Here is a 56970-nt window from a genome sequence, read left to right as displayed (position 1 = left end):
TCATTGCCTGCCGTTTTGTCATCCGTATCGCCCGGCTACTGCTGCTGGGGCCGGATCCGGCTAAAGGCGTTGAAAGAACAACCGGGCTAGCGTCTACCGATCAAGCATCCGGAGCCTTCTGGTACAAACGTATTTTCTGGTTGTCCTGTATCCTGTTTGCCGGTTGGGCATTTGCGGGCGTCATGGCAGCGCTCAACATTACGCCTGCCGTGCGAGGCGTTGTTGTCTACGCTCTTGGTCTCGGTCTGCTGCTGGTCGGCATTGAGACTGTCTGGAACCGGCCGGCAGCGATTGCCCGGCCGCACGGCCGGGGGGCCATGGAGTGGGCGCTGACATTCTATCTTTGCTTGCTTTGGGTGCTCTGGGTCGCGGGCCTTGTCATCGTTTTCTGGCTGGGTTTCTATGCGCTGATCTTACCGGGCCTGCTGAAAGCAACCACGGCAACGGCGAGAAAGGCTTTTGCAGGCCAAGCTGACATGCCTGGAAGCGGCAATCCAGTCATCGAGGTGCTGGTGGAACGGGGCGCCCGCGCGGTTATCATCACGCTTGCCGTGCTGTGGCTTGCTTTCATTGTCAGCAAGCGATCGGCGATGTTTACCGGCGATGGGATGACCGATCGTCTCATCCAGGGTGTTCTGGCGGGGGCGGTCATTTTGCTTGTGGCCGACATCCTGTGGCAGATCGTCAAGGCGGTGATTAACCGCACACTGGAGCAGGCACGGTCTACCGTCGCTGTTGATACGGCGCATGCGGCGCGAAACGGAAGGCTGCTGACGCTGCTGCCGTTGTTGCGGACCGTGCTGGCAGTTATAATTTCGGTGATCGCGGTTTTGATGGTTCTCTCTGGTCTTGGGGTTCAGGTGGCTCCGTTGATCGCAGGTGCCGGCATTTTCGGCGTGGCCATCGGTTTTGGTTCGCAGACCCTCGTCAAGGATGTGATCAGCGGCGTCTTCTACATGATGGACGACGCCTTCCGGGTCGGGGAATATATCCAGAGCGGCAGCTACAAGGGTACGGTCGAATCGTTCAGCATCCGCTCGGTGCGGCTGCGTCACCATCGTGGTCCGGTGTTCACGGTGCCCTTCGGTACGCTCGGCGCGGTCCAGAATATGAGCCGCGACTGGGTGATCGACAAATTCACGATCTCGGTTGGTTATGGTACCGACATCAACAAGGTCCGAAAGATGGTCAAGGGCGTCGGAGCGGCGCTACTCGAGGACGAAGAATACGGCGCGATGATACTGGAGACCCTGAAGATGAAGGGTGTCGAGCAGTTCGGTGACTACGGTATCAACCTGAGTTTTGCGATGATGACCAAACCGGGCTACCAGACAACGATCCGCCGCAAGGCCTATATGATGATCCGCGAAGCGTTTACCACCAATGGTGTTATCTTCGCTTCGCCGACGGTTCAGGTCGCTAACAACGACCCGGCGGCGGTGGCTGCAGCTGCGGCGACCGTGAAAGCGGCGATGGATCAGAAGAAACTGGCCGAGAGCGGGGAGGGCGCCTGAGGCGCCCCGTTCGCCGCAAAATTCGCGCAGCGTCCTCAATGTCTGTTTGAGGATAGCGGCTCGGACGGTGCAATTGGCTTGCAGAATCCTATCGGCGTTTTCGGTTGGGGGAGCCAAGGAGGAGGCCGGACGTCTGTCCGGCCTTCACTCATAATTAGCGCTGGCGGGCCTTGCGTGCGGCATAGCGGCGATCGCGCTCGGCCTTGCGTTCGGCTTCGTCGGCGACAACGCGGGCGATGCGATCACGGGCGGCTTCTTCGCGGGCGACGGCTTCAGCTCTCGATTCCAGTTCCGCTGCTGCCGTCAGTGCTGCAGCTTCTGCGAGCTGGCGCTCGTTTTCTTCCTGCTTCAGGCGGTCGCGGTCGGCGCGGCGGGCTTCGCGCGCAGCCGTATTGGCCTGCCGCTCGGCGAGCTTGGCTGCGAGTTCCGGGTCGTCGGCCTTCGGTGCCGATGCATACTTCTTCAAAAGCTGCTGCTTAGCTTCGGCTGCGGCTTTGCGCCGATCGGCAAAGCCATTATCGGATGCGTGTCTCAATCTTCGTCGTCCTTGTTTGCAGATTTAGGGTTGGTCGGGGATGGCCGGGAAAGAATTCATCGCCATGCCAGCCGACATATGTCTCGTTTCGCATTTTGCGCACTCCCAAGATAGAGTGGGAACGGCAAAAAAATAGATAGGGCGCCGTCTTTTACGTCCTATTTTACTAAGACTGAATGATAACAGCCATATGGCGGCCGGGGAAGCCGCGTCAAACAGTCAGCGTTTCGCTGATTTCTCTGCTGCCGCAGCCTTGGCGGTTGCTGCAGCTTCCTTTTCCAGCCGCAATTCGCGCAGCCGCAGTGTCTTCGCATCACGCTCGGCCGCGACGGCATCGATTTCTGAAATCGTCCGGGTGCGGGCCATGAACTGGGTCTGTGTGCGGCTGAATGCCGATTCCGCCTGGTCGCGGGCTTTTGTCGAATTATCGGTCAAAATCATATCCTGGTGCTATCGCACCGGCGTTTCGTCCAGATCGTTCTGTCGAATACGGTGCGTATATATTGGCCGTTCAGCCAAGAAAAAAGGCCAGGCGATTTGCCTGACCTTCCGTTGGATTTTGCCTCGTCAACGATGCCAGTACATCCGTGGTCACCGGAGAGGCTCAATCCGATTTAGGCAGCCTGGAGCTGGCAAGCGGACATTTTGCCCGACTTGTTGTCACGTTCCATCTCGTAGCCGATCTTCTGGCCTTCGACGATTTCGCGCATGCCGGCACGCTCGACAGCGGAGATGTGGACGAAAACGTCCGGACCGCCGTTGTCAGGCTGAATGAAGCCGAAGCCCTTGGTGGAATTGAACCATTTAACTGTGCCAGTGGTCATAACGAACCCTTTCAATAGCAACATGTATCCATCACCGTACGACGCACGGTGATCAGTAGTCTCGATTTTTGAAGGGGGAAGTTCGTCAGAGACGCGGCAAGCGCGGGCAGAAACAAATATCAGTCAAACAACTATCGATGAACGCCGATATAGGCCGTCCTCTCCAGCTTGTCAACTTTTAGTTTTTCTCGGGGCGCGCGATAACCCTTTAGATTGTACTTCTTTATTCTTCGCACGCGCTCGACGAGCCGGCAAGCATCTTCCATAATTCTGCACACCTTCACTGATCCTGCGCGTGAGATGAAAATCCAGGGCGTAATAACTGGGCGGCTTATTGAACAATAATTTCCACTGTTCAGCAAACGAAGACAATGCGTCCAGCCTCGCGCGTCTATCGCCGCAGGCCGAATAGGCACATCTATATCGGCGACACGAAGCCCGGCTCGGGCAGAAAGGGATCCGATCATGCTTACCCAGATCAAGGGGCTGCACCACGTCACCTCGATGGCTGCAGACGCGCGTACCAACAACCAGTTTTTCACCGACACGCTCGGCCTGCGCCGGGTCAAGAAGACCGTTAACTTCGACTCGCCTGATGTCTATCACCTCTATTACGGCGACGAGACCGGTGCGCCCGGTACTGTCATGACCTATTTCCCGTTTCCGGACATGGGGCCAGGCCGTCCGGGAACCGGCGAAGTCGGAACCACGGTGTTTTCTGTTCCCGAAGGCGCGCTCGGTTTCTGGAGCGACCGCTTGTCCACGCGCGGCGTTTCGGGGCTCAGGGCGGAAGAGACCTTTGGCGAAAAGCGCCTGAACTTTGCAGGCCCGGATGGTGATGGTTTTGCACTGGTGGAAGTCCGCGACGACGATCGCCCGGTCTGGACAACCAACGGTGTTTCCGAGGATCATGCGATCCGTGGTTTCCACTCGGTCGCCATGCGTCTCCGTGACGAAGGGGCGACCGCCGAACTTTTGAAATTCATGGGCTACGAGACGGTCGATGCCAAGGATGGCGTCACCCGGCTGATCGTGCCCGGGGGCAATGGTGCGGGTTTGATTGATCTTGAAACCATGCCGAATATTCAGCGCGGCCAGCAGGGCGCGGGCTCGGTGCACCATGTCGCTTTCTCGGTCGAGAGCCGGGAAAAGCAGCTCGAAGTGCGCAAGGCCCTCATGGACACCGGTTACCATGTCACTCCGGTGATCGACCGGGACTATTTCTGGGCAATCTATTTCCGCACACCGGGCGGCGTACTGTTTGAAATCGCCACCAACGAACCGGGCTTCGACCGCGACGAGGACACAGCGCATTTGGGCGAAGCACTGAAACTGCCACAGCAGCATAAGCATCTGCGGCCGATCCTCGAGCAACACCTGGCAAAGCTGGAAGGCTAAGGGAGACAGACAATGACTGATTATGGCTATGTGCACCGGTTGAAAGCCAGTGCGCCCGGAAACCCGATCTTCTTCGTTTTTCATGGAACAGGTGGCGACGAGCGGCAATTCTTCGATTTTGGCGGCGATATTCTTCCGGATGCGACGATCGTCTCGCCGCGCGGCGATGTGTCCGAGCAGGGAGCGGCGCGCTTCTTCCGCCGCACCGGCGAAGGTGTCTACGATATGGCCGACCTTGCCCGTGCCACCGGCAAGATGGCCGAGTTCGTGAAGAGGCTGGCGACCGAGCACAAGGCATCCGAAATCATCGGCCTTGGCTTTTCCAACGGCGCCAACATTCTTGCCAACCTGCTGATCGAGACGAACCTGTTCGACAAGGCAATCCTTCTGCATCCGCTCATTCCCTTCAAGCCGAAGGATAATGCGGCGCTTGCGGGCAAAAAAATTCTGATCACCGCTGGCCAGCGTGACCCGATCTGCCCGGCGCCGTTGACGCAAGCTCTTGCCGACTATTTTGCCGCACAAAATGCAAGCGTCGAAACGGAATGGCATACCGGAGGGCATGATATCCGCCCGAACGAGGTCGAGGCGATCAAGCGGTTTCTGGGGTGAAACTGGATAAAACCCGGCGGTAGCGCACCGCCGGACTTTCCCGGATTTCGTTGTTGGCCTGTGCCGACATCGTGTTCCTCCATGATCCCGGCCTTCGCCGGGATCATGTGCTGGCCGACTGTGCTGTGGTTTCTCCGACCACTATCGCGGCGGGATAACCTTTCCGGGGTTCATGATGCCGTTTGGATCCAGTGCCGCCTTGATCCGGCGCATGACGCCGATCTCTGCCTCGCTGCGGGAATGATCGAGGAAATCGCGTTTGAGGGTGCCGATGCCATGTTCGGCGGAAATCGAGCCTTTATATTTGCGGACGAGATCATAGGCTATGGCATCGACTTCGTGCAGGTCGTGTTCACTGGCCTTTTCGATGCCGATGGCCACATGCAGATTGCTGTCGCCGACATGGCCGAAGAAGGAAACGTGGGCGGAAGGAAAGCGGCCGAGCAGGTCGCGCTCGCATTCTCCAGCGAAATCATCGAGTTGCCCCACCGGCAGGCTGACATCGAGATTGATCAGGCCGGGCAACAATTGATCCATCATGTGGCCCTCACGCACCGACCAGAAGGCGCGCGCCTCCTTTTCCGATTGAGCAATCAGCGCATCGGTGACGAGACCGTCTTCGAAGGCCTTACCGAGGAAGGTTTCGAAACGTTCCTTGTCCTCATCGCTGCCGTTGACATCCTGTTCGATAATGATGGTGAACCGATAGGCCTTGTCGAAGAAAGTCAGGTTCAGCGCCTCGGAGTTGAAGCGGAAATAGCTTTCCCACATCGCTTCGAACGCGGACAGGCCGGACAGTTCGCGCTGTGCAGATTTGAGTAAGGCGACAACGTGGTCATAGCTCTCGATGGCGCAGAGCGCCGTCAGCCGGGCGGCGGGCAGGGGACGCAGGCGCAAGACCGCACGGGTGACGAGGCCGAGCGTGCCTTCCGAGCCGATGAACAGCTGGCGCAGATCATAGCCAGTATTGTTCTTGGTCATCCGGTTGAGTGAGGTCAGCACCGTGCCATCGGCCAGCACGGCTTCGAGGCCCAGCACGTTGTCGCGGGTGACGCCATGGCGGATAACGCGAATACCCCCGGCATTGGTCGAGATATTGCCGCCGATCTGACAGGAGCCGCGGGCGCCGAGATCGATCGGCAGCAGGAAGCCGGCGGTTTCCGCCACCAGTTGCGCGACTTCCAGCGGTGTGCCGGCCAGAACGGTCAAGGTGCCGGCTGCCGTATCGATGTCCTCGACGCCCGACATACGTTCCAGCGAAATCGCGATGTCGCCAGCGCGCGCATTGGCGCCACCGGCAAGACCGGTGAGGCCGCCCTGTGGCACGACGGGTTGGTGGTGGCGATCGCAGATGGCGAGCGCGAGCGAAACCTGTTCGGTGCTCGCAGGGCGAAGCACAGCAAGCGGCAGGGACTTGCCGGTGCCGCTGGCATCGCTGCGGTAGCGGCCGCCGATGGCGTCGCCGGTGAGAACCACGTCTGTGCCAAGGGCTTCGATCAGCTCGTCGATAACGGTCATGGTTCTAGTCTCCGCTTCAACCCTGATTGGGTGCGTAGAGGAAGGACGGTAGCTCGGCGACCGTCCGGCAGCCGAGCTGGGCCATTGCGCCCGACAGTTCGGCTTTGAGGATGGTCATCAGGTGATTGCCGCCGGTAGCACCCATTGCGGCGCTGGCAAAGATGAAGGGACGGCCGATGAGAACGAAATCGGCGCCGAGCGCCAGTAGGCGGGCGACGTCGAGGCCCGAGCGGACACCGCCATCGGCGGCGATCAATATATCGGGACCTAGCGCTCGGCGGATGGCGGGCAGGACGGACACAGCGGTCGGTGCAGCATCGAGCTGGCGGCCGCCGTGATTGGAGACGATCAGGCCGTCCGCACCCATTGCCAGGTACGCCTGCGCTTCCGAAACGTCGAGCACGCCCTTGATCAGCAGCTTGCCCTGCCAGGCATCGCGGATGCGGCGAACGCGCTCTGCACCAAGATGACCAGTCATGACGCGGCCGACGAATTCCGCCGACTGCTTCAGTGACGAGCCTTTCGGATAATAGGGCGACAGGTTTTCGAAATCCGGAATGCCGTGACGAAGCACATGGCTTGCCCACTGCGGATGGGTGGCGATCTGGAACATGGTCTTGAGATCAAGGACTGGCGGAACGGACAGGCCGTTGCGGATGTCGCGCTCGCGACGGGTGGGGGCGGGGATATCGACGGTCAGCACCAGCGTCTGATAGCCGGCGCGGGCCGCACGGGCGAGCATGTCGGCTTCCATGGCCGGATCGTTGGGCGGGTAGAACTGGAACCAGCCGTTGTCGCCGGTGATCGGGCCAATCGTCTCCATCGACCGGTTTGCAAAGGTCGACAGCACATGCGGGATATTGTGAGCCTTGGCCGCCTCAGCCAGCGGTACTTCGCAGCCGGGCCAGAGCAGGCCGGCAAGACCAAGCGGAGCCACACCGAACGGCGCATCGAAACGTTTTCCAAACAGGGTGATGCTCATATCCGGGGAGGGGGCTTCCGACAGATAGCGCGGCATCAACTCGATCGGGTCGAAACTTTGCACATTACGCCGGACACCGCTTTCCCGGCCAAGGCCGCCGATCAGATAGTCATGCACAAATCCCGGCATGCGCCGCGCTGCGGCCTTTTCCATGTCGGGGATGCAGGGAAAGCGTCTGTTGAGGTCTGTCATGCTGGGTCCGGATGCTTTTCGATTCGCCGGGAACCTTAGCGGGTTTGGAGGGAGCGGAGAAAGCCCCTCATCCGCGCTTCTGGAGAGGGGCGACAGAGCTTACCGCGTTTCCTTCTCCCCGCTTGCGGGGAGAAGGTGTCCGATAGGGCGGATAAGTTTCATCCGAGAAAAGCTTACGCCGCTTCCCTGACCAGAGCCTGCGCCATGCAATGGATACCGCCGCCGGTCTTGGAGATTTCGCTCATGTCGATTGCGGCGACTTCGAAGCCGCGGGCGCGGAGGTTTTCGATCAGAGTCTTTGACGATGTTGGGGCAATGACGCGATCCTTGCCGAGCGACATGAAGTTGCAGCCGAGCGCCATCGTGTCCTGAAAAGGCACGTCGATGATTTCATGGCCTTTGGCCTTCAACCAGTCGACGATGCCCGGTTCGGTGCAGGCAAGGCAAACCGCTGTCAGCTTCGGCGCAATCGGCACGACCATCAGGTCGATATGGACGTAATATTCGTCGATGAAGGCAAGGCGGGTTTCCCAGCCTTCCTTTTTGAACCAGTCCTCGACCTGGCGGGCGCCTTCCTCCTGCGTGCGGGCGCCACCGCAGCCGATCAGGACGACGCCATCCTCGATGACATTGAAATCGCCGCCTTCGAATGTGCCCGCCGTCACCATGTCGTAGATCGGGATGCCGAGCTTTTCATAAGTGCGGATGGCGGCATAGTTTTCGCCGCGCCGCCACCAGTTGGCCATGGCGGTGATGATGGCGCCATAGGGCGTCATGACGCTGGAATCGCGCGAGTACACCTGCATCGGCAGTTCCGGTGTCGGCTCGTGCCAATGGATTTTCACGCCGAAATGCTCGTAGGCTGAGACCAGTTCCTTGTGCTGCGACTGCGCCACCTGGATGTTGCAAGGCGCTTCGCGCAGATGTTTTCGCGAGAGGGAACTGGTGGACAGGTGCCTGAGATGCGCCGGCGAACCGAGCAGCACGTCGGTCAGCGGATCGGTCTCGTTCTTGAAGCCCCAGCGGGGGAGGGGCGCAGTGCCACCCTTAGGGTTGCGGCGCTGGAGCGAAAAGGGCTCGTTGAACTGCATGATCATGCCTCCGGGTTTGATTGTTTGGGGATCCACCAGTCGCGGCCGCGGGCAGTGGTCACATATTCGGGCCAGCGGAAATCGATGGGTGGGTTGTAATCGCAAAGCGGCGGGATCCATTTGGAACCGCCAATGCCGCCACCGGTGCGATCGATGAATTCGCGTTTGGCGGCTGTGCGTAGGGTCTCGTCTTCGAGCAGGCGAATGGCGGATATCGCGATTGTCTTGGCAGCGCAGAGCACCGTCGGATCGATGGTCGCCGGAATGCCGCCGAGCGCATTCGATACCCAGACGGGATAGGTATAACCGGCAGGGGCTTTGAGCGCCGGGCGGGCGACGTAGAAGCGGGCGGTCGGGGCGTGCCAGCTCATGTCGGTGTAATCGTCGGATGTCGAGTTGAGCTGCGAGGGGGCGAGGTCGCGGCGCAGGATCGCTTCGGCCTCCTGCGGGGCGATCAGCTTTTCCATCTCGTCGATGAAGGGTTGCACCATCGCCTCGACGCCGAGATTGGTCTGGATTTCGCGAGCGACAGTCTTTGCGGCCGCATCCCATCTCGGTGGGCCGACGGCTTGAAGCGCATCCCAGACGAGATTGGCCATCGCATGATTGGCAAGGCCCGGCCGGGATTTCGAAACCCAGTGGCGTTCGTAGCGGCAGCCGGTCATAGCCGCGGCCGCTGCAGCATTGCGGTCGAGAACCGAGGTCACTTGCTCGGCCATGGCAATTGTCGGCACGCGGATCATGTACTGGATTTCGGCAAGGCCGGCCGGCAGATTGTCGGCGGTCGCCTGTCCTGCGGTCAGGATCGCCTCGCTGATCGACCAGCCGCCCTGATGGGTCAGCATCGAGTCCCGCAAAGCCTTGGACGCCATATACATGGTCATCAGCGCGTCGTTGGCACCGGGTGCGCGCACCGCGGAATGCGATTGCGGGATCGGCGCGTCATCGCTGCGACCCCAGGCTTCCGGTTGGTCGCAGACGAAGCGGTAGATCATCGAATACGCAGCGCCGCAGTGGGTATCCCAGCGCACCGTGTTGCACATTGGCAGCATGTAGAACGGATGGAACGAGAACATGCCGTCCAGGCCGTCATAATAGCCCTTGGCCGCATGGACCGGCTTGGAGCCGCGGACTTTTTCAGCGGGTTCGCCGGTGAAGCGCAGCGTGCCCTTGATCCCGTGCCGCTCCATCGCCGTCTTGGTGGCGAGCAGGCCGCCGAGCGAGCCGATGCCGAGCGCGGAGTGCGGGTCGGTATGGCCTCCGGCCTCGTAGCTCAAGCCGTCGCGGGGTTCCCGGCGGGTGGTTGCCGCTTGGCAATTGCCCGGCACGGCGTCGTATTCGCCGTACATTCCAATGACGGGGCCGGAGCCGTTGCTCCATTCGGCGCAGAAGGCTGTCGGCATGCCGGCAGAGCCTTCTTCGACGGAAAAGCCCTGCTTGCGCAGCAGGTCGACATACCAGGCGGCGGATTCGTATTCGCGCCAGGCTGTTTCGCCGAACGCAAAAATCCGGGCCGTCCAGTCCGACAGGTCGGCACGGATGTTATCGACATAGGCCAGGGCTGAGGTCTGGGCGGCGGATATCGGCACGGGGCTTCGTTTCGCTGGAGAGATCGGCTGAGGTGCTGCGATCAGTTAAGCGCCGATCGGTTTTTTGAAAAAGTGAAATGTTTTCCCGCCTTCGACAAATTAAGTTCGCCAATGCTTAAAATCCGGACTAGCTTTTCACTCGGATCAGGAGAAAGCCGATGCAGAGAATTCCGTCGACACAGGCTTTGCGTGCGCTGGAGAGCTTTGCACGCCATGGCACGGTCTGGAAGGCGGCGGACGAGCTAAACCTGACGCGCAGCGCCATCAGCCATCAGCTGCGATTGCTGGAGCGGGAGCTCGGCTTCCAGATCTTCAATCGCGTGGGAACGCGTATCGAACTGACGGAACAGGGGCTTGGTTATGCCGCTGATATCCGCCAGGCGCTGAATGCCATTGCCGGTTCCGCCTCGCGCCACGCCAGCCGTGGCGTCAGTGGCTCGATCACGGTCAGCTGCCCGCCTGGCTTTGCCTCCAACTGGCTGTGCAACTATATCTCGCACTTTCGCGATGCCTATCCGGATGTGCGGATTTCGATCGTCACGCCGCGCAGGCTCGACGATATCAGCAATCCGGATGTCGATGTCTTCATTGCCTTTGGAACTGGAAACTGGCCGTCGATGCAGGTTGAGCTGATCATCGAAGTAGAGTTTGCGCCGCTGTGCAGCCCGGCCTTGCTCAACAAGATCGGCGGTCTCAATGGCCCGAACGACATCAAGAAGATGTGCCTGTTGCATCTGGGCGACTATGAGGACTGGGAGACATGGCTGGCGCTGGCGGGGGTCGACCAGAGCTATGCCTCGACCGGCATCATCTTTTCCGACATGAACCTCGTTTTCGCCGCGACCCTTTCGGGACAAGGCGTTGCTGTCGGCGACCGATTTACCTGCCGGCATGCGATGAACAGCGGTCAGCTGGTGCAGCCCTTCGACATCAGCATCAATTCCAGCCGCTCTTACTATCTGGTGACATCGGATGCCAAGGCCGACAACCAGGCCGTCATCGCGTTCAGTTCATGGCTGCGGGCGGAGATGCTTAAAAATGACGCAGACGCCTAGACGATTCGAGCGAAAGGCCCGCGGAGCGGGCAGGATTTGGCAAATTATATTTGTCTATCCGGCGAAAAGATTTCGTTTGTTCTGTTGCTAAAACACTCATACGATTTCCCCGTTGCAAAGGAGCGTCTATGCGAAGCGGACACGAGGCAGCCGAAATCACAGCAAACGGAATAGGCAAGGCCTATGGTGATTTCCATGCTTTGCGCGACATCTCGCTGACGATCGGCTCCGGTGAATTCCTGACGCTTCTCGGCCCTTCCGGCTCCGGCAAAAGCACCTTCCTGATGATCCTCGCCGGCTTCGAGACGCCGACATTCGGAACCCTGCGGAAGAATGGCGCCGACATTATCGGCGTGCCCGCCGAGAAACGCGCCTTCGGCATGGTGTTTCAGGGCTATGCGCTTTTTCCGCATATGACGGTCGAGCAGAACATCGCTTTTCCGTTGCAGGTGCAGCGCCGCGCCGACGCTGACATTAAGCGCAGCGTTGACACCATCATCGACCGTGTCGGTCTGCGCGGGCATGAAAAGAAGCGGCCAGCCGGATTGTCTGGCGGCCAGCAGCAGCGTGTGGCGCTGGCTCGCGCACTGGTGTTCGAACCCTCCGTACTGCTGCTCGACGAACCCTTTTCAGCGCTCGACAAGAACCTGCGTTCTTCGATGCAGGAGGAGGTGCGCAGGCTGCATCAGGAGACCGGGACGACCTTCGTGTTTGTCACCCACGATCAGTCGGAAGCTCTGGCGCTCTCGACCCGCATCGGCATTTTCAATCACGGGCAATTGCAGCAGATCGGCACGCCAAAGGATGTTTATGAGCGCCCGGCCAACCGGTTCGTGGCGGAATTTCTCGGCGACGTGAATTTCCTGTCGCTTTCCGGAGTGAAACCGACGGCGGATGGCGCGGAGGGTCTGTTCGAAGGTCGTACCATGCGAATCTCTGCGCCGGGCCAGGCCGTGAGCGAGCATTTCGCCATCCGTCCGGAGCATATGGTGATGTTCGAGCAGGCGCCCAGCGAGGGTAATATGCTGAAGGCAGAGATTGGCGAGATCACCTATCTTGGCGCCGAAACGCGTTTTGGCTTGAAGACGCAGGGCGGTATCGATCTCGTTTTGCAGATGCCGACGCGCGAGGTGAAAGGCGCCTTTCAGCCGGGGCGGCAGGTCTGGGCCGGCTGGCCCGCCAACCAGGGTTTCTTTCTGTAAGTGCTTTGACGTGCATGACACGAGCGACGCCGATAAAGGCGCGCCGCAAAAACCAGAGGAGAACGGCATGAGCGAAATATTGGCTAACGGCGGCATGTCCCGTCGTAGATTCACACAACTGGCGGCGCTGTTTCTCTCCGTCAGCCCGATTGCGCTGGGCGCAACGCGCGGCTGGGCGGCGGAAGGCCAGCTTGTCTTCGTCAACTGGGGTGGCGATGCCGGCCCGGCCTATGACAAGGCCTATGGTGCACCCTTCAAGGAAGAAGCCGGGATCACTGTGAAAGAGGACGGCTCCGGTCCGACGGAAGGTGCGGTTCAGGCGCAATTCACCAGCGGCAAGCCCGCCTGGGATATCGTCGATATCGATCCCTTCTCGGCCGAGGCGCTTGGCAAGAAGGGCATGATGGAGCCGATCGACTATGCGATCGTCGACAAGACCAAGATGCGTCCGGGCTTTGGCTGGGAGTTCTCGGCCTCGACCTACTTCTTCTCCTACATCATCGCCTATGACGCCTCGAAATTCGGCGACAAAGTGCCGACCGGCATGGCCGACTTCTTCGATGTTGAGAAATTCCCCGGCAAGCGCTCGCTCTACAAATGGGGCGCGGGCATGTGGGAAGCAGCGTTGCTCGCGGATGGCGTCGAACCGGCAAAGCTCTATCCGCTCGACCTCGAGCGCGCCCACAAGAAGATCGCAGCCTTCAAGGACAATGTCGTCTCCTACTGGGGTGGTGGCGCCGAAAGCCAGTCGGTTCTCTTGAACGGCGAGGCTTCGATGGCACTGATCTGGTCGACCCGCGCTGGCCTGATCGAAAAGGATTCGGGCGGTTCCATCAAGTTCATCTGGGACCAGGGTCTGATTTCGCCCGGCGCCATGGGCGTGATCAAAGGCAACCCGGGTGGCAAGGACACGGCAATGAAGTTCATTGCCTCCGCGCAGGATCCGAAGAAGCAGGTCATCATGTTCGAGATGCTGGGCCAGGGTCCGGCCAACCCGGCCGCGGATGCGCTGCTGTCCCCGGAACAGGCGCGTCTCAGCCCCGTCGACCCAGCCAATATGTCAAAGCAGATCGCCCTCGACATGGCCTGGTACGAGACCAACTACGGCCCGGCTCTGGACGAATATACGAAGATCATTTCGGCTTAGGGCTTCACAGGAAAAGCCCCTCATCCGCCCTTCGGGCACCTTCTCCCTGTTGACGGGGAGAAGGGACAGGCGGCACGCCCTATCGTCCCTTCTCCCTGCTTGCGAGGCTCGGGGGAGGGTAATTTTGGAAAGGAGAGCCGAAATGAAATCCGACATGTTGAAACCGGCGCTCCTTCTCGGACCTCTCGTACTGTTTCTCGGCCTTGCCTATCTCGTGCCGTTTCTTGGCGTCATGCAGTGGAGTGTCACCCTGCCGGAACCCGGATTTGGGCAATATGGTAAGGCAGTCACCGATCCATTGATCCAGTCGGTGTTTTTCCGCACGTTTCGCATCTGTCTGATTGTTACTGTGTGCGCGGTCGTGGCCGCCTATGCGATTGCCTATGTCTGGGTGCGGGGCACGCCGGCGCAAAGGCTGGTCACAGAGCTTTGCATTCTCATCCCTTTCTGGATTTCGGTTTTGACCCGCGCTTTCGGTTGGGTGGCGCTTCTGTCCAATCGCGGGTTGATCAACACCTGGCTGCAAGCGGCGGGCATCATTGCCGAGCCGCTGACCATGGTGCGCAACGAGTTCGGTGTCGTGCTGGGCATGATGCATTTTCTCATTCCGTTCGCGGTGTTTCCGATCGCCTCGGCGATGCGCAGCCTGGACGAGCGCGTGTTTCTGGCCGCCCGCGGCATGGGTGCCTCGCGGCTACGAATCTTCTGGTCGATCTTCGTGCCGATGACGCTGCCGGGTATTCTCGGGGCGGGGCTGATGGTCTTCGTCTTCGCGCTTGGCTTCTTCATCACGCCGGCGATCCTTGGTGGCGGCCGCAGTGTCATGATCGCCGAACTGATCTATCTGCGGCTTTTCCAGAGCCCGGACTGGGGGCTGGGCGCAGCCATCAGCGTCATCCTTATGCTCATTGTCGGCGTACTTCTGATCCTGATGCTGCGGCTGGTGCGCCCAAACAAGATGCTGGGTTGAGCCGATGTCGATGAAGCCCACGCCGATTGCCGTTTTCTTTGCCTTTGCGGTGGCTCTGTTCCTGCTTTTGCCGCTGATCGCCGTCGTGCCGGTCTCGTTCACCCCGGCACGCTTCCTGTCGATGCCAACCGATGTCTGGTCGCTCCGGCATTATCAGGCGCTGCTCGACAATCCGGCCTGGCTACAGAGCATCTGGCTCAGTCTGCGCATCGGCATCCTGAGTTCGGTGATCGCGACGCTGTTGGCGCTGATGTTCAGCCTCGGCATCTGGATGTTCCGGCCGTGGTTCGGCAGTTTGCTGTTCGGCTTCGTGCTTTTGCCGATGGTGGCGCCGCCGGTTGTGTCGGCGATCACGCTGTATTTCTTCCTGACGACACTGTCCAAGGTCAACGATATCGTCGCCTATGACACATGGGTGGGCGTCGCCATCGCTCATTCGGTGATGATTGCGCCGTTCGCGGTCGTGATGGTGACAGTTGCCCTGGCGCAAGTGGACCGGCGGATCGATCTGGCGGCACGCGGTTTTGGTGCGTCCGTCAGCCAGCGAGTGTTCAAGGTCATCTTGCCGAACATCAAGTTTGGTATTTTCACCGCCTTCTTCCTTTCGTTCGTGCTGTCCTGGGAAGAGATCGGCGTAACGCTGTTCATCACCAGCGTCGATGCCGTCACCTTGCCGCGGATGATGTGGATGGGCTTGCGCGACAATATCGATCCAGCCATCGCGGCGATCTCGGTGATCCTGATTGTCATCGTCATCACGGTCATCCTGGTGAAGACCGCCGTCACCTTCAAACTTTCCCGCAAATCCTGAGATCAACCGACGCAGACCTTGCGCGCGGTTGAATTGTACAATTGTATAGCAATGAATGAGACAAGGAATACCCGCATGATCTCCACCGGCATGTATCTGACGAAACTGCTTACATCCTATGGCGTCGATACCGTCTTCGGCATTCCGGGCGTGCATACGGTCGAGCTCTATCGTGGGCTGGCGGGCAGTGCGATCCGGCACGTGACACCACGGCACGAGCAGGGGGCGGGTTTCATGGCAGACGGTTTTGCGCGGGCGACCGGCAAGCCGGGCGTCTGCTTCATCATCACCGGGCCAGGAATGACCAACATCGTTACAGCCATGGGTCAGGCCTATGGCGACAGCATTCCGATGCTGGTGATCTCGACTGTCAATGCCCACGGGCGTATGGGATCGGGCGATGGATGGCTGCATGAACTGCCCAACCAGCAGGCGCTGGTGAGCGGCGTTTCCGCTTTCAGCTGCACCGTCAACCGGCCGGAGGACCTGGCGCCAGCCTTGGCGCGGGCTTTCGCCATTTTCGACAGCGCCCGGCCGCGGCCGGTGCATATCGAATTGCCGATCAACGTGATGCTGGCGTCAGCGGAGCATTTGGAAGTTCCGGAAAAGCCTATCCGGTTGTCGCGCCCGGCCGGAGATGCAAACGCATTGAAAGCTGCGGCGGTGCTGCTGGATCAGGCGAAGGCACCGCTCATTCTGGCCGGCGGCGGTGCTATCGGTGCGGCCGAGCAAATCCGGGCGCTGGCGGAACGGCTTGATGCGCCTGTTGTCATGACCACCAATGGCCGGGGCATCCTGCCGCCGGGGCATACGCTGGCGGTCAATCTTTCCGCGAGCATGCCGGCGACCCGTGCGCTGATCGAGCGCGCCGATGTGGTGCTGGGTATCGGCACGGAACTCGGGCCGACGGACTATGACATGTACGAGGACGGTTTCTTTTCCATCCCCGGCGCCTTCATTCGCGTCGATATCGACCCGGCGCAGTTGATGCGCACGCGTATCCCCGCGATCGGCATCGTCGGCGATGCGGCGGCATGCGCGGCTGGTTTGTTGGATCTGGTGTCCGAGCATGCGCGCGATGGTGCTGCGCGCGCGGCGGAAGTCGAAACATTTGTCCACCGTGACGTTCCGGCGGCGATGCTGGACGACCTAATCATCCTTGAAACGATCCGCGACACATTGCCGGATGTGCTGATCGCCGGGGATTCGACCCAACTCGTCTATGCCGGCAATACGGCCTATGAGGCGGCATCGCCGGGCTCCTATTTCAACTCGGCAACCGGTTACGGCACGCTTGGATACGGGTTGCCCGCAGGTATCGGCGCCAAGGTTGGGCGGCCGGAGAGACCGGTGGTGGTGCTGGCGGGCGACGGCGGTCTGCAGTTTTCGCTGGCTGAATTGGCCTCGGCGATGGAGGCGAAGGCACCGGTCATCCTGATGCTGCACGATAATGGCGGCTACGGCGAGATCAAATCCTACATGGTCGCCAAGAATATTCCGCCGCTCGGCGTCGATTTGCACACACCGGATTTCATCGCTATCGGCCGCGCCTACGGCTGGCATGCGGAGCGGCTGGAAAGCTTCGAGGCGTTGAAGCCGTCGCTTGAGGCAGCTCAGGCCCGGGGCGTGCCGACGATGCTGGTGTTCGGCGACGCTTTTCGCGCTCAGGCGGCGGTCGGCAGGCGCTGACCGGGCATGCCGGTCACTCGGCCGGCTGCGCCCGGGCACGCGACATCGCGGCATAGCCACCGGACGTCAAAAGGATGATGACGCAGACATAGATATCCGCCGTCATGGCGAGCCCGACGGCACGCGAGAGGAAACCGGCGAGGATGGCCGGAATGCTGAAGGCGAGATAGCTCTGGACGTAATAGGCAGAAAGCAGTCCGGCGCGTTCTTCTGGTTTGGCCAATGGCATGATGGTGCTGACGGCGCCGAGAAAGCAGGAGCCGAATCCGGTTCCAGCAATGATCGTTCCGGAAAACAGCAGTGCCACAAGGCCGGTATGGACGCCGGCGAGGACGATCAGCAGGCCGGCCATCATGGTGAAAACACCGAGCGTCAGGTTGGTGCGGGCCGGATTCTGGCGGCGGAAGTAGACCGCGAGTGCGCCGCTGAGGGTGAGGGCCGCGACAGTCAGCCCGCCGGTCATCGGGGAATGATTGCCTGTGGCAGCCCCCACGAGCGATGGCATCAACGAGAGATAGAAGCCGCCGAGCGACCAGATCGAGATATTGATCGGCGTAATCGCCATCAGCGACGGGCGGACCTGCGGCGGCACGCCGACATGCGGACGCAGCGATGCCAGCGCACCGGGTTTGGACACGGCGGTTTCGGGAACGCTCCACACAAAGACTGCCTGCAAGAGCAGGGCTGCGAAAATCATGAGATAGACGAGACGCATCGGATCGGGGGCAAACTGAACGAGCGCGCCTGCACCCAGCGCACCGACGGCCATGCCGAGCAGTGGCGAGATGCTGTTGACGATCGGTCCTGTTGTCTTGTTGGCGTCGACTAGCGCTGCGCCGGTGGCGCCGCTGGCAGCACCCGTAGCGATGCCCTGCACGATACGCGCGGCGATAAGCCAGGTGGGGCTGTCGGCGAGCATGAAGAGCAGCATGGAGGCTGCCTGAAACAGGATGGCGGCGAAAATGACGGGACGGCGGCCGATATGATCGGACAGCGAACCGGCGATCAATAGCGTGGTGAGCAGGCTGAAGGCATAAACGCTGAAAATGAAAGTGAGCAGGATCGGCGAGAAATGCCAGCTCTCCTGGTAGAGGTGATAGAGGGGTGTCGGCGCCGCCGATGCGGCAAGGAAGGTGATTAGCGTCGTCGCGTGAAAGCCCAAGGCCCAGCGCCGCTTGGCAGGGGAAAGGCCACCGGAAAGAATTTCACTTTTGCTCGACATGGCGCTATTGTCCCTAAAAGCTAAAATATTGCGTTAACTCTTGTAGCGCGACATTGGACTAAAAGCAATTTAATTGCTTTAGTGATTGCGCGACTAGCAGAAAGCGGAGATGGCGCCGATGAACATGCGCGAAAATATCAGGCCGGGCGGGCGCAGCGCTCGCGTGCAGGCCTCGGTGCACGAGGCTGTGCGCAGCCTTTTGTCGACGATGGACCGGAGCGATGTGACGATCCCGCTGATTGCCACTGAGGCCGGCGTTACGCCGTCGACGATCTATCGGCGCTGGGGCGACCTGCAGGAACTGCTTGCCGATGTTGCCGTGGAGCGCCTTCGACCTGATGCACCGCCCAAGGATACCGGATCGGTGCGCACGGATCTCACGCAATGGGCCGAGCAATATGCAGACGAGATGGCGTCCGGGCCAGGCCGGGCCATGATCCGCGATGTGCTTTCCGGTGACGCATCGGGCGGCCGCAATGCCGGAAAATGCTGCGGTTACACGCGCGAACAGGTGCAGGTCATCGCCGAGCGGGCGCGTGACCGTGGCGATGAGTTTCCGGAGGTGGAAACGGTGATAGATCAGGTCGTCGCGCCGATCATGTACCGCATCCTTTTCGACGAGGCGCCGCCGACATCGGAGAAAGTCCGGGCATTGGTCGAGCGCCTGCTCCCGGCGGATCGCTAAGCATCGATTTCACCGTAGCTTGGCGATAATGAGCGGTTCGATAAGACACTCCTGTTAAACAATCCGCAAGTTCCCAAGGACGGTATCGGATCGACCGGCGGAATTCAGGAGCGCCGATGCCGCAGGCTGATGCCAACAGGATACTCTCTGCACGCGATGCGCTGACGATCGCACGCATCGTCCGAGTGAACCATGCCGGCGAGTTCGGGGCAATCCGGATCTACTCGGCGCAGATTCTGGTATCTCGCTGGTTCTGGCCGGATTGCGTTCCGGCTCTGTCCGAAATGCTCGACGACGAGCGGCGTCATTGCGTGCTGTTCCACGAGGCGATGCCGGCCCGCAAATCGCGGCCATGCCGTGTCATGCACTTCTGGAGTTACGGCGGCTGGATGCTCGGGTTCCTCACGGCGCTTCTCGGCCGGCAGGGCATATGGGCCTGTACGGCAGCCGTCGAAGCGGCGGTGCATCGGAATCTCGATGATCAATTGCATATTCTGGAAGGGCGTGACCCCGAGCTGAGTGCCGTCATTCTCTCCATTCGCGATGAGGAGATCGCCCATCTCCAGCATGCGGAGCAACAGCTGGTCGCCCGCAACGCTGCACTCAGGGCATTGCGGGGCGTCATTTCGATGGCGACGGACACCCTGATCTGGCTGTCGACATGGGGAGATTCGACCCAGATGGAACGGGCTTTGAAGGCTGATGGCAGGCGATGATGCTCTGCTGGAAAGCCTCCGCATCTTGAAGTCGACCACCTGATGTAATACCTTGGTAAAATCATTCCTTACCGAGGTTTAAAATGAGCGCGACAGTGACGACCAAGGGGCAAGTGACCATTCCGAAGCCGGTGCGGGATTTTCTCGGTATCGTGCCGGGAACCCGGGTGGATTTTCAGCGTGCTGCCGACGGAAGCGTCGTGCTGACGCGTGCCGACGAAAAACGCCCCGCCAGCCGCTTCAGCAAGCTGCGCGGTCATGCCGGAAAAGGCCTGAGCACCGATGCCATCATGGCGCTGACGCGCGGTGACGAGTGACGCTGATTGATACCAATGTGCTGCTCGATGTTGTGACGGATGATCCGAACTGGTCGGACTGGTCGATCCAACAGCTAGAGGCCGCTACGCTGCGCGGGCCGCTTCTGATCAACGATGTCGTCTATGCCGAGCTTGCGGTGCGCTATGAGCGGATCGAGCGGCTGGATGGGTTTCTGTCCGAAGCGGGAATTGAGATCGCGGCGATGCCGCGAGCCGGACTGTTTCTCGCCGGCAAGGTTTTCCATAAATATCGCAAGGCCGGCGGATCGCGCGCGGGCGTCCTGCCGGACTTTTTTATCGGTGCGCATGCGGCGGTTGACCGGTTGGAACTGCTGACGAGGGATACAGCGCGTTACCGGACCTATTTTCCGACCGTGAAGCTGATTACCCCGGAGCGGTAGGCGGGTTCTCCCAAAGCAAATTGCCAACAAACAAAAAGGCCGGGGAGTGACTGCCCGGCCTTTTGCTCATCAAATCATGCCGGATTCAGGCGGGATCGGTTTTTCCTTTGGCTTGTAGCCGAAAGAGCGCAGCGCGACGTAGAAGACCGGGGTCAGAAACAGGCCGAGGATGGTGACGCCGAGCATGCCGGAGAAGACTGCGGTGCCGAGCGACTGGCGCATTTCAGCGCCCGGGCCCGTGGCAATCATCAGCGGTACGACGCCGAGAATGAAGGCAAAGGCCGTCATCAGGATCGGGCGCAAACGAAGGCGGCTGGCTTCGATCGCGGCATTCACCGGGTTCATGCCGTCATCCTGGGCCTGACGGGCAAACTCAACGATCAGGATGGCGTTCTTCGCCGCGAGGCCGATGAGAACGATCAGCCCGATCTGGGTCAGGATGTTATTGTCCTGCCCCCTCAGATGAACACCGATCAGCGCCGCCAGTACAGCCATCGGTACGACGAGAATGATTGCCAGCGGCAGGATCCAGCTTTCATACTGGGCCGACAGCGCCAGGAACACGAAAATCACCGAGAGGGCGAAGATGAAGATCGCCGTGTTGCCGGTGTTGCGCTCCTGGAAGGCGAGGTCTGTCCACTCGAACGAGGTACCGGGCGGCAGGATTTTTGCTGCGAGGCCTTCCATCTTGTCGAGCGCAGTGCCGGTCGATACGCCGGGCGCCGGGTTGCCCTGGATTGGGACCGAGACATACATGTTGTAGCGCTGAACGAGCGAGGGGCCAGTGGTATCGCGGATATCGACGAGCGTTCCGAGCGGCACCAGCGCGCCGGTAGCGGAGCGTACCTTCAGGTCGAGAATATCCTCCCGCTCCAGCCGGAATTGCTGGTCGGCCTGCGCCCGCACCTGGTAGACTCGGCCGAAAGCGTTGAAGTCGTTGACATAGGACGTGCCGAGGTTGATCGACAGCGTCTCGAAGATATTGGGGATGGGCACGCTCAGTGCCCGCGCCTTGTCGCGGTCGATCGCCAGGAAATATTGCGGGCTGGAGGCGGAGAAGGTGGTGAAGACCCCGGTCAGCCCTTCCGTCTGGTTGGCAGCACCCATCATCTGATAGGCAAGACCAAGTGCGCGGCGCATGTCGGAGCTCTCCCGATCGACGATCTGCATCTTGAAGCCACCCGAATTGCCAATGCCGCGAATGGACGGTGGCGGCACGGCGATGATGAACGCCTCCTGGATCTGTTGCATCGTACCGTAGAGCTGGCCGATGATCTGGCTGGCGCTCTGACCGTGTTTCAGGCGCTCCTCGAAACTCGCGAACGGCGTGAAGATAACGCCGGAATTCGAGGCATTGGTAAAGGTCGCGCCGTTGAAACCGGCGAAGGACACCGCCCCGCTGATGCCGGGCACTTTGCGGATCAGTTCGGTCGCCCTCTGGACGACGGCATCTGTGCGGGAAAGCGAAGCGCCGTCGGGCAATTGTACCACGACGATCGCATAACCCTGGTCCATGGTTGGCACGAAGCCGCGTGGCACGATCTGCGCCATGTACCAGGTGCCTGCCAGCAATCCGCAAAAGACGAGCAGGGTTGCGCCCAGCGCGACCTTGGTCGAGACCAGATGATGGACGATCCACGAATAACCGTGGGTCATCTTGTCGAAGCCGTTGTTGAAGCCGTTGGCCAAACCCCGAGCGGCGCGTGTAAACGGATTGCGCGTCTCGTGATGTTCCTGATGCGGGCGCAGGATGAGGGCTGCGAGCGCAGGCGAAAGCGTGAGAGAGTTCAGCGCCGAAATCGCCGTCGCGACAGAAATCGTCACGGCAAACTGAAGATAGAACTGTCCGGAAATGCCGGGAATGAAGGCCGTCGGCACGAAGACTGCGATCAGCACCAGTGAGATGGCAATGACGGCGGTGCCGACCTCATCCATCGTCACATGCGCCGCCTGTTTGGGCGTCATGCCCTTGGCCAGATTTCGCTCGACGTTTTCGACCACGACAATGGCATCATCGACGACGATACCGATCGCCAGCACCAGCCCGAACAGCGTAAGCATATTGAGCGAGAAACCGAAGGCGAGCAGGAACGCGAAGCAGCCGATCAGTGACACCGGAATGGCAATGATCGGGATAAGCGCCGTGCGCCAGGATTGCAGGAAAACCAGCACCACGATGGCAACCAGAATGGCGGCTTCAAGGATGGTCTTGTAGACCTCGTTGATCGATTCCGAGATGAATTCAGTGGGGTTGTAGACGATGGTGTATTCGAGACCCGGAGGGAAATCCTTCTTCAGGTTTTCCATCGTCGCCTTGATCTGTTCGGCAGCTTCGAGCGCATTGGTGCCTGGGCGGGAGAAGATACCCATGGCGACGGCAGCCTTGCCGTTCAGGTAGCTGTTGGTGACATAGTCCTTCGCGCCGAGTTCGATCCGGGCGACGTCTTGCAGCGTCACAAGCCGGCCGCTTGCCGTCGATTTGACGATGACGTAGCGGAACTGGCGGGGATCGCTGAAACGGCCCTGGGTCGTCACCGTGTACTGGAAAGCATTGGTGCCCGCGTTCGGCGGTCCACCGATCGAGCCGCCGGAGACCTGGACGTTCTGGTCGCGCAGCGACTGCACCACATCGCCTGACGTCATGCCGTAGGAGGCGAGCTTTTCTGGATCGAGCCAGATGCGCAGCGCATATTCACGCTCGCCGAACAGGATGACGTCGCCGACGCCCTCAAGCCGGACCAGCTGGTCGCGGGCGCGACTGCGGGCATAGTTGGAGACATAAAGTTGGTCGTAGCGGTCGTTCGGCGAGATGAGGTGGACGACCATCATCAGATCGGGCGAGCTTTTCGCGGTCGTGATGCCGATGCGGCGAACTTCTTCCGGCAAGCGCGGTTCGGCGATAGACACGCGATTCTGGACCAGCACCTGTGCCTTGTCGAGGTCGGTACCAAGCTTGAACGTGACAGTCAGCGCCATCGAGCCGTCGGCCGTCGAGTAGGAGGACATGTAGAGCATGTCCTCGACGCCGTTGATTTCCTGTTCGAGTGGGGTTGAAACCGTGTCGGCGATGGTCTCGGCATCGGCACCCGGATAGGCGGTGCGGATGACGATGGTTGGTGGCGCAATTTCTGGATACTGAGCGACGGGCAACTGGAAATAGGAGATGCCGCCGACAATCAGGAGCACGATCGACAGGACCGACGCAAAGATCGGCCTGTCCACGAAGAAATGGGCAAATCTCATTGGCCGCTCTCCGTCGTCCCGGCGGCTTCAGGCGGCAGGACAACCAGCTTGGGATCGACGATCACGCCGGGCCGCAATCGTGTCAAGCCATTGACGACGAGGGTTTCATCGCCGGTGAGGCCCTCGCGGATGACGCGATACCCATAGAGCCTCGGTCCAAGTCGAACCGGTTTGGTCGAGAAGCTTCCATCGTCGGCAACCACATAAACGACCCGCTGGTCCTGATCAGCGCCGATCGCTTCATCTGGAACGAGGATACCCTTGTAGGTGTTGGACGCGTTGACTTCGACGCGGCCGAAAAGGCCGGGTTGCAGGACGAATTTAGGGTTGTCGAAACGGGCGCGCACCCGCATCGTGCCGGTTTCCCGATCGACGCGGTTCTCGGCAAAGTCAAGCTTGCCCTTGAAGGGTTTTTCGGTGCTGTCTGCGATGGTCACCGACACTTCCAGCGCGCCACCGCCTTCCTGCAGGTTGCTGCCATGTTCGCGGGCGACCCGGGCATAGTTCAGCACGCGGCGTTCATCGACGTCGAAATAGAAATCGATCGGGTCGAGCGAGACGATTGTTGTCAGCGCCGTCTGGTCAGGCTGAACGAGGTTGCCGACAGAGATCAGCCGCCGGTCGATACGGCCACTGAGCGGGGCAAAGATCGTGGTATATTCCATGTCGAGCTTCGCCCGGGCAAGGCTTGCCTCGGCGCCGCGCAGATTGGCCTGGCCCGACTGCAATTCGCGGCGGCGGTCATCGAGGACGGAGACCGAAAGTGTGCCTTTTTGCACGAGTGTTTCAGTACGGGTGAATTCCGATTCCGCGAAGGTCAGCGTCGATTTCGCGACTTCCAGCGCGGATGTTGCCACGTCCAGTGCTGTCTTGAAGGGGCGCTGGTCAATGACGAAGAGCGGATCACCCTTCTTGACCATCGCGCCGTCTTTGAAATTGACCTGGTCGAGATAGCCGCCGACGCGCGAGCGCAGCGTGACTTCATCGACGGCCTCGAAGCGGCCGATGAACTCGTCGCTATCGACGACATCACGGACCACCGGCTTTGCCACGGTGACTGCGGCCTTTGGTTGTTCCTGTGCGAAAGAGGGGCCTGCGGAGAGTGTGGTGGAGAAAAGCAAGAGTGCCGGAACAAGCCAGTGTCGTACCATTGTAAGCCCCCTGAAGCGCATGAAACACGTTATCCCACGCGGGTGCGCGGGTCATTTCCAGGTGTTTTTAAATGGTCAGGCTTGCCGGACTTTACGTGATTTCAGGCAGTCTGGGCACGGGCATGACCAAGTCGCTAGTCGTTCAAAATCAGTAAATATTTCAAGTCGGTAGGCGCATTGTTCGCGGGCTGTACCAGCCTTTGAAGCCACAGCTATATCAAACAGGCAATGCTATTTTCGCCCGCAGCTTACATCATTCGGACCTCGTGTCACCCCGGAAAAGACGTGACCCGGTGCCGGCGTGTCTTTTAAGATTTGGCTTCTGTTAGCGATCACGAAAGAATGCCGGGTTGCTGTCGCCAAACCGGCATAGGGGGAGAACGGAGCAGACGGCGTGTCCTCCGTCGTCGTTCAGATCATGCCGCCATTGGCACGCAGCACCTGGCCGTTGACCCACGCACCGTCTGGGCCGGTGAGGAAGGCGACGGCGGCGGCGATGTCTTGCGGGGTGCCGAGGCGTTCCAGCGGGTTCATTTTCGCCATGCGGGCGATCAGTTCGTCGCTCTTGCCGTTGAGGAAGAGATCCGTGGCCGTCGGGCCAGGCGCCACCGCGTTGACGGTGATGGAGCGGCCGCGCAGTTCCTTCGACAGAATGGCGGTCAATGTCTCGACCGCGGCCTTGGTGGCGGCATAGACGCCATAGTTCTCGAGCTTCAGGCCGACGACGCTGGTGGAGAAATTGACGATCCTGCCACCGTCGCGCAGACGCTTTGCTGCTTCTCTCAGCGTGTTGAAGGTGCCCTTCAGATTGACGGCGATCTGGCGGTCAAACAGGCTGTCAGAGCTTTCGGCAAGTGGCGAAAGCGCCATGATGCCCGCATTGTTGATGAGTACATCGACGCCACCGAAGGCCGCTTCTGCCGCGTCGAACATCCGGCGGACCGCTTCCGCATCGCTGACGTCGGCTTTTGCAGTCAGTGCCCGGCCACCCTTGTCTTCGATCGTCCTGGCCAGTGCTTCAGCCGATGCAGCATCGCCGGAATAGTTGATAACAACGGTGAAACCGTCTCTGGCGAGCCGTTCGGCGATGGCTGCACCGATACCACGCGAGGCGCCAGTGACGATGGCGATCTTGTTGCTGTTGTCTGACATTGTCTTTCTCCTTGATTAACCAAGCCGCAGTGCGTTTTCGATGGAAAGAAGATGCCGCTTTTCATTTTGCGGATAATCGGCCATTCTTCGGCGTCACTATTCGAAAATGGCGAACAATCTCCGATGGACAGATTTGAGGCGATGCGGGTGTTTTCGCGCGTGGTGGAACGGCGGAGTTTCACGCTGGCTGCTGAAGATACGGGTCTTCCGCGCTCCACGGTAACCGACGCGGTCAAGCAACTGGAAGCGCGGCTGGGAGTGCGCCTGCTGCAACGCACGACCCGGCACGTCAGCCCGACGCTCGACGGCGAAGCCTATTACCGGCGCTGCCTAACGATCCTCTCCGATATCGAAGATGCGGAAGGCGCCTTTGCCGGAGCAAAGCCGAAGGGGCTGTTGCGGGTCGATGTGCACGGCAAGCTCGCCCGGCATTTCGTTCTGCCCGGCCTGCCTGCGTTTCTGGCGCAATATCCGGATATCCAGATGTATATGAGCGAAGGCGACAGGCTGGTCGATTTGATCCGCGAAGGCATTGACTGCGTGCTGCGCGTCGGCGACCTGCAGGATAGCGACATGATCGCGCGGCGGCTCGCCCTCCTCGAAGAGGTGACCTGTGCTTCGCCGGACTATATCGATCGCTTCGGCCTGCCGCAGAACATCGACGATCTGAGCGGTCACCAGATGATCGGCTTCTGGTCGACGGCGATCGGCGGATTGCTGCCGCTGGAGTTCACCGTGGACGGCGCAATCCGTAACATTTCCCTGCCGTCTGTGGTGTCCGTCAATGGTGCCGATACTTTGGCAGCTGCGGCGCGCCTTGGCCTTGGCATCATGCAGGCACCACGCTATTCGCTGGAAGAGGACCTGAAGAACGGCACGCTCATTGCTATCCTGCCGGACAACCCACCAACCCGCACACCTGTTTCGCTACTCTATCCACGCAGCCGCCAGCTATCGCCGCGCGTCCGTGTCTTCATTGACTGGCTGTCCCGCGAATTTGTCACACGGCAGGACGATATATAAAAAGAAGCTTGTGGAGCCTTGCCTTTTGGCCGCCGCCTACCCACATCCGCCGCAACTTCAGAGGCCATCCCCTCACACATCTTCTCCGCACGGCGCGTCGCCCCGGCCCGCTGTTTCCCAAATCGATTCCGGATCGGTGGGTTATGCGCTAGACGTGTGAATGTCCGCAGGAACCAGGAAAATCGATATGAACGCAGACGATATCAGCGAGATTTCCGCCTGGTTGACGACGCAGGGCCTCAAAGGCACCGATGAAATGGACATCGTCAACGGCTTCTGTCAGCGCGTTCGCGCCGCGGGCATGGCGCTTGATCGCGGGCTTGCGCTGATCGATACGCTGCATCCGGTCTATGAAGGGCGGGCTTTTCAGTGGGACAGCAAGGAACCGGTGAAGACGGCCTTCGAATATGGCCCGACGAGCGAAGGTGTTTCGGAGCAAAACTGGGAGCGCTCGGCGTTCTTCCATCTGCGCGAGAACAATCAGGATGAGATCCGCCGGCGTCTTGGCTTCGGCGACCCCGCTGATTTCTACATGCTGGATGTGATGCTGGCGGCCGGGCACAAAGATTATCTCGCGATGATCCATCGCTTTGCCCAGGAGAGCCATATCGGCGATATGGACTGCTTCTATTCGCACTGGACGACCATGGATGAAGAAGGCTTTCGTGAGGAAGACCTGGCCGTCCTTCGACAGCTGGTTCCGGTATTGGCATTGGCTATCAAGTCAGGATCGCTGACGCGCATTTCGCGGACTATTGCTGAGGTCTATCTCGGCGAAGATGCCGCCAAGCAGGTGCTAGAAGGCCGCATCTCACGCGGTAAGGCCGAGCGGATTTCGGCAGTGCTATGGTTTTCCGATCTGCAGAACTATACCCGCATCTCCGACAACCTACCGCCGGACGAGATCATTCCCTTCCTGAATGACTATGCCGATGCGGTCATCTCCTCCATCCACGAGGCTGGCGGAAACGTGTTGAAGCTGATCGGCGATGGGACGCTGGCGATCTTCAAGGCAGAGGAGCGCGAAGATGCCTGCAGCCGGGCGCTGATCGCCGAGCAGAATTTACGTGCAAAGCTGAAAGGCCTGAACGAGTTGCGCCTGCTCGAAGGCCGGCCGGTCACCGAGGTCTATCTCGGGCTGCATATCGGCGATGTCTTCTACGGCAATATCGGTTCGAGCGACCGGCTGGATTTCACCGTCATCGGCCCTGCTGTCAACGAGGTCAGCCGCATTGCCTCGATGTGCCGCTTCGTTGATCGCAGCGTGATCATGTCGTCGCAATTCGTTGCTGCCGCGCCGCCGCCGCGCAGTTCGGAAGTGGTTTCGATTGGGCGTTATGCGCTGCGTGGGGTCAAACGGGCGCAGGAACTCTTCACGCTGATGCCGCTTGAGGCACCGGCGGTCGAATAGATCAAGGTTTATCTGCGGCCTGAGCCCGGCGATGCCTGAGAAAGATGGCGTCCGATGGATTGCTGGCAAGATCGATGGCGCGGTCATAGGCGGCAAGTGCCGCGCGATGCTGGCCGATGCGCGACAGCAACTCGGCATGGGCGGCATGAAACGGCTGGTAGGCCGTAAGCACCGGTGCAAGCGATTCCAGGACCCGAAGCCCGGCCTCGATTGCCCCGGCTTCGGCCAGTGCCACCGCCCGGTTCAGCTGCACCACCGGCGTCGGCTCCATCCGCAACAGGCTGTCATAGAGCAAAACGATCTGGCGCCAGTCCGGCGGCTCTGACTGTACGTGCAAGCCGGCGATTGCCGCCTTGATCTGGAACGGCCCGGCAGCGCGCCGCGCGATCGCCTGGTCGAGCAACGCCAGACCCTCGGCAATCCGTCCGTCATTCCAGAGCTTGCGATCCTGCGATGCTATAGGAATACTGGTTCCATCCGCAGCCAGACGCGCGGCACGGCGGGCTTCGGTAATCAGCATCAAGGCCAGGAGCCCTTCGATCTCGGCTTCGTTCGGACGCAGCCCGTTGAGCATGCGCCCGAGATAGATTGCCTCCTCGCCGAGTTGGCGGTGCTGATCGCCAGTGGAGCAGGAATAGCCTTGATTGAAGATCAGATAGACGACTGTCAGCACGGATTGCAGCCGTTCGGCCCATGCCTCCGGGCCGGGTACCTCATAGGGAATACCGGCCGCGAGAATCTTGGTGCGCGCCCGCGAAAGGCGTTGGCCCATGGTTGTTTCATTGTCGAGAAATGCGCCGGCCACCTCGGCGGTGCTCAGTCCGCCAAGCGTGCGCAGGGTGAGCGCCACTTGGGTCTTCGATTCCAAAGCGGGATGGCAACAGGTGAAGATCAGCCGCAGGCGCTCATCCTGAATGTCATCCGCCGTATCCTCGGCCGCTTCGTCGACGGAAAGGCGGGCGATCTCGGCGGTTTTACGGTCTTCGCGGGCGGACTTGCGCAGGAGATCGATCGCCTTGCGCAGCGCGACCTTCAACAGCCAGCCCTGAGGCGAGGCGGGCAGTCCCGTCCTGCCCCAATGCACGACCGCTGAAGCCAGCGCATCCTGCAATGCGTCCTCGGCCAGCTGGAAATTCTTCAGCCGGGCGATCAATGCTGACAACAGCCGTCCCCGATCCCTGCGTGCCAGGGCATCGATGGCCCTGGAGACGGATTGTGGATCGGGGGCGGCCGGTTGCATCAGGAATTATAGTCCATCAACGGCCGCACTTCGACCGTGCCATAGGCGGCCGAAGGAATCATGGCGGCGTAGCGCAAGGCGGTATCCAGATCGGGAACGTCCATGACGTAGAAGCCACCTAGCCGTTCCTTGGTTTCGGCAAAAGGGCCATCCATCGTTTCGACCTTGCCGCCGCGCACCCGCAGGCTTGTGGCCGTGTCGATGTCCTGCAGGCCTTCACCTGAGATATAGGCGCCTGCTGCCTTCAGGGTTTCATTGAAGGCGAAATAACCCTTCATCATCGTGTCGAATTCAGGCGTGCCATAGGCGGGCTCCAGCGACGGGTCGGAATAGATCAATGCCATATATTGCATGGTAGTTCTCCTGTTTTGGGGAATATTGGAAAGCTCGGATCAGCGGGTATACGCCGCAACGGCCAGTGCGACGGTGAGGGTCAAGGTTGCGAGAATGCAGGCGGAATTGCCGATGATCCGCAGCGGATGGACCGGTGCATTGGCGCGCAGGCCGAACGGATGCGCGATCCGCCCTGCGACGGTCAGTCCGCCCGCCGCATGCAGCCAGAGCGGGCCAACGCCCTGTCCCTCGGCCAGAATCATCAGGATCAGGATCATCGGCACCCATTCGACGAAATTGCCGTGCCGGCGAATGCGTTCATGCAGGTCGACATTGCCGGCGTCACCGATAGAAAGGCTGAGGGCCGAGCGGGTTTTGCTGACATTGAACCATAGCAGCAGAAAAATGACGGCCAGAGCGATTGCGTATAGCGAGGTAATCGGAAAATTCATTTCGGTTCTCTTTGTTTTCGGTCTCTACACCCCAAGAACGCTGCTCGTTTCGGGATTTCGACATGGCGTGAAAATGATTTTGTATTTTTTTGATGGAGCTGTTGGGCTGGGAAACCGGGCGCTACTTTTGTGAGGGCCAGGCGAAACGGATGTCCGCAACCGACGCTGCGACCGTGATTTCGTCGCCGAGCGACCATTCCGCCGCGCGTGCTGCCATGCTGGCCGGAACCTTTGCCGATCCTCCGGGACCGGGGGGAACATCATAGGTCGCATGACCGTCATGGGGCAGGATCACGCCGTAGTCGCGCTGCATCGCCGCCCGTGCCGTTGCCGCCACGCACATTTCCGAGAGTACTCCGCAGAGTGCCACTGTATGGATACCGAGCCGGGTCAGGATATCGTCCAGCTCTGTCTGCTCGAAGCCATCGTCCGTCGTTTTTCTGACAGTGATTTCATCGACGCGCGGTGGAAAATGGAGTTTCCAGCCCGGTTGACGCGGCTCGTCGGGTGCGCCTGCCTCACCGTCATTCTGCAGGAAGATGATAGGGGCCCCAGCCGCTCGTGCGGCATCGATCAAAGTGCCGATCGCCTCCAACAGTGCCGTATGCCCCGGGACCGCTTCGCTGCCAGTAACAAACGCCACCTGAACATCGATGACAATGAGTGCATCTGCTTCCATCCGCTGCAATGGCTCCCCCCAAACAACGTTTCGTCCAATGCCCATAAGACGGGCAAGAGTTTTCAGGTCTCAGGCGTGCTTTGTCGCCAGGACGTGAAGCCAGTCAGTGGGCTTGTGGTCATAGCCGCTTCCCGATTGCGCTTCGACCGAAACCGATGTCCAGGCCAATTGGGCGTATGTTTCTCTCAGCCAGCTTTCGGTGGGATAGTTGTAGTACCGGTCGAACGCGTCGCGACCTTCAGCCTGCCCAGCCTTGAAGCTGGCATAGAAAACCCCGCCAGCCTTCAGTGCGGCGTGGATGCGGACGAGAATGCCAGGCAGTTCGGGTCTGGGGATGTGCAGAAGGCAGGCATTGGCCCATATCCCTTCATAGACATCTTGTTCGTTGAGATCACCGAACAACAATGTGGCAACCGGTATTCCGAGGCGTTTTTCTGCTTCGCGGGCAATTTCCGGAGTGCCGTCCGTCGGGCTGACGGCAAACCCTTTCGCGATCATGAATTCGCTGTCCTGTCCGCCGCCACATCCGAGCTCCAGAATCGTGGCCCCCGGCTGTAGACGCGAAATAAAAATCTCGATGCGTTGCCGGCTCGGCTCTTGGCCTCTGGAAGTGTAGGCAGCCGCTTCGCTTCCGTAAAAGCGCAAGGTTTCAGGGTCGTGAGACATTATTCTTTCTTAGAATTTACGCATAAGCCGTTGTTTATACTGTAAATACTGAAAGTCTTTGGTAAAGTCAAAGCCCCGCTTCTGAAACCCTTCCTGATGACAAGTAGATCAGACTTTCTGTCCTGCCTCATTAAAGAAATGCAGGTTCGGTACGGGAAGTCTGACGTTCACTTCGCCGTGCATGCCCAGGAACTTGCGGTCGAGCGTGAAGGCTTTGAACGCGACGGGGCCGAGCTTCAGGTGGACGATGATGCCAAAGCCGGTGGGTTCGACGAGATCGACGGTCGCTTTGAGAACGTCAGGGCCTTCGGCGCCGAGAACGACATGCTCCGGCCGGATGCCGAGCGTGGCGCGGCTGCCGTCGGGGAGATTGGCGGCTCCTCCGAGCGGCAGGATAACGCCGCCGGTTAAGGCGAAGCTCGCCGTATCGCCAGTCGCCATATAGCGGCCTTCGAAGAAGTTCATGCCGGGTGAGCCGATAAACCCGGCGACGAAGAGGTTGGCGGGATTATCGTACAGTTCCAGCGGGCTGCCGACCTGCTGGATGATGCCGCCATGCATGGCAACGATCCGATCGGCCAGCGTCATCGCCTCGATCTGGTCATGGGTGACATAGATCGAGGTGGCGCCAAGATCCTGGTGCAGTTTTTTGATTTCGGCACGCATCTGCTCGCGCAGGCGGGCATCGAGATTGGACAGCGGCTCATCGAACAGGAAGGCCTTTGGCTCGCGCACGATGGCGCGGCCCATGGCGACACGCTGGCGCTGACCGCCGGAGAGCGCCTTGGGGCGGCGTTCCATCAACGGATCCAGCCCAAGTTTTGTGGCCGCTACGGCGACGATGGAGGCGACCTTTTCCTTGGCGGTTTTGCGAAGGCGCAGGCTGTAGCTCATGTTCTTGGCGACGCTCATATGCGGATAGAGCGCATAGGATTGAAACACCATGGCGATGTCGCGGTCCTTTGGAGCAAGGTCGTTGACGCGCTTGCCGTCGATGCGGATTTCACCGGATGTGACCGCCTCGAGACCAGCGATCATGCGCAGAAGCGTGGACTTGCCGCAGCCGGAAGGGCCGACGAGGACGACGAATTCGCCGTCCTTGATTTCAAGGTCAACACCGTGCAGCACCGGATGGATGCCATAGGACTTGCGGATAGCGGCGATATCGATGGATGCCATGGGATCAGCCTTTCACGGCGCCGGCCGTCAGGCCCTGCACGAGGTAGCGTTGGATCAACAGGAAGAACAGGCAGGCCGGAATGAGCGCCATGACGCCCGCAGCCATCATCTGTCCGAAATCAACAGAGAATTTGGAAACGAAGGAAAGCAACCCGACCGGGAAAGTCGCAGAGTCGTTGCCGGAGATCAGCATCAACGAGAACAGCAGTTCGCTCCACGCTGCGGTGAAGACGAAGCCGAGGGTTGCCGCAATACCGGGCAGTGTCAGCGGCAGGATGATCTGGCGGAACGCAACGAACTGTGTGGCGCCGTCGATCATCGCCGCCTCTTCGAGGTCCTTCGGAATGCCGTCGAAGAAGGATTGCATCAGGAAGGTGGCAAACGGCACGTTGAAGGCGGTGTAGACGATCACCAGACCCGTGAGGCTGTTGGTGAGGCCGAGCGGCGACAGCATCTTGAAGATCGGCGCCACCAGCATCACCAATGGGAACATCTGTGTGAGCAGCATCAGCGTGACGATCCAGTATTTGCCGCGGAAGGTGAAGCGCGACATGGCGTAACCTGCCAATGACGCCAGAACCGTAACGATGATCGCGGTCGAGCCGGAGACGATCAGGCTGTTCTTGAAGAAGGTCGGGAATTCGCTGTGCTTCAGGACGAAATCGAAATGCTCGAAGCTCGTCCGCGACGGCCACATCCGGATGCCTTCGGAATAGAGCAGCTTGTTGGGCGTAACCGAGACCTTCAAGAGCCAGTAGAGCGGGAACAGCGCGAAGACGACATAGGCGAGAATGGCCAGCCGGTGCGCGAGGATGGAGACGATACGTTTTCCTGTCATGATCTCAATCCTTGCTCAACAGCCACTGACGCAGGATCACGATCAGCATCGAATAGGTGATCAACAGCGCCAGGAGAACGAGCGCGATGGCCGAGGCGTAGCCGAAATCCAGGCGTTTGAAGGCCTGGGTGAAGATGTAGCTGGCAACGATCTGGCTGCGATCGGCCGGTCCGCCGTTGGTCATGACGATGATCAGGTCGGCGAAATTGGAAATCCAGACGGTGCGCAGAAGCACGGTGATGGCAATCGTGGGGGCGAGGAAGGGCAAGGTGATCGAGATGAAACGCTGTACCGGCCCGGCGCCATCGATGCTGGCCGCCTCATAAAGATCGCGTGGGATCGCCTGGAGCGCGGCAAGCAGCGTGATGGCGAAGAAGGGGATGCCCCACCAGACATTGGCGATGATCGGGCCCCACATGGAAAGCTGCGGATCGGACAGGATATTGTAGGGCTCGCTCATCAGTCCCATCGCGAACAGCCAGTGCGGAATGGGGCCAACGACGGGGTTGAACAGCCAGGCCCAGTTGAGACCGGCGAGAAAGCTTGGTACTGCCCAGGGCAGGAACACCAGCGCCTGAACAATGGCGCGGCCGTAAAACGGTTTGTCGAGCAGAAGCGCGAGGATCAGGCCGAAGACGAACTGCAGGAGAACAGACCAGCCGGTCCACCACAGCGTGTTCTTCAAGGCCCGGTAGAAATTCTGGTCCTCATACAGCGTCCGGAAATGATCGAGCCCGATGAAGCCGCCGGACATGGGGTTGAGCAGCTGGATATCGCGGAAGGCATAGGAAATGCCGAGCACCAACGGCACCAGCATGACGGTGACAATCAGGATCAGCGCGGGCGCGCTATAGAGATAAGGAGCGGAGGCATCGGCAAGACGCTTCTTCAGCGGCCGCTGGTCCCTGCGCGCGCCGCCATTGCGGGCTGCTGCATGTGAAGCCATCGTCAAATATTTCCAATTTGCGGGCACGGTGAGGCGCACCGGCTTTTCCGTCAGGGAATAAGCCGCAGGCAGCCGACGTCATGTCGCTGCCTGCGGTTAAAGGCTGATGACTTATTTGCTCGCGAGGAACTTCTGTTGAGCCTTGGTCATGTACTCAGCCCATTGCTTGGCCATTTCTTCCGGCGTGATATCGCCGAGCATGGCTTCCTGACTGGTCTTGATCGCCAGGGAATCCTTGAAGAACGCGAACTCTTCCAGGTAGGTCGGCATCACCGTCGGAATTGCGTCCTTGTCGGCCAGTTCTTCGAACCAGCCCTTGAACTGGTCGGTGGCAAAGAAGGGGTCCTTCTCGGCGGATTTGAGCGCCGGCAGTGCACCGATCTTCTTGTTCCACTCGATATTGCCTTCCGGGCCTTCAAGCGTGGCGATCAGCTTCCAGGACAGGTCCTTGTTGGCGCTGGCAGACATCATCGACCAGCCGGCAAAGCCGATGGTCGGGAAGGTCTTGCCGGACGGACCCTTCGGCATGGTGGTAACGCCGTAATCGGCCGCGTCCATGCGCTCTGCGATAGCGATCAGCGCATCCGGATCCTGGTCAAGCATGGCGCAGGTGCCGGTGTAGAAGCCGGCAACGATTTCGTTGAAGCCCCAGTTGACGCTGTCCTTCGGCGCATAGCCGTTCTTGTAGAGGTCGGTTAGCCAGGTGAAACCCTTGACCCAGCCTTCTTCAGAGAACTTCGACGTGCCATCGGCGTTGAAAAAGGTGTTGTCGCCAGCCATCGTGGCGCCCATCATCATCCAGCCGTTGAGGCCGCCCGGACCGCCGCGCATGCAATAGGCATATTTGCCCGGCAGCTTCTTGATCTTCTCGGCAGCCGCGACGAAGTCGTCCATTGTTTTCGGCGGGCCGTCGACACCGGCTTCAGCGAAAATTTTCTTGTTGTAGAACATGGCGCGCAGATAGAAGCCGTACGGCAGCATATAGGCCGTGTCCTTGACGTCGCGGCCGAGTTCCAGTGCGCGGTCTGTCAATTCCGGTGTCTGGTCCCAGGTCTTGAGGTAAGGCTCAAGGCTTTCGAGCATGCCATTATTGGCGTAGAGCGACAGCCAGGTGTCTGGCATTTCCATGACGTCCGGGATTTCGCCGGCCGAAACCATCGTGGCGAACTTCTGGAAAGCTTCGCCCCAGGGCAGCGAGATGATCTCGACTGTCGTGCCAGGGTTGGCGGCCTCGAACTTGGCGACGATCGACTTCAGCGTCTCGGTGCGTTCCGGGCTGGTGATGACTTCCACCAGCTTGAGCTTGGTATCGGCGAGCGCGGTGCCCGCCATCAGCGTGGCGACCATGGTCGCGGCAATCAGTTTCCTCATTTTCGTTCCCTTTTATTGTTGGATGGTTGCTTGCTTTCGTGTCAGCCTACCGATGCGGCAGTGATTGCCGCTTCGATATCGCTCCAGAGGGCCTCCGTTCCCTCCAGGCCGACATGGAGCCGTACCGACCGCGGACTGATGCCGAAGGCGACCGCGGAATTGGGTTGTGCTTTTTGTGAAAGGACGACTTCGCCCGGCACGATCAGGCTTTCGTGGCCGCCCCAACTGACACCGAGCTTGAACAGCTCGAGGTGATCCGAGAACGTGCGGACATTGACGCCATCCTTGAAGATGAAAGAGAACAATCCGGACGTGCCCTTGAGGCCGGGAGCCAGCTGATTGGCAAGGCCCGGGTAGCAGACGGTCTCGACGGCATCATGCGCCTGCAGGCGCTTGGCGATCTCGACGGCCGACTGTTCATGCGCCTTCATGCGGATCGGCAGCGTGCGCATGCCGCGGATCAACAGCCAGGCATCGAAGGGCGAGAGCTTGCCGCCAAGATAGGGATAGGCTTCGGCGCGGATACGGCCGATCAGCTCTTTCGAACCGGCTACGACACCTGCGACGACATCGCTGTGACCACCGAGATATTTCGATGCCGAATGGATAACCAGATCGACGCCAAGTGAAATTGGCTGCTGGAAAATTGGGCTTGCCCAGCTGTTGTCGATGGCGGAGATGACGCCATGCGCCTTGGCCAGCGCCGCCAGTGCTGCGACATCATGGGTTTGCATCACCCAGCTGGTCGGGCTTTCGAGATAAAGGAACTTCGCGCCGGGCAGGGCCTTGGCGACTTCTTCCTCGTCCTTGCCATCGACATAGGTGACTTCGATGCCCATGCGCTTGAAGAACGTGCCAAACAGGCGATAGGCATCGGGATAGAGATGCTTGACCGCAACGATGCGGTCACCCGGCTGGACGAAGGACAGGACAGTAGAGGAGATCGCCGACATGCCGCTGGCAAAGCCGATGGCATCTTCGGCGCCCTCGAGTTTGGCTAGCATTTCCTCGAATAGGCGCACCGTAGGGTTCAGGCCGCGCGTATAGATCGGGCGGACTTTTTCGCCGCGATAGGAGGCGACCATGTCGTCATAGTCGGTGAAGGTGAACAGCGACGTCTGCACGATCGGCGGTACGACGGCGTCATAGGCATTGCTCATGTCGTGGGCGACGATGAGAGAGGCTTCTTCGAACGGATCAAACCCGTTGCTCATTTGGACATTTCCTTGATGTCTTCCTCGACGATGGCGAGGATTTTCAGTGTTTCAGCGCGCGCGGCTTCGGGATCCTGCGCGGCGATGGCGTTAAAAAGAGTGCGGTGGAACGGAAACGACCGGCGGGCAAAGTCCGGCCGATCGAAAGGTCTTTCCCAGAACCGTTCGAAAGCGCCGCGCATCTGTTCGAGGAGCTGCTTGAACAGCGGATTGTGGGTGGCGTCATAGATGGCGAGATGGAAGGCAAGGTCTTCCGGGCCGGATGTACCCTTGGAGAGATGCACCCGTTCCATTTCATCGAGCTTTTCTTCGATGATCTTGATGTCTTGCTGCGTGCGCATCCGCGCGGCGACCATGCCGGCTTCAGCCTCAATGCCGCGGCGGACTTCCAGCGTCTTCAACAGCACGTCGCGCAGATGCGTGGTTTCCAGCGATAGCGGCATGTGGATTGTAGTGCCGGAGATCGGTTTCAGCAGGTAGGTGCCGCTACCCTTGCGGGCCTCGACGACGCCGAGTGCTTGGAAATGGCGGATGACCTCGCGGATGGTCGAACGGCCGACGGCAAGGGCTTCCATCAGCTCGCGCTCGGCTGGCAGCCGGTCACCGGGAGCAAGGTTGGCTCGCTGAATGTAATCCGCGAGCGCCGCCGTCACCTGCTGCGCCCGGTCGGCCGGGGGCAGAGGGAGGAGGGTCGCTTTCGGATCCGCGTGCTTCATCGTCCGCTTTCCAGATAAGACCAAAATTGGTCTGACATCTGAGCAATAATGCAAATCGCACCGAAGCCGTCAAGCCCGTTTATCGGGGAGGGGATAAACGGGCCGGGTGCAGTGCTTGGGTGGTTGGCAGGAACTTGGCAGCGTTGCGAGGTGCGGTTTGGGCTGGAAAGCTGGCTGCTCGATGTGTCCTGTCAGGCTGACGGAGCCGCGGATTTGCGCTCGTTGAGATGGGCCTGAACATGCTGAAGGGTCAACTCAAGCCCGATGTGTGAGAGTTCGGTTGCTGCCGCTTCCGCCGCCTGCTCGGCCGGTTCGACGATGCGTGAGAACATCGCCAACTCGTAGAGTTTGACGGCCCGTTTCCAGTCGCTGTCTTCGATCAGATGCCGGGCGAGTTCTGCTGCATCGAGCATGGCCGCATTGACACCCTCGCCACCAAAAGGCGACATAACATGGGCCGCGTCGCCGATCAGCGTGATGCCGGGCCGGTTCTGCCAATGATGACCGACGGGAAGGGCGTAGATCGGCCGGGAGACGATCTGTTCATTGCTGGCATGGATCAGGGCAACCAGCTCGCGCGCCCAGCCGTCGAATTCGGCCGCAAGCCGCGTGCGAGCGGAGACGGGTGAGGAGAAGTCGAACGTCTTTTCCGCCCAATCCAGCGGGACGCGAAAGATGGCATAACCCCTGAGATGGGCATTGGCATTGCGTTGCACGATCATGCCGCGACTGTCGCCTTCAACGCCGATCTTCCCGCGGCCGACCAATTTAGAAATGGCAGGATGACGGGCATCGACATCATCGATCCCGAACTCGATGAAGGTCAGCCCGGAATATTGCGGCTTATAGGCCGACACAAGCGGCCGCACCCGCGACCAGGCGCCATCCGCGCCGACGACGAGATCAAACATGCCGGTTGAGCCGTCATCAGTCAGCAGATCATAGGCGCCGTCGTCCCGTTGCCGCACATCCCGGATCGCCTGTCCCCACCGGATGATGTCGGTCGGCAGCGAGTCCAGCAGGACCTGTCGAAGCGCCGTCCTGTCAACTTCCGGACGCTCGCCTTCATCGGCGTCGTCGTCGGAGAAAAGGAGATTGGCAGATTTGTCGTAAAGTCGTCCGCCCTGGTCGTCGTAACGGGCAATTCGCCGGAATTCTGCTTCGAGGCCCGCTTTTCTCAGCGCAAGCTGGCCGGATTCCAAATGTAGATCGAGCGTGCCGCCCTGTGGTCTGGAAAGCGCGTGTTCCTCCCGTTCGAACACGGTGGCAGCTATGCCGTGGAGATGCAGGATGCGGGCGAGGGTAAGGCCGCCAGGGCCGGCGCCGATGATGGCAATGCGCGGTGATGAGGTCATGGACACAGGTTCCCTGTTGATATATATAGGGACCTATATAAATAAACATAGGCACCAATGCAAGTGTGGGTATTATGACGGACTGGAATGTGTTTGCGTCGCCGGCACCCCTGATAAATATGGCCTCGCGTAGTTTTGCCCGGCTGGGGGAGCGCCGGGTTAAGGCCCATGGCTTCAGCGTCGGCCAGCTTCCGGTGCTTTACCTGCTGAAGGATCGGGCAGCGCTGTCGCAGAAGCAGCTGGCCCAAATGGTCAAGATCGAGCAGCCGTCGATGGCACAGATGCTGGCGCGCATGGAGCGGGATGGGCTGATCCGCCGGACACCGGATCCGAACGACGGCCGCAGCAGTCTCATCTCGCTGACGGAAACGGCGCTATCACGGCTGCCGGCAGCGCGGGAAGCTCTGAGCGAAGGAAGCGGCCGCGCACTTGCGGGGTTCAGCGATGAGGAGGTCGGGACGCTGATTGGCCTTCTGCAGCGCCTCAACGCCAACCTGGACCAGCTCGTTGCCGACGAGGCCGACTAATGGTCACTGCGGCATTCATTCAGGGAATGTCATATTGGTCGTCCGGCCAGAGGAATCAGATAGGCCGGCCGGGTAAGTGCGATCGCTCAACGGCACGGTCTCGGTCGCGGCGAGCAGGCGGTCGACCAGCAGGTTCTCTGCCCGGCTGCCGCGTGCCAAACGCCGGGTGACCAGGTAGACATCGGCCGCAGGCGGGTTTTCGTAGGGTGGTAGTTGCCAGAGTTGGCGCGCCTCGATATCGGCGGCGACGACGTGAATTGGCAGTGGGCCGAAGCCGAAACCAGCCTTGATCAGCCGCTTGACCTCTTCGAGATTGGTGAAAAGACCGAGTACGTGGCCGTTGAAGTTTTCCCGCTGCCGCAGGCGCGCGATCGGCGCCAGAGCGCCGCCGAGATGATCCGTCTTGAAGGACACGTAATCCAGCGACGCAAGATCGGCGGTCTTGGTGCCGCGCTTGCCGAACAATGGATGGCCGGGCGCGCAGAAGAAGCCGAAATGCTCGCGATAAAGCACCGTATAGTCCAATTCCGGGTGCTTTTCCTGGGCGAGGCAGATGCCAAGGCAAGCCTCGCCCGACAGCACATTATCAATCACCGTCTGGCTGGCGGATACCGTCGTGGAGAAACTGACGCGCGGAAACGTCTTGTGGAAGTCGGCCAGAAAACGATCGAGGAACGGGCATTCGATGTGGCTGGCAAAGGCCGCTTCGACGTGGCCGGTGACCAGATCCGGGTCGTCCCTGACGAGATCGGGCAAGCCGTTGACGGTGTTGAACATAGTCCGGCATTCGGCATAGAGCCGCGCGCCGGCCGGCGTCGTGCGGAAATGGTTGGACGAACGGTCGAGCAAGCGGCAGGCCATGTGTTCTTCGAGACGGCGCAGCGCATTGCTGATGGTCGGCTGTTTCAGCGATAGGCGGTTGCCCGCTGCCGTGAGGCTCTTTTCCTCGACGATCACCGTGAAGGTGCGCAGAAGGTTCCAGTCGATCTCCCAGACGAAGCGGCGCCTTGGGTTGGGCATGGGTCACCTCATTCATTTGGTGAATGCTGGTGCTTCACCTAATGTATTTGTCGGGCCGAGTCCATTGTGGTTTGATCATTGTAACCGGAGACGAGCGAGGCGTGACGTGACCGACAGTACCCAAGTTTTCCCCGATTTCGGGTTGACGCCCGAGGAGCGGCATCAGGCCGTGCGCGGTCACTACTACGAATATCCCGGCATGGACGGCGCCCGCGGCGAGATCTGGTGCTACACGCGCTCCTATGCCTATGCGCGCGGTGCGATGGTGGATCTGCATATCAGCTCGACAGCGTCTTCCTGCCGGCTGGAGATCGTTCGCGACGGGGCGGTTGAGACAAGCGTTTATGGCACCGACGCCATCGCCACCAGCTGGCAGGAAACGCCCGATCAGGTCTCCGTCACCGGATGCGGCTGGGAGCCGACCTTTTCATTTCAGGTTCATGACAGCTGGCCATCCGGCGCTTACCGGATCACGCTGACGGCCGAGGGCCGTGACGGCAAGCCGATCCAGTGTCATCATCTCATCATCGTTTTGCCGAAGGCAGGTCCGAAACCCGGCCGTATCCTGCAGGTCGCTGCCACCGGCACATGGACCGCCTACAATACCTGGGGTGGATCAAACCACTATCAGGGCATCACCGGCCCGAACCGCGACAAGTATGCCACCACTGTCAGCGTCGAGCGCCCGCTCTGCCGCGGCTTCGTCGTGCTTCCGCCGGATGCGCCGCGTGTGCCGCTGGAGGTGAGCCTGCCACCGGGGACCATTCCGCGTTATCCGCATATGGAATGGGCTTTCGCCAACGGCTATTCGAAGAAATACACCTCGTCCGGCTGGGCCAGCTACGACAGCCAGTTCTTCCGCTGGGCGGAGCGCCAGGGATACGGTGTCGATCTCGCCAGCCAACATGAGCTTCACAACAATCCCGGCATTCTCACTGATTATGATTGCGTCGTCTTCGTCGGCCATGACGAATACTGGACCTGGGAAATGCGCGATGCCGTCGACGCCTATGTCGATCAGGGCGGACACGTGGCGCGCTTTGCCGGCAATTTCATGTGGCAAACGCGGTTGGAAGACGAAGGCCAGCGGCAGGTCTGCTACAAATATGTCGCCCGCAAGGAAGACCCTGCCTATCAGGACGGTGATGTCACCCGCGCTACCAATTCCTGGGAAGCCCCTGAAATCGGCCGACCCGGCGCACTAACCTTTGGGCTCAACGCCACCAACGGCGTCTATTCCGGCTGGGGTGGCTGCGCGCCGCGCGGGGTGCGTGGTTTCCCGATCTACCGGCCACGCCACTGGGCCTTCGCCGGAACCGGCTTGTTCTACGGCGATCTGCTCGGTGCCGACAGCCATATCTATGGCTACGAAGTTGATGGGCTCGCCTACGAAATCCGCTACGGCCTTCCATATCCGACTGCCGACAGCGGCGCGCCAGAAGGGCTGGAAATCCTCGCACTCGGCATGGCGAGCCAGGTCGAGGAAAGCGATATCCTGACGCGTGAAGACCTGTTCTTCGGCGACGAGGATGGCCGCTTCATCGCCGAAACCCTGTATGGTGACGCCTCCGACGAAAACATGGAAAAGGTCCGTTACAGCAACGGCATGATCGTCAACTTCAAGCGTGGCAAGGGCGAGGTTTTCCACGCCGGCACCTGCGAATGGGTGGCGGGCCTGCTGCGTAAGGACGCCATGGTCGAGCGCGTTACCGCCAACGTTCTCAACCGCTATCTCAACCGATAATTTCATCCAGAGCAGAGCATCATGAACATCCAAGCCAATGAGCGGCCCGCATCCCATCTCTTCTATGTAACGCGTCTGCGCCGGCCACTGGTCGACCGTGCCGAGGGTATCTATTTCTGGACACAGGACGGGCGCCGTTTCATTGACGGGTCGAGCGGACCGATGGTCAGCAATATCGGTCACGGCAACCGTCATGTCATCGAAGCGATGAAGCAGCAAATGGAGAAAACGAGCTTCGCCTATCGGCTGCATTTCGAAAACGAACCGGCCGAGGAGCTGGCCCGGCAGTTGGCGGGCAAAATGCCCGGTGATCTCGACCGGATTTTCTTCGTCTCCGGTGGTTCCGAAGCGGTGGAATCGGCGATCAAGCTTGCCCGGCAATGGGCTGTTGCGACCCATCAGCCAAAGCGTTGGAAGGTGATCTGCCGTTTTCCGTCCTATCACGGCGGCACGATCGGCGCGCTCGGCGTTACTGGCGATCTGGCGCTGACCGAGACCTTTGCGCCGCAGATCCAACCGATGCCGGCCGTTCCGGCGCCGACAGCTTACCGCGACCGCGACAACCTGACGATGGAACAGCGCGGCCTGCGGTATGCCGATATGCTCGAAGAGAAGATCCTTTCAGAAGGGCCGGAAAGCGTCGTCGCCTTCATCATGGAGCCAATCGGCGGAGCGGCAACGGCCGCGCTGGTGGCACCTGACAGCTATTTCTCGCGTATCCGCGAAATCTGCGATAAATACGGCATCCTGCTGATCCATGACGAGGTGATGAGCGGGGCCGCGCGCACCGGCCGCTATCTCGGTGGCGATCACTGGAATTGCAAGCCGGACATCATCACCTTGTCGAAGGGCATCGGCTCGGGTTATGCCGCGCTCGGCGCCATGGCGGCCTCGGCGAAACTGGTAAAGCCGGTGCTCGACATGGGCGGCTTCCAGCACGGCTACACCTATGCCGGAAATCCGCTTGCCTGCGCTGCAGGCCTTGCGGTGCTCGAGGAGATGGAACGGCTCGGCGTTGAAGCCAATGCGTCAGCAATGGGAGATCTGCTGAAGTCGGAGTTGGAAGGGCTCGCCAAGCGCTTTCCGTTCATTGCAGGGGTGCGCGGCAAGGGTCTGTTGATCGGCGCCGATCTGGTGGCGGATCCGCTGACATTCAAACCCTTTCCAAAGGCGCAGGCGACCAACCAGCGGCTGCTCGATATCGCCTATGAGAAGGGCCTGATCCTCTATTCCCGCCGTATCCGTGGCGATGGCTACGAGGTTGATAATCTGATCCTCGCGCCGCCGCTGATCATCACCGCTGAGGAAGTTGGTGAGATGGTCTCCATCCTGGGCGATAGTTTCGAACAGTTGGCGCGCGAACTCCATCTGCCGGTGAATGGCTGAGATCATGAAAAACAAAGTCATCATCACCTGCGCAGTCACCGGCTCCGTCCATACGCCGTCGATGAGCCCCTATCTGCCGGTCACGCCGGACCAGATCGCCGAACAGGCGATCGCGGCGGCCGAGGCTGGCGCCTCGATTCTGCATCTGCATGCGCGTAACCCGGCCGATGGCCGCCCAACCGCAGATCCGGCCGTGTTCATGCAGTTCCTGCCGCGCATCAAGCAGGCAACCGACGCCGTCATCAACATTTCCACCGGTGGCAGTTCGCTGATGACACTGGACGAGCGGCTGGCCGCTTCGCTTCAGACGCAGCCGGAAATGTGCTCGCTCAACATGGGGTCGATGAATTTCGGCATCTTTCCACTGGCAAAACCCGGCATGGAATGGCAGCACGAATGGGAGCCGCAACTTCTCGAGGCGACACGCGGCACGATCTTCAAGAACACGTTTGCCGATATCGAGGATATCCTCAAACGGCTGGGCGAGGGCTGTGGTACCCGCTTCGAGTTCGAATGCTATGATGTCGGCCATCTCTATTCGCTGAAGCATTTTTACGATCGCGGCCTGGTGAAAGGCCCGCTGTTCATCCAGTTCGTGCTCGGCATTCTCGGCGGTATCGGTGCCGATCCGGATAATCTCAGCCATATGAAGCGCATCGCCGACAAGCTGTTCGGTGATGATTACCGCTTCTCGGTGCTGGCCGCCGGGCGCCAGCAGATGCCGCTGATCACCATGGGGGCAGCGATGGGCGGTAACGTTCGGGTCGGGCTGGAGGACAGCCTCTATCTTGGACGCGGCGAACTCGCCAAATCCAATGCCGATCAAGTGGGCCGTATCCGCACGATTATCGAGGCCCTGTCGCTGGAAGTCGCGACGCCGGACGAGGCGCGGACGATGCTGGCACTTAAGGGCGGCGATCGGGTGGGTTTTTGATGGCGGAACAGGAAGCCAATATTCGCCTTGCCACGGCCGGCGACGCCCCGCTGATCCATGCCGGCTTGCTGATGATCGCCAGACATCTCGGTGCCGAGGGAAAGGTGACATCGACGCCAGACGATATCCGCGAACACGGGTTTGGCGCCGTGCCTGCCTTTACGGTTCTGATCGCTGAGATCGGCAGTCAATTTGCCGGGTTGAGCCTTTTTTTCCCGAGCTTTTCGACATGGCGGGGTGAAAAGGGGGCCTATATCCAGGATATCGTCGTCGATGAGCGGTTTCGAGGCGCGGGCATAGGTGTCGCGCTTTTGCGCCAGACAGCAGCGCATGTGCGTGCAGGCGGCGGCACGTATCTGCGCCTGTCAGTCGACGCGAAAAACGTTTCGGCGCAACATTTTTATCAACGGATGGGACTTGTCTGGTCGCAGGAAGAACGGATCCATGCGGCCTATGGCGACGTCTTCGAAGCGCTGGCCGGACAGCACGAAAGCGGGGTTTGAGGGATGAGCATGAAGGCTTTCTATGCAGAAGAGCAGGCGAAACACGATCCGAAGATGTTCCTGTCGAGCGGCGCACCGCAGCCCAACCCGGAAAAGCCGGAGCGGATTGCGCGCCTGCTCGATGGCGCAAAGGCAGCCGGATCCGAAATCGTCCGGCCGCGTGATCATGGCCTGAAGCCGATCGCCGCCATCCACACGCCGGAATATCTCGAATTCCTGCAGAACATCTTTCTTCGCTGGCAGCGGATCGAGGGCGCCTCGGAAGAGGTGATCCCCAATATCCATCCGCTGGCGCGCACCGGCCGTTATCCGGCTTCTGCCGTCGGCCAGGCCGGTTACCATATGGCCGATACGGCTTGCCCGATATCAGCCGATACCTGGGGCAGCGCTTGCTGGAGCGCGTGGAGTGCCGTCGAGGCGGCGGAAGCGGTGCTTGCCGGCGCACGCCACACCTACGCGCTCTGCCGTCCGCCGGGCCACCATGCCTTTGCCGATGTCGCCGGCGGTTTCTGCTTCCTCAACAACTCGGCAATCGCCGCGCAGCATCTGCTTCAATCGTCCAAACGCGTCGCAATCCTCGATATCGACCTGCATCACGGCAACGGCACGCAGGGCATTTTCTACGGCCGCAGCGACGTCCTGACGGTTTCGTTGCACGCCGACCCGGTGCGCTTCTATCCGTTCTTCTGGGGCAATGCCGACGAGCGTGGCGAGGGCCTCGGCCTTGGCTACAACTACAATCTGCCGCTGCCACGCAAGACGGCGGACGCCGGGTTTCTGGAGGCGCTGGACGCCGCAAACCGGCGCATCGAAGCCTATGCACCGGATGCACTGGTGGTCGCGCTCGGCCTCGACGCCTTCGAAGGCGATCCCTTCGGCGGACTATCCGTCTCGACACCGGGCTTTGCCCGCATCGCCGAAGCCATCAGCAGCCTCGGCCTGCCAACCGTCATCGTCCAGGAAGGCGGCTATCTCTGCGACGAACTCGGCGACAATCTGACATCGTTCCTGACCGGGTTCGGGCATTGATAATGGGGTGTAAGCTCCAGCTGAGCTTACACCCCCAAAGCGCACTGAACTTCAGTTTGGCGGCATTCGAGGCAATCAAATCTACGATGTACAGGCGCCACGTAGTTCGCCTTGAAAAGCGTCTCTTTGTCTTCGAACACAATCCCATCCGCGAGCTTCGCCGCCTCCACGGATAGGACCCTGTCTGTCCGATGACTTCGGCCGAGGTTACAAGGCAAGAGATACTTCCGCACCTCTCGCTTGCATCCCGCCATGTCAAAGCGTCTAATTTGACGGCTTTAGCGACTTCAAAATTTCCCCCAAATCAGCGCTATGTGCGTCTTGGGTTGCTTTGGTGCCCCAATACGTCACCACAAGCATCTTGCCTTCAGCAGGCGATGCGAAGCCAAGAGAGATCTCTACAGGACCGTCGGCATCCTTGCCGTCGAACTCGATGCTGCCAAAGTTCATGCCATTGATTTCGACGTCGCCAGAATCTCTTTGCGTCGCGGTGTCAAGGGTGACGCCGTTCTCGGTCAGGAAATTGACTGCATCGTCAATGACCTTGTCCATATCCTTATCCGTGGCAACATCGATCGAGAAATAGATCGCTGAATCTGGCGATTTGGCTTCGATGCCGGAAATAGTCTCTTTAGGACCCCAAGCATCGGGGATGGTCACCGACGCAATCGGCGCATCGCTCGGAAAGACGAGCGTTCCGGCATGGGCAAGAAAGGGGAACATGGCAAATGCCGCAGCTATGATGAATGTCTTTTTCAAAAGAAGTCCTCTATTGGAAATGCGCTGTTTTCACGAGCAAAGGTGGCGACCCTATCGCTGCTCGCAATTAGACCGAAATAGTCTGAAGATCAATTTAAGTTGCTCTGAACGATAATAACCGCCGCCCTATCAAGGGCGTCGGGAGCAATCTGAATGCTTATTAAAGTGGGTCTCTGAAAAGTCAGTTAGTTCCATAACCTTCATTACCTGATCAGGAGCTGTAGCTGGGGTACATTCTATTTCCAAGTGCGACATGCCAATGATTACAATGGCTTCACTTTGGAGGTGTCGGCATGTCCCTTTGCTATTCGCAGTGCACCCTCACCGAACGTCGGCGTCTGTATCATCTCAAAGAACGGAAACTGCCGATTGGAGAGAGCGCAGGCCAGGTCGGGCGACTGGGAAAGGCGATCTGCTGATCTTCAAGTCGAGCTTGGCGAGACCAACGTCACCTCGCCTGTCCAACGCCATAACCGCTGCACCGTGATGCTCAAGAACCGCAGTCGGCATTCGCGACCGATCATGGACAAGATGGTTCTTGCCTTCTTGCCGCTACCGTTTTTTGCATGCCGCAGCTTCACGTTTGATCGCGGTACTGAGTTTGCCGGCTACAGGCCCTAGCTAGGAAGACGGCATTGGTGCCAGGAGTTGGTTCTGTGATTCCCATGCGCCTTGGCAGAATGGTGCTGTCGCGAATGCCAACGAGCGCCATCCAGACATCAAAGCGCCGCTCACCTACTGGCTTTTGCCGATGCTGGACGGGGCTGTCCCGTAGCGTTTGCGAAAGGTGCGGTTGAAATAGGAGAGGTCGCCGAAGCCGACATCGTAGGCGATGGCGCTGATCGGTTTTGCGCCGTTGTTCTGTAACAGCCGCTTCTTCGCGGCGGTCAGCCTTCTATCGAGCAGGTAGCGCGAAAAGGTCGTTCCTTCCTGCTGAAAGAGCTTCTGCACATAGCGCGGCGTCACGCCGAGGACTGCGGCAACCGAGCTTACGTCCAGATCGCTGTCAGCGAGGTTCGCATCGATATAATCCTTCACCGGCGACAGCCGCCCGGACGTTAACGCTGGTGCCTGCTGTCTATCGAGATAGGCAATGACCAGCGGCAGGATTTCGTTGAAATGAACATTTGCCATCTCCGCTTCTTTCAGCGAGTGCGGCCCGCGCATCAGGAGATAAGCGCCGTAGGTGACAAGCAGCTGCAGGGGCGGAAAGGATTTGGGGATTATCCGGAGCAGCAGCCGGTCGATCGCCTCGGGCGGCATTGCGAAGGAATGCATCGGAAGGCCGCCGCAGTCCACGCGCCCGCCCTCCGGCAACGACCATGCGAAGGGCCGTTCGCCCGACAGGAACATGAAGTCGCCTGATTGCGCCTCGACCCTTTGGCCATCCTGTTCGACCGCCAATGATCCCTCCATGCTTCGCAGCATGAGCACCCGTGCGCAACCTTGTCGCCCTTCCCCGGTGATGTGCAGGGAATTGGGCGGGAAGAAACATGTCATGACGCTGAGATCATCGACCTGGCACAGCATCCCGCGAAGACCTTTGAGTTCACTCATGTCGGCAAACACGACGTTACCGACAATACCTGAGAGCAACTCGGTGCAGAGGTTGCGCGTTTCTGCCTCGTCGAACTCAGCCGTATCGAAGTGAAGCGGGCTGACAGTGCCGCGTTCGCCGCCCGTATCGTTGTGGTATAATTGCAACTTTTCCACAGACCTTACAAAAGTTCGTTTTCAGCAGTGTCGGCTTCGCTCCAATCCAAGCCGGGTTGGACCGAAAGCCATAAACATGACTAATAGATACATGTTTAAACCGTTTGGACGCCGGGGACCAGAGTCTTCCCATGGCTTTGTTGGCGTCCGGGGACATTGAGGGACATAGAATGCATCATTACCTGCGTGCAAGCACCTGCCTTGCGCTGCTTCCGCTTGTTTCGTTTCCATTGTCGGCACTTGCGCAGGAAAAGCAGGAGGAAGGCGGGGCCACAGTCCTGAAGACACTGGTGGTTACCGCAACGCGCGCCGAGAGACCCGTTTCCAGTATTCCTGGCTCAGTGATCGTCATCGGCCAGGACGAAATTGCCGAGCAACTGAAGCTGACCAGCGATGCGGCAACGGTCGTCTCGAAATTCGTCCCCGGTTTCTCGGTTGCCAACCAAACGCTTTCGGGCGCGTCGGAGAGCTTTCGCGGCCGCGGCGTGCTTGTGCTGGTTGATGGCGTGCCGCGCAATACGCCATTGCGCGACGTCTCGCGGACCATGTCGCTGATCGATCTCTCCCGCGTTGAACGTATCGAAGTGGTCAATGGCGCCAGCAGCCTGTATGGCTCGGGGGCGACCGGCGGCACGATCAACTTCATCACCAAGAAGGACGCAAGCGATAAGCCGGTGATCACCGTGGAGACCAAGGTCAAGGCTTTCACCGAAAATGTCGGCAAGTCGGCTGGCCCCGAGGTCTCCGTTTCGGCGGCACAGAAAATCGGCGATTTCGATTACCTGCTTTCGGCAAGCGGCAAGAAGAGCCGCGTCGCCTATGGCGGCGATGGCCGCGAGCTGCCATCCGATGCGATGCTCGGACAGGGCGGCGGAGATCGCACCAAGTTTGGTGACCTCTATGCACGCCTAGGCTACGAGGTCGATTCACGGCGTTTCGAAATCTCTGGCGAAATCGTGCGCATGGACCAGAATCCCGACTGGTATACCAATCTCAACTCCAACCCGACCTCCCCGAATTTCGCGGCGCCTTACGTTGGCAAATCGGTTCAGGAAGATTCGAAATATTTCAATGCCCGCTATACTGACACCGACTTCGCGCTCGGCTCGCTTGAGGTCAAAGCCTTCTACAACGATATGGCCAAGCGCTTTCCATTCACCCAATACGATCCCATCTACAACAATCAGGTCTACTATTCTGGCAATCCCGCAAGCCCGCAGGCGGATTACTCCCAGACGACGCTCTACACGAAACGAACGGGGCTGAACGCTACGGTGGAAACCCCGCTCGATGCACTGCGGGAAGGCTCGACCCTGACGTGGGGTGCCGATTTCGTTCACGACGATACCTATCAGACGCTCAGCAACGGCCTCGACGTCATCAGCCCGATGACGCAGAATTCGATCGCAGGCTTCGTTCAGCTTCAGGTGCCGGTGACTGACCGGTTGCAGGTTCAAGGCGGGCTCCGCTATGAGCGCTATCACCTCAACGTCGAAAATTTCTTCCGCCCGTCGATTTTCTATATCAACCGCGTCTATCCCGGTATCAACGTCTTGGGCGGCACGTTCGATTACGACAACTGGACCTTCAATCTTGGTGCGACGTTCGATTTGACACCTGATGTTCAGGTCTTCGGCGGTTTTTCGCAAGGGTTTTCGCTCACCGATATCGGTGGCTTTACCCGGCGCGCGGGTGCCAACAGCACTGCCGAATTGTGCGATGCCTATGGCGCACTCGTTTGCCCGGGCGCCGGTGCTCCCGATTTTACGGTCAGCTACGCCTCCATCGCGCCCGACCCGCAGGTCGTGAACAATTACGAAATCGGCCTCCGCGGCGGTACGCTCGACTACGGTGGCTCCGTGTCGGCCTTCGTTTCGACCTCCGATGACGGCGTCAATTACGACGTGGCATCGAACCGGGTCTCACAGCAGAAGGAGAAAATCTGGGGTATTGAGGCAACCGCCTGGTGGCATGCCACGGACAACCTAACGGTCGGCGGTATTTTCGGCTACCGCGAAGGGCGCTACGACACCAACGGCGATGGCTCGGTCAACGCCTGGCTGCCCAACAACCGCATCGCGACGCCAGTTCACGGCACGGTCTATGGCACCTATGGCTTTGAGAACGGCCTCAATCTGCGCGGCGAGGTCCAGTTCTTCGCTGGCCGCGACAAAATCACCACGGCACCGGAAATCAAGAGCGCGGCTCTCGTCAACGTGCTGGCAAGCCGCAAGGTCGGAGCCGGAGATCTCAGCGTCGGCATCGAGAACCTGTTCGACACGGACTACATGAACCCAACGGCCAGCGCGACGCGCAACAACGTCGTCAATGGTTTTGGCCGCACAATCTCGGTCGGCTACAAGGTGACCTTCTAGAATGGTCCGCCTCGACATGGAAGGAGATGGCATTGTCCATCTCCGCCTCTGTCCGCCGCATACAGAAAGCGACGAGAGGGAGTATTTCAGAGCGCTCGAAACGATCGGTGTGCTGAGCGAGCCTTACGCCATGGTGGTCGACATATCCGGTCATTCTCATCTCTCGCGCGATGGCGAAATCCGCCAGGCGGCCTGGGCGAAAGCAACGCGGTCGCAGATATCGCGCTGCTGTCGCGCGCTGGCGCTTGTCCGGGAACAGCCCAATCCACGCTCGCAGCAATCCTTTGCGCGCCTGTGGAAAATTCCGGTCCACGTCACCTCCGACCCCGTTGAAGCGATGGCATTCGCCAAAACACATTTGACCCAGGAAAGACCACAGGCATGACCGCATCGTCCAATGTTGAGGCCATCCCCAAGCGCCGGATCGATATGCGGCGCGCCAGGCTGTTTGCTGTGCTTGCTGGCCTCTATCTTGCGCAAGGAATCCCCGGCTACCTTCTGGTTGCCGCAGTTCCACCGATCATGCGCGAACTTGGCGTCTCTCGCACGGCTATCGGCATGCTGGCACTGCTGATGATCCCGCTGACGATCAAATTCCTCTGGGCGCCGCTCGTCGACCGGGTGAAGCTGATGGCCATCGGCCATCGGCGCGGCTGGATCCTGCCAACGCAAGTCGGCACCGTTTTGGCGATCGCGTCACTGGCCTTCGTTGACCCGACCAATGTCACCGCCATCCTGATAATCGGCTTCGTCATCGCGGTGCTGACATCGACGCAGGACATCGCCACCGACGGCTATGCAACACTGGCACTGAGGGAGGAAGACCGTCCTGTCGGCAATGCCATCCAAGGTGCGGCGGTTGCCTTCAGTGTGATCATCGGCGGAACAGTTTCGCTGCTGCTGTATGGCTGGGTTGGTTGGCAGGCGATGGTGCTGACGATCGCAGTTGTTTCCGCGCTTCCATTGGCTGCCATCGCCTTCATGCCCGAAGACGCCGGCACTCAAGTCTTCAAACCTGCTGTCAAGCCATCGCTCAAGTCCTTCCTCAAGCGCCCCGAGGCGGTAACGGTTCTGGCGATCGCCTTGACCTACCGGGCAAGCGAAGGCCTGGTGAAATCGATGGAGGGCTCGTATCTCGTCGATGCGGGCCTGCCCTTGTCCGCGATCGGCTACCTTAGTGGCATTGCTGCTGCGACTGCCGGCATTGCGGGCTCGTTCATCGCCGCCGGACTGGTGAGACGCACCGGTGCAGGCGGGACGCTGCTGCTGCTCGGCGTTCTGCGAACCATCTGCTTCCTGCTGTTCAGCCTCCATGCCGTCGGCCAGTTCACCGGCATGTGGGCCCTGCTTGGCGCGGCCGGTTTCCAGACACTGATCCGCTACATGGAAATCGTCGCGCTCTACAGCCTCTTCATGTCCGTGTCGTCGAAGGATCAGCCGGGAACGGATTTCACCATTCTGTCCTGTGCACAGATCATCATTTATCTGATCGGCTCCATGTTGGCCGGCACCCTGGCGGACCGCTTTGGCTACGCCTCCCTGTTCTTCTTCTCCACCGTCATTTCCGCCGCTGCAGTCATCATCACCCTCAGATTGTTAGCAAAACTGAGCCGCATCGACAAAGTGGATACCCAAGCCGGATGACATCGGGGTTCGCGTAGGCAGCAGTCCTTTCAGGTCAAGTCTCCTGCAAAGATTGCCTTCGCCGCATTCCTGTCCTGGTGGTGACGGATACCCGTACGTGTATCGGAAAACAGACGCTCCGCACCCAGCTGTGCAGCGAATCCAGATGCCCGGACATAATCGAGCACGTCCGGATTGAGACCCGTCAGCCAGAGAACAACCCCCTGCCGTTCAAGGTTGTGCTCGCCTTCCCTGATCATCTGAAGCGCCGAATACTCGATATCGACGACGCGGCTGAGATCCAGCAGCAAAACGCGTGGCTTTTCCTTCTCGACCAATTCCCGGATACGATCGCCGACTTGTTGGGCATTCAAGAAGAAGAGCCGCCCTTCCGGTCGCAGGATCAAGAGACCCTCGAAGGTCTCGTCGTCTCCGTGCTCTGGCGAAAGCGGACGAAGCAAGTCTTCGCCCCGCTTGCGGCCGATAATATGGAGGCGCGGATTGGCTACCTGGCTCGAGAGGCCGACGAGTGACAGGATGATGGCGATGATAATGCCCTGGAGTGTGCCGAAGAAAAGGACACCCAGGAAGGCGGCGAGCGCCCAGTGAGACTCCATGCGGCGAACCTTGCGAATCGACATGAACTCAACGGGATTGATCAGACCGATCGAGTAGACGATCACGATGGCTGCGAGGACCGCCTGTGGCAGCAGTCCGAGCAACGGCGCAAGAACGAGCATCGTCGCTGCAGAGGCAGCCGCTGTGACCAACGACGCTTTTTGCGTGGATCCCCCGACAGCACGAACCACCGCCGTCTGCGATGTGCCTCCGCCAGCAGGCATCGCTCCGAAAAGGCCGCCCCCCATATTGGCAAGGCCGGTGGCTACCAACTCGCGGTTTGGCCGGATTGGCTGGTCCCCCGGCACGGCAAAGGACCGCCCGGCGGCAATCGTCTCTGTGAAGCTCATCAACGCGATGCCGCATGCGCCTGGAAGTAATTGCACGATCAGATCGACATCCGGCAGGGTCAAAGACGGTAACGACTGGGGAATGTGTCCGACGATCGGAACACCGGCCGCGCCAAGGCTCGCCAACCAGGATACCGCGATGCCTGCCCCGAGTACGGCAAGTGGGGCCGGAGAATGGGGCCATTTTCGCTCCAGCAACAATAGGAGCACCAATGCCGTTACACCAATCCCAAGCGTGATGGCCGATGTCGCTGGCAATTCATGGAAGAATTGCAGCAGATCCCGGAAAAATCCCTGCTTGGAGATATGCAGGCCGAACAGCTTCGGCAATTGGTCGAGAACAATCACCAGTCCGATCCCGGCTTTGAAACCCGTCAAGACCGATGAGGATATGAAATTCGCCACGAAGCCCAGCCGTAAGGCCGCCGCCGCCATCAGAAGCAGGCCCGTTAGCACCGTCAGGGTCGCGGTCGCCACAATCAACCGGCTCGCATCCCCGTCCGGCACGACGAGTGCGAGTTGGCTAGCCGTCAAGATAGCAAGGGTGGTCGTGGAGCTAACGCTGAGCACCCGTGAGCTACCCAGCAGCGCATAGACGATCATCGGCACGAAAGCCGTGTAGAGGCCGACGTTGACTGGCAGGCCAGCTACGGTCGCATAGGCCATCGCTTTCGGCAGCACGACGGCAGCCGCCGTCAGGCCCGCGACGATGTCCAATCGCAGAGTGCCGCCCGGTTGTTGCTGTGATAGGTCGGCTTGCGGCGTCGGAACCATGATTTCGCCCCTTCATCTGCGTCACGTTGTTGGAGCGGCTGATATCTCGCCGCCGATATATCGGATAAATCGACTACAGCCCTTAAATCTCTTCGGGTGAGACAGTCTCAGCACCTCAATCACCAAACGTCCAGTGCAAAACTTGCGCGGTCGCGTTCGCCCGCCGATACCCGCCCAACAATGTAGAAAACGCAGACCGCAGGGCTATCTTTCTGTTGGTTGGGGGATTGTCGAACACGTCCATCCGGGATGGCTCCGAGGCAGAGTTTTGCGCGTTGATTGAGACATAACAAGATACTTAAAGCGAATGATTCTTGATGAGAGCTCCGAACGTCAATGGACAACGTTTTAGTCCCTATATCGGAAAGCGGAGCGTTCGACCCATTGCACTCTGGACAAAAGAAGACCGGAATGGTGGCCCAGAAAGGGCTCTGGTTTTCGGCGTTGTTGGTCGAGTTTGGCCTGGTTGAGAACAATCCAGCCACCAATCGCTGATATTGCAGCGACGCAATAAATTTGCGTGATATCGTAAGCTGTTGATAGGACTGCATTCGCAGTATAGGCTGTATCTCGACTGAAACGGCTGAGCCAATTAAAAGGAACGTCTATGCCGACTGGTACTGTTAAATTCTTCAACAGCGACAAGGGTTTTGGATTCATCACGCCTGATAGTGGCGGCGGGGATGTCTTCGTTCACGTGTCGGCCCTCCAGCCCGGTGGCTCGCTGAGCGAAGGCGATAAGGTCAGCTTCGAGGTCGGCCAGGATCGCAAGACCGGAAAATCGAAGGCCGAAAACGTCTCCGTACTCTGATCCTGTTGATTGCCGTTCGAAATCGACAAATGCTGCATGAGTAGCTAACAAAGCACTCCCCAGGAGGCTAAGCGTGGTCCATAATCGGCGCGCTTCTCCTGGGGAGGTGTAGCGAAAAAAACGTGACTGCCCCATCAAACAATCTTCGCTTCGCCTATGGTGGACGATGACTGGCACTGACGGATCGTTATGGTTGCCGCGCTTTAAGCCTTCCAAATGCGATAGTGATGCCCGTTGCGGCTGAAATAGTCCCCACGATTTTTCCGTCGGCTAAAACGGCGGTAATGGTCGAAGGCCGTCGCGAGTGCATCGCACGGATTCAAAGGTTTTAAGCCTATGGCTGTAAACGAAAGCCCCAAATCTAGCGCGAAGCGGATGAGACGTTTTTTCGTCGGTGCGTTGCTACAGCAGGTTCGTATATTGTCGCCGATATTTTCCGGGATCCTTGTTATTATGGTCGGAACCGGATTTGTTGTTGGATATATCGAGAACTGGCGAATGGACGAGGCCCTGTACTTCACATTCGTGACAGGACTGACCATAGGTTATGGCGATCTCGTGCCCAAGCATGTCTTGGCACGAATGCTGGCTTTGCTGATCGGCCTTTCCGGCATTGTACTGACCGGTCTGGTCGCGGCCGTGGCCGTACAGGCGCTCAATGCAGCGGACCGTGATCTAGCTAAACAAAGAGAGAGATCGTCAGGCTCATGATTTTCCGCCGAGGCGGGATAGGTCGCGCAAGACCCAATCTGGGATGTGAGGATGATTCCGCAACCTGATCAGTAAATCAAGCCATGATACCAACGATCACTGTTCCCCAAGTCGTGAGCAGAATGTGGCCTATGGGTACGGCCGGTGTGTATCCAAGAACGGCAATCGTGCTCCCCGATCGATCCTGGACCGCTGCCATGCCGGCGGTCATGGTCTGCGCTCCGGCAAGGCCTCCAAGCAACAGAATGGGGTTCATTCTGAGAATGTAGCGTCCAAAATAGAGTCCGACGATCAGGGGCGTGATAGATACGATCATGCCGCCGAACAGAAGACCGATGCCGGCTTCGCCGATGGCGGAGACGAACACAGGTCCAGCGTGCAGCCCCGTCATCGCGACGAAGGCGGCAAGACCCAAAGCCGTCATCAACGATACGGCGGCATCCGGGATACGGCCAAATAACGGGAAGCGCGTGCGCAGATGCCCCACCAGCAAACCCGCCAGCAACACGCCCACGCTCGTGCTGAGCGAGATTCGCATGTCGCCGATGGGAAAGGTAACGAGAACACCGACAAGTCCACCAAGGAATATCGCAAGGCCAAGAACGAAGAAATCCGTCGTTGCCGAAGGCGCCACGATCACGCCGATCCGCTTGG

At 59.7% G+C, this 56970-nt stretch carries 54 protein-coding genes (2 of these 54 running past the window's edge); 26 read left to right on the top strand and 28 right to left on the bottom strand.

The genetic code is table 11. The annotated features are described in order from the left end of the window. A protein-coding gene (locus tag R6X40_RS25425) for a mechanosensitive ion channel family protein (RefSeq protein WP_318417242.1) crosses the window boundary here: on the top strand, positions 1 to 1514 show its 3' portion. 637 nt of this gene lie to the left of the window's left edge; the window shows 1514 of its 2151 coding nt (coding positions 638-2151); its start codon lies off the left edge, out of view; it ends in the stop codon at positions 1512 to 1514. 154 nt (positions 1515 to 1668) lie between these two features. On the opposite strand, the gene R6X40_RS25420 is transcribed toward R6X40_RS25425, so the two are convergent. The 3 genes from R6X40_RS25420 to R6X40_RS25410 all read right to left on the bottom strand — a co-directional run bounded on the left by R6X40_RS25420 (position 1669) and on the right by R6X40_RS25410 (position 2873). After that, complete coding sequence (locus R6X40_RS25420) at positions 1669 to 2049, bottom strand: DUF6481 family protein (RefSeq protein ID WP_318417241.1); 381 nt, start codon at positions 2047 to 2049, stop codon at positions 1669 to 1671. A 219-nt stretch (positions 2050 to 2268) separates the two neighbouring features. Continuing rightward, positions 2269 to 2490 carry a hypothetical protein gene (locus R6X40_RS25415; RefSeq protein ID WP_412178458.1) on the bottom strand — a complete coding sequence of 74 codons (222 nt, stop codon included), beginning with the start codon at positions 2488 to 2490 and terminating at the stop codon, positions 2269 to 2271. A 173-nt stretch (positions 2491 to 2663) separates the two neighbouring features. Further along, complete coding sequence (locus R6X40_RS25410) at positions 2664 to 2873, bottom strand: cold-shock protein (protein ID WP_037110252.1); 210 nt, start codon at positions 2871 to 2873, stop codon at positions 2664 to 2666. Positions 2874 to 3338: 465 nt separating this feature from the next. On the opposite strand from R6X40_RS25410, the gene R6X40_RS25405 reads away from it, so the two are divergent. Both R6X40_RS25405 and R6X40_RS25400 read left to right on the top strand, forming a co-directional pair. Next, positions 3339 to 4271, top strand: coding sequence for a VOC family protein (locus tag R6X40_RS25405; protein WP_318417235.1), 933 nt, complete (start codon positions 3339 to 3341; stop codon positions 4269 to 4271). A gap of 12 nt (positions 4272 to 4283) precedes the next feature. Further along, the gene (locus R6X40_RS25400) at positions 4284 to 4883 is read left to right on the top strand and encodes an alpha/beta hydrolase (protein ID WP_318417233.1); all 600 of its coding nucleotides are present in this window, start codon (positions 4284 to 4286) and stop codon (positions 4881 to 4883) included. A 141-nt stretch (positions 4884 to 5024) separates the two neighbouring features. On the opposite strand, the gene R6X40_RS25395 is transcribed toward R6X40_RS25400, so the two are convergent. The 4 genes from R6X40_RS25395 to R6X40_RS25380 all read right to left on the bottom strand — a co-directional run bounded on the left by R6X40_RS25395 (position 5025) and on the right by R6X40_RS25380 (position 10255). After that, positions 5025 to 6401, bottom strand: a complete 1377-nt coding sequence (locus tag R6X40_RS25395; protein WP_318417231.1) for an FAD-binding oxidoreductase — start codon at positions 6399 to 6401, stop codon at positions 5025 to 5027. A 16-nt stretch (positions 6402 to 6417) separates the two neighbouring features. Beyond that, complete coding sequence (locus tag R6X40_RS25390; protein WP_318417229.1) at positions 6418 to 7575, bottom strand: alpha-hydroxy acid oxidase; 1158 nt, start codon at positions 7573 to 7575, stop codon at positions 6418 to 6420. 173 nt (positions 7576 to 7748) lie between these two features. Next, a complete protein-coding gene (locus R6X40_RS25385) occupies positions 7749 to 8666 on the bottom strand; it encodes a dimethylarginine dimethylaminohydrolase family protein (protein ID WP_318417228.1) in 918 nt (305 codons plus the stop codon). 2 nt (positions 8667 to 8668) lie between these two features. Further along, positions 8669 to 10255: an amidohydrolase gene (locus R6X40_RS25380; RefSeq protein WP_412178457.1), complete on the bottom strand. Its 1587-nt coding sequence runs from the start codon at positions 10253 to 10255 to the stop codon at positions 8669 to 8671. A gap of 158 nt (positions 10256 to 10413) precedes the next feature. On the opposite strand from R6X40_RS25380, the gene R6X40_RS25375 reads away from it, so the two are divergent. From R6X40_RS25375 to R6X40_RS25350, 6 genes are all read left to right on the top strand, one after another. Continuing rightward, complete coding sequence (locus R6X40_RS25375; protein WP_318417226.1) at positions 10414 to 11310, top strand: LysR substrate-binding domain-containing protein; 897 nt, start codon at positions 10414 to 10416, stop codon at positions 11308 to 11310. 128 nt (positions 11311 to 11438) lie between these two features. Further along, a complete protein-coding gene (locus tag R6X40_RS25370; RefSeq protein WP_318417224.1) occupies positions 11439 to 12512 on the top strand; it encodes an ABC transporter ATP-binding protein in 1074 nt (357 codons plus the stop codon). A gap of 67 nt (positions 12513 to 12579) precedes the next feature. After that, positions 12580 to 13659, top strand: coding sequence for an ABC transporter substrate-binding protein (locus R6X40_RS25365; protein WP_318417222.1), 1080 nt, complete (start codon positions 12580 to 12582; stop codon positions 13657 to 13659). Between the two features lie 142 nt (positions 13660 to 13801). After that, positions 13802 to 14629: an ABC transporter permease gene (locus tag R6X40_RS25360; protein WP_318417220.1), complete on the top strand. Its 828-nt coding sequence runs from the start codon at positions 13802 to 13804 to the stop codon at positions 14627 to 14629. A 4-nt stretch (positions 14630 to 14633) separates the two neighbouring features. Next, positions 14634 to 15440, top strand: coding sequence for an ABC transporter permease (locus R6X40_RS25355; RefSeq protein ID WP_318417218.1), 807 nt, complete (start codon positions 14634 to 14636; stop codon positions 15438 to 15440). A gap of 75 nt (positions 15441 to 15515) precedes the next feature. Continuing rightward, entirely contained in the window at positions 15516 to 17129 is a 1614-nt protein-coding gene (locus R6X40_RS25350; protein WP_318417216.1) for a 5-guanidino-2-oxopentanoate decarboxylase, read from the top strand. Between the two features lie 13 nt (positions 17130 to 17142). On the opposite strand, the gene R6X40_RS25345 is transcribed toward R6X40_RS25350, so the two are convergent. Next, the gene (locus R6X40_RS25345; protein ID WP_318417214.1) at positions 17143 to 18351 is read right to left on the bottom strand and encodes an MFS transporter; all 1209 of its coding nucleotides are present in this window, start codon (positions 18349 to 18351) and stop codon (positions 17143 to 17145) included. 118 nt (positions 18352 to 18469) lie between these two features. Here R6X40_RS25345 and R6X40_RS25340 point away from each other — a divergent pair, with 118 nt between their 5' ends. From R6X40_RS25340 to R6X40_RS25325, 4 genes are all read left to right on the top strand, one after another. Next, a complete protein-coding gene (locus tag R6X40_RS25340; RefSeq protein ID WP_318417212.1) occupies positions 18470 to 19036 on the top strand; it encodes a TetR/AcrR family transcriptional regulator in 567 nt (188 codons plus the stop codon). Between the two features lie 116 nt (positions 19037 to 19152). Beyond that, complete coding sequence (locus tag R6X40_RS25335) at positions 19153 to 19752, top strand: demethoxyubiquinone hydroxylase family protein (protein WP_318417210.1); 600 nt, start codon at positions 19153 to 19155, stop codon at positions 19750 to 19752. Between the two features lie 83 nt (positions 19753 to 19835). After that, positions 19836 to 20069, top strand: coding sequence for an AbrB/MazE/SpoVT family DNA-binding domain-containing protein (locus R6X40_RS25330; protein WP_113242576.1), 234 nt, complete (start codon positions 19836 to 19838; stop codon positions 20067 to 20069). Continuing rightward, a complete protein-coding gene (locus R6X40_RS25325; RefSeq protein ID WP_318417207.1) occupies positions 20066 to 20470 on the top strand; it encodes a type II toxin-antitoxin system VapC family toxin in 405 nt (134 codons plus the stop codon). Before R6X40_RS25330 ends, R6X40_RS25325 begins: the two co-directional genes overlap by 4 nt. A 69-nt stretch (positions 20471 to 20539) precedes the next feature. On the opposite strand, the gene R6X40_RS25320 is transcribed toward R6X40_RS25325, so the two are convergent. From R6X40_RS25320 to R6X40_RS25310, 3 genes are all read right to left on the bottom strand, one after another. Beyond that, on the bottom strand, positions 20540 to 23713 hold the full coding sequence (locus tag R6X40_RS25320) for a multidrug efflux RND transporter permease subunit (protein ID WP_318417206.1): 3174 nt from the start codon (positions 23711 to 23713) through the stop codon (positions 20540 to 20542). Beyond that, the gene (locus tag R6X40_RS25315; protein WP_318417204.1) at positions 23710 to 24864 is read right to left on the bottom strand and encodes an efflux RND transporter periplasmic adaptor subunit; all 1155 of its coding nucleotides are present in this window, start codon (positions 24862 to 24864) and stop codon (positions 23710 to 23712) included. Before R6X40_RS25315 ends, R6X40_RS25320 begins: the two co-directional genes overlap by 4 nt. 411 nt (positions 24865 to 25275) lie before the next feature. Continuing rightward, positions 25276 to 26016 (bottom strand): SDR family oxidoreductase, encoded by a 741-nt coding sequence (locus R6X40_RS25310; RefSeq protein WP_318417202.1) that lies wholly within the window; start codon positions 26014 to 26016, stop codon positions 25276 to 25278. A 123-nt stretch (positions 26017 to 26139) separates the two neighbouring features. Between R6X40_RS25310 and R6X40_RS25305 the strand changes: the two genes are divergently transcribed. Together R6X40_RS25305 and R6X40_RS25300 are read left to right on the top strand one after the other, a co-directional pair. Continuing rightward, complete coding sequence (locus tag R6X40_RS25305; RefSeq protein ID WP_318417341.1) at positions 26140 to 27039, top strand: LysR family transcriptional regulator; 900 nt, start codon at positions 26140 to 26142, stop codon at positions 27037 to 27039. A 187-nt stretch (positions 27040 to 27226) separates the two neighbouring features. Further along, a complete protein-coding gene (locus R6X40_RS25300) occupies positions 27227 to 28450 on the top strand; it encodes an adenylate/guanylate cyclase domain-containing protein (protein WP_318417200.1) in 1224 nt (407 codons plus the stop codon). Between the two features lies 1 nt (position 28451). On the opposite strand, the gene R6X40_RS25295 is transcribed toward R6X40_RS25300, so the two are convergent. The 12 genes from R6X40_RS25295 to R6X40_RS25240 form a co-directional block, all read right to left on the bottom strand. Continuing rightward, on the bottom strand, positions 28452 to 29690 hold the full coding sequence (locus R6X40_RS25295; RefSeq protein ID WP_318417199.1) for an RNA polymerase sigma factor: 1239 nt from the start codon (positions 29688 to 29690) through the stop codon (positions 28452 to 28454). Continuing rightward, positions 29690 to 30043, bottom strand: a complete 354-nt coding sequence (locus R6X40_RS25290; protein ID WP_318417197.1) for a YciI family protein — start codon at positions 30041 to 30043, stop codon at positions 29690 to 29692. Before R6X40_RS25290 ends, R6X40_RS25295 begins: the two co-directional genes overlap by 1 nt. A gap of 39 nt (positions 30044 to 30082) precedes the next feature. Beyond that, on the bottom strand, positions 30083 to 30475 hold the full coding sequence (locus R6X40_RS25285) for an MAPEG family protein (protein ID WP_318417195.1): 393 nt from the start codon (positions 30473 to 30475) through the stop codon (positions 30083 to 30085). Between the two features lie 121 nt (positions 30476 to 30596). Then, entirely contained in the window at positions 30597 to 31154 is a 558-nt protein-coding gene (locus R6X40_RS25280) for an isochorismatase family protein (protein ID WP_318417194.1), read from the bottom strand. 69 nt (positions 31155 to 31223) lie between these two features. Further along, positions 31224 to 31823, bottom strand: a complete 600-nt coding sequence (locus tag R6X40_RS25275; protein WP_318417339.1) for a class I SAM-dependent methyltransferase — start codon at positions 31821 to 31823, stop codon at positions 31224 to 31226. A 105-nt stretch (positions 31824 to 31928) separates the two neighbouring features. Beyond that, entirely contained in the window at positions 31929 to 32999 is a 1071-nt protein-coding gene (locus R6X40_RS25270) for a sn-glycerol-3-phosphate ABC transporter ATP-binding protein UgpC (RefSeq protein WP_318417192.1), read from the bottom strand. 4 nt (positions 33000 to 33003) lie between these two features. Beyond that, positions 33004 to 33837, bottom strand: a complete 834-nt coding sequence (locus tag R6X40_RS25265) for a carbohydrate ABC transporter permease (RefSeq protein WP_318417190.1) — start codon at positions 33835 to 33837, stop codon at positions 33004 to 33006. Between the two features lie 4 nt (positions 33838 to 33841). Beyond that, positions 33842 to 34783, bottom strand: a complete 942-nt coding sequence (locus R6X40_RS25260) for a sugar ABC transporter permease (protein WP_318417189.1) — start codon at positions 34781 to 34783, stop codon at positions 33842 to 33844. Between the two features lie 111 nt (positions 34784 to 34894). After that, the gene (locus tag R6X40_RS25255; RefSeq protein WP_318417188.1) at positions 34895 to 36154 is read right to left on the bottom strand and encodes a sugar ABC transporter substrate-binding protein; all 1260 of its coding nucleotides are present in this window, start codon (positions 36152 to 36154) and stop codon (positions 34895 to 34897) included. Between the two features lie 41 nt (positions 36155 to 36195). After that, on the bottom strand, positions 36196 to 37368 hold the full coding sequence (locus R6X40_RS25250) for a PLP-dependent transferase (protein ID WP_318417186.1): 1173 nt from the start codon (positions 37366 to 37368) through the stop codon (positions 36196 to 36198). Further along, positions 37365 to 38084 (bottom strand): FadR/GntR family transcriptional regulator, encoded by a 720-nt coding sequence (locus tag R6X40_RS25245; RefSeq protein WP_318417184.1) that lies wholly within the window; start codon positions 38082 to 38084, stop codon positions 37365 to 37367. Before R6X40_RS25245 ends, R6X40_RS25250 begins: the two co-directional genes overlap by 4 nt. A gap of 191 nt (positions 38085 to 38275) precedes the next feature. Beyond that, positions 38276 to 39439: an NAD(P)/FAD-dependent oxidoreductase gene (locus R6X40_RS25240; protein ID WP_318417183.1), complete on the bottom strand. Its 1164-nt coding sequence runs from the start codon at positions 39437 to 39439 to the stop codon at positions 38276 to 38278. 74 nt (positions 39440 to 39513) lie between these two features. On the opposite strand from R6X40_RS25240, the gene R6X40_RS25235 reads away from it, so the two are divergent. Continuing rightward, the gene (locus R6X40_RS25235; protein ID WP_318417181.1) at positions 39514 to 39966 is read left to right on the top strand and encodes a MarR family transcriptional regulator; all 453 of its coding nucleotides are present in this window, start codon (positions 39514 to 39516) and stop codon (positions 39964 to 39966) included. 15 nt (positions 39967 to 39981) lie between these two features. On the opposite strand, the gene R6X40_RS25230 is transcribed toward R6X40_RS25235, so the two are convergent. Continuing rightward, the gene (locus R6X40_RS25230; RefSeq protein ID WP_318417179.1) at positions 39982 to 40986 is read right to left on the bottom strand and encodes a LysR family transcriptional regulator; all 1005 of its coding nucleotides are present in this window, start codon (positions 40984 to 40986) and stop codon (positions 39982 to 39984) included. A gap of 106 nt (positions 40987 to 41092) precedes the next feature. Between R6X40_RS25230 and R6X40_RS25225 the strand changes: the two genes are divergently transcribed. From R6X40_RS25225 to R6X40_RS25205, 5 genes are read left to right on the top strand one after another with little or no spacing between them, the layout of a single operon-like run. Beyond that, entirely contained in the window at positions 41093 to 42730 is a 1638-nt protein-coding gene (locus R6X40_RS25225; protein ID WP_318417178.1) for a N,N-dimethylformamidase beta subunit family domain-containing protein, read from the top strand. Between the two features lie 21 nt (positions 42731 to 42751). Next, complete coding sequence (locus R6X40_RS25220) at positions 42752 to 44116, top strand: aspartate aminotransferase family protein (protein ID WP_318417176.1); 1365 nt, start codon at positions 42752 to 42754, stop codon at positions 44114 to 44116. Position 44117: 1 nt separating this feature from the next. Next, the gene (locus tag R6X40_RS25215) at positions 44118 to 45050 is read left to right on the top strand and encodes a 3-keto-5-aminohexanoate cleavage protein (protein WP_318417337.1); all 933 of its coding nucleotides are present in this window, start codon (positions 44118 to 44120) and stop codon (positions 45048 to 45050) included. Then, entirely contained in the window at positions 45050 to 45553 is a 504-nt protein-coding gene (locus R6X40_RS25210; RefSeq protein WP_318417174.1) for an N-acetyltransferase, read from the top strand. The genes R6X40_RS25215 and R6X40_RS25210 overlap by 1 nt, the downstream gene beginning before the upstream one ends. 9 nt (positions 45554 to 45562) lie before the next feature. Continuing rightward, entirely contained in the window at positions 45563 to 46582 is a 1020-nt protein-coding gene (locus R6X40_RS25205) for a histone deacetylase family protein (RefSeq protein ID WP_318417173.1), read from the top strand. A 264-nt stretch (positions 46583 to 46846) separates the two neighbouring features. On the opposite strand, the gene R6X40_RS25200 is transcribed toward R6X40_RS25205, so the two are convergent. Both R6X40_RS25200 and R6X40_RS25190 read right to left on the bottom strand, forming a co-directional pair. Continuing rightward, positions 46847 to 47341 carry a histidine kinase gene (locus tag R6X40_RS25200; protein WP_318417171.1) on the bottom strand — a complete coding sequence of 165 codons (495 nt, stop codon included), beginning with the start codon at positions 47339 to 47341 and terminating at the stop codon, positions 46847 to 46849. 735 nt (positions 47342 to 48076) lie between these two features. Further along, positions 48077 to 49045: a helix-turn-helix transcriptional regulator gene (locus tag R6X40_RS25190; RefSeq protein WP_318417169.1), complete on the bottom strand. Its 969-nt coding sequence runs from the start codon at positions 49043 to 49045 to the stop codon at positions 48077 to 48079. A gap of 179 nt (positions 49046 to 49224) precedes the next feature. On the opposite strand from R6X40_RS25190, the gene R6X40_RS25185 reads away from it, so the two are divergent. The 3 genes from R6X40_RS25185 to R6X40_RS25175 are packed head-to-tail and all read left to right on the top strand — an operon-like array spanning position 49225 to position 53073. Then, positions 49225 to 51429 (top strand): TonB-dependent receptor, encoded by a 2205-nt coding sequence (locus tag R6X40_RS25185; RefSeq protein ID WP_318417167.1) that lies wholly within the window; start codon positions 49225 to 49227, stop codon positions 51427 to 51429. 1 nt (position 51430) lies between these two features. Continuing rightward, on the top strand, positions 51431 to 51814 hold the full coding sequence (locus R6X40_RS25180) for a hypothetical protein (protein WP_318417165.1): 384 nt from the start codon (positions 51431 to 51433) through the stop codon (positions 51812 to 51814). Next, positions 51811 to 53073 carry a RhtX/FptX family siderophore transporter gene (locus R6X40_RS25175; protein ID WP_318417163.1) on the top strand — a complete coding sequence of 421 codons (1263 nt, stop codon included), beginning with the start codon at positions 51811 to 51813 and terminating at the stop codon, positions 53071 to 53073. The genes R6X40_RS25180 and R6X40_RS25175 overlap by 4 nt, the downstream gene beginning before the upstream one ends. Before the next feature lie 29 nt (positions 53074 to 53102). Here the strand turns inward: R6X40_RS25175 and R6X40_RS25170 are convergent, their stop codons facing one another. Further along, a complete protein-coding gene (locus tag R6X40_RS25170; protein ID WP_318417161.1) occupies positions 53103 to 54794 on the bottom strand; it encodes a SulP family inorganic anion transporter in 1692 nt (563 codons plus the stop codon). Between the two features lie 607 nt (positions 54795 to 55401). On the opposite strand from R6X40_RS25170, the gene R6X40_RS25165 reads away from it, so the two are divergent. Both R6X40_RS25165 and R6X40_RS25160 read left to right on the top strand, forming a co-directional pair. Further along, positions 55402 to 55605, top strand: coding sequence for a cold-shock protein (locus tag R6X40_RS25165; protein WP_318417159.1), 204 nt, complete (start codon positions 55402 to 55404; stop codon positions 55603 to 55605). A 375-nt stretch (positions 55606 to 55980) separates the two neighbouring features. Then, positions 55981 to 56316 carry a potassium channel family protein gene (locus tag R6X40_RS25160; protein WP_412178460.1) on the top strand — a complete coding sequence of 112 codons (336 nt, stop codon included), beginning with the start codon at positions 55981 to 55983 and terminating at the stop codon, positions 56314 to 56316. A gap of 76 nt (positions 56317 to 56392) precedes the next feature. Here the strand turns inward: R6X40_RS25160 and aspT are convergent, their stop codons facing one another. Further along, positions 56393 to 56970, bottom strand: the end of a protein-coding gene (aspT, locus tag R6X40_RS25155) for an aspartate-alanine antiporter (RefSeq protein WP_318417155.1). Its footprint extends 1111 nt past the window's final position; the window shows 578 of its 1689 coding nt (coding positions 1112-1689); its start codon lies beyond the right edge, outside the window; it ends in the stop codon at positions 56393 to 56395.

Origin of the sequence: Rhizobium sp. PL01, from assembly GCF_033447125.1 — a bacterium.
Classification (GTDB): domain Bacteria; phylum Pseudomonadota; class Alphaproteobacteria; order Rhizobiales; family Rhizobiaceae; genus Pararhizobium.
The sequence above is the reverse complement of the archived record's forward strand: the minus strand, read 5'-3'. Positions and strand labels throughout refer to the sequence as shown.

Coding starts and splice junctions, on each gene's coding strand:
- R6X40_RS25385 (WP_318417228.1), bottom strand. CDS start 8,666: ATGCAGTTCAACGAGCCCTTTTCGCTCCAGCGCCGCAACCCTAAGGGT.
- R6X40_RS25400 (WP_318417233.1), top strand. CDS start 4,284: ATGACTGATTATGGCTATGTGCACCGGTTGAAAGCCAGTGCGCCCGGA.
- R6X40_RS25350 (WP_318417216.1), top strand. CDS start 15,516: ATGATCTCCACCGGCATGTATCTGACGAAACTGCTTACATCCTATGGC.
- R6X40_RS25415 (WP_412178458.1), bottom strand. CDS start 2,490: ATGATTTTGACCGATAATTCGACAAAAGCCCGCGACCAGGCGGAATCG.
- R6X40_RS25170 (WP_318417161.1), bottom strand. CDS start 54,794: ATGGTTCCGACGCCGCAAGCCGACCTATCACAGCAACAACCGGGCGGC.
- R6X40_RS25210 (WP_318417174.1), top strand. CDS start 45,050: ATGGCGGAACAGGAAGCCAATATTCGCCTTGCCACGGCCGGCGACGCC.
- R6X40_RS25260 (WP_318417189.1), bottom strand. CDS start 34,783: ATGGCTTCACATGCAGCAGCCCGCAATGGCGGCGCGCGCAGGGACCAG.
- R6X40_RS25290 (WP_318417197.1), bottom strand. CDS start 30,043: ATGCAATATATGGCATTGATCTATTCCGACCCGTCGCTGGAGCCCGCC.
- R6X40_RS25285 (WP_318417195.1), bottom strand. CDS start 30,475: ATGAATTTTCCGATTACCTCGCTATACGCAATCGCTCTGGCCGTCATT.
- R6X40_RS25185 (WP_318417167.1), top strand. CDS start 49,225: ATGCATCATTACCTGCGTGCAAGCACCTGCCTTGCGCTGCTTCCGCTT.
- R6X40_RS25320 (WP_318417206.1), bottom strand. CDS start 23,713: ATGAGATTTGCCCATTTCTTCGTGGACAGGCCGATCTTTGCGTCGGTC.
- R6X40_RS25265 (WP_318417190.1), bottom strand. CDS start 33,837: ATGACAGGAAAACGTATCGTCTCCATCCTCGCGCACCGGCTGGCCATT.
- R6X40_RS25300 (WP_318417200.1), top strand. CDS start 27,227: ATGAACGCAGACGATATCAGCGAGATTTCCGCCTGGTTGACGACGCAG.
- R6X40_RS25340 (WP_318417212.1), top strand. CDS start 18,470: ATGAACATGCGCGAAAATATCAGGCCGGGCGGGCGCAGCGCTCGCGTG.
- R6X40_RS25240 (WP_318417183.1), bottom strand. CDS start 39,439: ATGACCTCATCACCGCGCATTGCCATCATCGGCGCCGGCCCTGGCGGC.
- R6X40_RS25235 (WP_318417181.1), top strand. CDS start 39,514: ATGACGGACTGGAATGTGTTTGCGTCGCCGGCACCCCTGATAAATATG.
- R6X40_RS25180 (WP_318417165.1), top strand. CDS start 51,431: ATGGTCCGCCTCGACATGGAAGGAGATGGCATTGTCCATCTCCGCCTC.
- R6X40_RS25355 (WP_318417218.1), top strand. CDS start 14,634: ATGTCGATGAAGCCCACGCCGATTGCCGTTTTCTTTGCCTTTGCGGTG.
- R6X40_RS25280 (WP_318417194.1), bottom strand. CDS start 31,154: ATGGAAGCAGATGCACTCATTGTCATCGATGTTCAGGTGGCGTTTGTT.
- R6X40_RS25270 (WP_318417192.1), bottom strand. CDS start 32,999: ATGGCATCCATCGATATCGCCGCTATCCGCAAGTCCTATGGCATCCAT.
- R6X40_RS25370 (WP_318417224.1), top strand. CDS start 11,439: ATGCGAAGCGGACACGAGGCAGCCGAAATCACAGCAAACGGAATAGGC.
- R6X40_RS25335 (WP_318417210.1), top strand. CDS start 19,153: ATGCCGCAGGCTGATGCCAACAGGATACTCTCTGCACGCGATGCGCTG.
- R6X40_RS25395 (WP_318417231.1), bottom strand. CDS start 6,401: ATGACCGTTATCGACGAGCTGATCGAAGCCCTTGGCACAGACGTGGTT.
- R6X40_RS25375 (WP_318417226.1), top strand. CDS start 10,414: ATGCAGAGAATTCCGTCGACACAGGCTTTGCGTGCGCTGGAGAGCTTT.
- R6X40_RS25165 (WP_318417159.1), top strand. CDS start 55,402: ATGCCGACTGGTACTGTTAAATTCTTCAACAGCGACAAGGGTTTTGGA.
- R6X40_RS25160 (WP_412178460.1), top strand. CDS start 55,981: ATGAGACGTTTTTTCGTCGGTGCGTTGCTACAGCAGGTTCGTATATTG.
- R6X40_RS25310 (WP_318417202.1), bottom strand. CDS start 26,016: ATGTCAGACAACAGCAACAAGATCGCCATCGTCACTGGCGCCTCGCGT.
- R6X40_RS25330 (WP_113242576.1), top strand. CDS start 19,836: ATGAGCGCGACAGTGACGACCAAGGGGCAAGTGACCATTCCGAAGCCG.
- R6X40_RS25205 (WP_318417173.1), top strand. CDS start 45,563: ATGAAGGCTTTCTATGCAGAAGAGCAGGCGAAACACGATCCGAAGATG.
- R6X40_RS25245 (WP_318417184.1), bottom strand. CDS start 38,084: ATGAAGCACGCGGATCCGAAAGCGACCCTCCTCCCTCTGCCCCCGGCC.
- R6X40_RS25315 (WP_318417204.1), bottom strand. CDS start 24,864: ATGGTACGACACTGGCTTGTTCCGGCACTCTTGCTTTTCTCCACCACA.
- R6X40_RS25305 (WP_318417341.1), top strand. CDS start 26,140: ATGGACAGATTTGAGGCGATGCGGGTGTTTTCGCGCGTGGTGGAACGG.
- R6X40_RS25295 (WP_318417199.1), bottom strand. CDS start 29,690: ATGCAACCGGCCGCCCCCGATCCACAATCCGTCTCCAGGGCCATCGAT.
- R6X40_RS25405 (WP_318417235.1), top strand. CDS start 3,339: ATGCTTACCCAGATCAAGGGGCTGCACCACGTCACCTCGATGGCTGCA.
- R6X40_RS25230 (WP_318417179.1), bottom strand. CDS start 40,986: ATGCCCAACCCAAGGCGCCGCTTCGTCTGGGAGATCGACTGGAACCTT.
- R6X40_RS25410 (WP_037110252.1), bottom strand. CDS start 2,873: ATGACCACTGGCACAGTTAAATGGTTCAATTCCACCAAGGGCTTCGGC.
- R6X40_RS25250 (WP_318417186.1), bottom strand. CDS start 37,368: ATGAGCAACGGGTTTGATCCGTTCGAAGAAGCCTCTCTCATCGTCGCC.
- R6X40_RS25360 (WP_318417220.1), top strand. CDS start 13,802: ATGAAATCCGACATGTTGAAACCGGCGCTCCTTCTCGGACCTCTCGTA.
- R6X40_RS25220 (WP_318417176.1), top strand. CDS start 42,752: ATGAACATCCAAGCCAATGAGCGGCCCGCATCCCATCTCTTCTATGTA.
- R6X40_RS25365 (WP_318417222.1), top strand. CDS start 12,580: ATGAGCGAAATATTGGCTAACGGCGGCATGTCCCGTCGTAGATTCACA.
- R6X40_RS25255 (WP_318417188.1), bottom strand. CDS start 36,154: ATGAGGAAACTGATTGCCGCGACCATGGTCGCCACGCTGATGGCGGGC.
- R6X40_RS25175 (WP_318417163.1), top strand. CDS start 51,811: ATGACCGCATCGTCCAATGTTGAGGCCATCCCCAAGCGCCGGATCGAT.
- R6X40_RS25345 (WP_318417214.1), bottom strand. CDS start 18,351: ATGTCGAGCAAAAGTGAAATTCTTTCCGGTGGCCTTTCCCCTGCCAAG.
- R6X40_RS25390 (WP_318417229.1), bottom strand. CDS start 7,575: ATGACAGACCTCAACAGACGCTTTCCCTGCATCCCCGACATGGAAAAG.